Genomic DNA, 55,575 nt, shown 5'->3' on the forward strand with positions numbered 1-55,575 from the left:
GCCTGGCGTTCCGTACGTCCGCGGTTGGGCGCAGGCTCGACGCAGCGCCGGAGCGCTGGCCGTACAACTGACCGCCCTGCGCTTGGAGTCGGACTTCCCTGGCCTCACGGCCGACGTGAACGTCTTGGGCGACGGCTTGGTACGCCTCGGGACCATCCGGCCGGAGGCAGCACTGATGCTGGCCGAACTGATCATGTCGGGTCTCGCGGCGGAGACGGCGATGTCCACCGATGCGTTGACGGAAGAGCCGGCGACTGCCTGATCACTTCACCCGACAGACCCCGGCCGGTTGCGGTTCGAGCATGCTCCCGCGAACGGTCGGCGGGCCCCGTACATCGTCGTGCCCCCGGCGATCGATGTGCGGGGCCACTTGCTGCGTGCCATGCCTCGTCCGCTGTCGGTCTGCCGCTCGGCCGGGACCGGCGCCCCAGCGCCGCAGCCCGGACGAAGCGGCAGACCGAAACGCGCGGCGACTGGGACGCTCGTCTCTGACCCGCACGAGAGGACGTCAGCTTGGGAAGCTGCGATCACTGAGGGCCGGTTCGGGTGCTGACCTGGGCTAACGGTTGGGCTTGGCCTCGTAGGACTCAGCCTCATTGACCGTGATTCCCCGCTGTTCTGCTTGATCTGGTGTGCTGTGGCGCGGCCAGTGAGAGTGGCTGTGCTCTACCGGCTGCGTCTTGATTTGTCATTGCAGCATTGCCTCTTCCCCCGATGTGGCACGCTACCGGGGAAGGGCAGAGAAGGATGGTGCAGTCAGGGGGGAATGCTTTGCCCAGTGAAAACGTGATAACGGCTCAAGTTATTGCTGATGCTCTGGAGGGTGCTGTAAAGCGGCAGCCAGAAGGCCAGTTGGCCTATGTAGCTGGCCAAGGTCGCTCAGAGTTGCACTTCCGCGACATCATAGCCAGTCAGCTTCACGTTATGTTGGAATCCTCCCGCGTGGTGGTACAGACTGAGTGGGGAGGGATTGTTTCTCCTGAATTTTTGGTTTGCCGGTCGGATATAGCCGTCCTCAATAAGAAGTATGAACCTCTCGCGGTCGTTGAATTCACCGTTGATGCGACGGCGAATTTCGGAGTGAAGGGTATTAGTTCTAGGACGATAAGAAAGCTCAAGAAGGATGCAGCCAAGTGTGTCTCGTACGGTCCTCAGCCGGAAGTCTTTGTGGTCCTTCTGCTGACTCACTTCGGCTGGGCTTCACGCAGGCGACATGCCAGTAGTCCGCTTACTCGGCTTGCAGCGCTGTGCTCGTTTACGAACTTGAATGAAGAGCTTCTTGATATACGGTCTCGACTGGCAGATTTCGCGGGAGAGGACGCGAATGTTGCAACCGGAGTAATCCCATTGGGAGGGGTTAGCGGAGTATCTGTTGAACTCGGCTACGTCGCTTTAGGGCCAATGCCTGATGAAAAATTGGATCAGTTGGAAAGGCCGGTCAACAAGGACCAGCCTAGATGGATGCCTTTACCTGACGGATCCAAGCTGAGAAGGGTAACTGCTGGCCATTATCGGCTCCTCTCCCGTGAAGGCGAGGAGCTTGTGGATGTAGTCAAAGTAGAGGGGAGATTGTCGGTAGCGTGGCAAGCTTTGATTCCCGGCGAGCCAAGGGGAACTCGTCATAGTAAGTGGCCAACGAGGGATCTCGCCGTGCATATGGCACTGGGCCGCAGGGATCGGACTTGAAAACCGTCGTGGCGCGAGCCACCGTGGGTTCAAATCCCACACCCACCGCGCAGGTGAACGGCCCCTGACCAGGCGATTCGGTCAGGGGCCGTTGCATTGTGCCGTGCCCGCTCGACACCGCAGTTCCCCGCGGTTCCCCGTGCGATCGGGCACGGATGGGGCACGGGCACCTTCTGATCCGTAGCTCTATCTAGATCGGTCAGCGACAGCCATACCGGCCGCTTCGAGGCCCCAGAGGGACCCTATCGGTGGGAGCCGGTTGTTGTGGTTGCGGTACTGTGTTGCTGTACCGGGCGCCGTCGCTGTTCAAGCCACTCGACCATGATCATATGAGGTTTAGGCAGCGCTGATGAAACCACTGCCAGCGCGGCTGCCCGGTCCCGTGTCTCTCAGCTGCCGGGTCATGCGGATGGCGTTTTCTAGGAATTCGCGGAAACGGTATAGGAGGCTATTGTTCCTGGTCACCTCGCTGGCGTACAGGTGACTATTTCTTGGCCGCAGCTTCCAGGAGTTGAGCGATGGTGCGCTCAGTCCATATGTCCATAGTCTTCATGCCGTAGGGTTCTTGTTCGGAATCACTGAGCGTCTGCTTTCCTTCCGGATCGCGGAAGATACTCACATGCATGTATGGATCGGTATCGCCCTTGGCAAACGGCGCGCCCTCCCACCACTGCGGCAGCACCCACCATGCAGCCGCATAGTCGCCAGCGTGCGTTAGGTTGAGCATTTCGCTACTGCGGTAAATTCTCGAATGATAGCGGTAGAACTCATCCCCCGGCCCTGCCAACCACTTGGGGGCGTCCCTTGTGTGTTTCAAGTCTTTCGATTCCGTATCCCAGGAGACCTGCTGGGAGTATCTATAGCTGTTTCCCAGCTTGCACCTGTCGGCCCTGATATAGGAGATGTTCGCGTCGACCTCGACGCGACCGATGCCAGACTGCAGAGGCACATCGACGGTGACGTCTTTTGAGAAGTCGTCACCGGGGTCCAGCGTGTCACCCGGGTTCCCAACGTTGCCGGTCCCCAGCATGCGGGAAGGGGAGTAAGAGACATGTCTCAGTGTGTTCCCGTACTGCCAGAGATCGTTTTTCCAGTCACGCATACTGTTACCTTCTGTATTCAACTTGGTCGGGTAGCCTTTCACCTTCCACATGGTGCCCACAACGTAAATTCTCACCGAACCGGTGTTACGGAACTCGATATGTGCTGGCACGTGAAGCACAGCGCCATCCGCACTCATCGTGGGCTTCCCGAAGGAGACGCCGAAGGGGACCTTCACGGGAGTGGTATACGGGACGTACATCTGCGAGTAGGTGAGGCCCGCGGCCCCGACGATGCCGGACACTGCAGCGCCGAGCGCGATGCTCTTGGGATTCGGGATCTTTTGCCAAACTTTCTGCCGCGTCAGCGCCCACAGTGCCCAGGCCGACCAGATACCCAGGCCGATCCACAGCCAGAGAAACCGGGTGTAGTCCCCGCCCTCGATCTGAATGACCAGGAACATCAGATTGGTGCCTGTCACGGAACCGACGCCCACCAGGACTGCCTCGCCTGAGTACCGCAGGACCCTCTTCCGCCAGTAGTCCCATAGGGCAAGAGCGGCGACCATCTCGATCAACGCCGCGGCCATGAAGATGGCGCCCATGACGCGCCCGCCGTACGCCAGCGCATTGAACGCGTCTTTGATTCCCACATAGGACAGCACGCCGGCGGATGTAAGAAGTCCGAGAGCCATGACGATGGCCGTAGCACGCCTTCTCCGCGGGTGGTCGGGCCAGCACTCCTTGTCCGCTACCCAGTGGACGCGCGCCGGGTCGTCGAGGATGTCCAGGGGCAGGCCCGCGCGCCGTAGGAATCTTTCCAGTTCTTGACGCGACCAGGCTCGGCCGACGGTTTCACCCCGGATGATCACGGTCCGCAGGCCCCGGTCGTCCGGCGCCTGCACGACCACAAGAGGCTGATTCTTCATGATCAAAGAGTGACTGTGACCCGCTGGTCACCTCCGCAATGACACACGCCCGCACCGCATCAGTCCGTGCCAGCGGTAGCCGAGCCGCGCGATGTGCTGGCGGACGCAGCTTGGACCAGGGAGGTGGGCCCGGTTGAGCCATGAAGGCCGCCACCAAGCAGCGTTGCCGCAGGGCGCGTCGCCAAGGCCGAACGGGGTGAGGCCGTCCCCTAGCGATCGGCAGGCGGGGTGACTCCCAAACTGGTGAACATCGACTTCGGTGCGTGCGGGTGCTCCCGCTGGCCGGCCTGCGCCTCGGGCCGCTCCGCCCTTCCGCACAGCCGCCCATGGTGATCATGGTGTGCAGGGCAGTATGGAGGCGCGCGGAGTACGGCGCGGAACGAACTTCCCCGGCACGTCGCCGCTCGGAGCGTCGGGGCGAAGTGTGTCCTACCCCAACCCTGCGCCCCTCGGCCAGGCAGCCCAACTGCCCGTGCTGGCCGATGTATGGCCCACAGCCTCTGTGGAGCGAGACCGAAGGAGGCAAGCCGGGTGGGTCGACACCCGCTTTAGGAGCGAGGTTGGGCGATCAAGGTCGTGACCTGGGGATTCCCTACCTTGGACGGGGCCCCGTCGTATGCCCCGCCTCGAACCTCGATTCCCCGTGAGTCCCCGCCCGTTCTGGCACGAGAGTGGCACGACCCGGGGACCGTGCCCTGGCCCCTCGATGCGAACTACCGGCTGCAAGGTCGTTACGGTCTAGGACGCTGGTCGTGAGGTTATCGATGGCCGTTGGAGGTCGGCTGCGGTCGCGGTGGTTGCTGTACTCCGCTGCTGTACGGCAACCGTGGGCCGCTCGCCTGTGGAGCACGTGGCCAGCCGCAGCTGCTCACGGCCCGGATGGAATGCCTGGCTGTGCATGCTCGGCTTGAGTCTGTGGTAGCGGGAATTGGATCAGTCCTGGCCCAAGGTGGGGTCTTGGGCTGCGTTGAGTGTTTCTTCGATGGTGATGTCGATGTACCGGTCGCGGTCTGTGGGGCTGAGGGCCGGTTGGGGTGTTTCGGCCTGATCGAGTCGAATGCGGACGTGGCGGGTGATGACGTCGTGGTGGGGTGCGGGAGTCTGCTTTTTTAGGTCGTTGTATACCGTCCAGGCGAGGCTGGCGATGCTCACGATGAGAGCGCCGAGTGAGATGGGGTCAAGGTACTGATCGGGGCGGGTGGTGGTCTCGCGGGCGTGGAGGGCGGCTTCCACGTCGGTTGCGAGGTTGGGGTTGTGCGGCGTGGTGAGGCGGTGTGCTGCGGCTCGTGCGCCGGGTCCGACCGGGTCGACCATGCGGTTTGTTCTCCTTGTGAGGGTCAGGCAGCTGTGGGCGGGTCCGTGATGACGTGGTGGCGTACTGCGGGCGGGAGGCTGTTGCCGGTGATGGTTTGCCAGGTCTGTTCGAGGGTGGCAATTCCCAACGTCCGCGTCAGCCGCTTGAGATCATCTGGGCCTGGTCCGGTTGCCGGGTGCGGGAACTGATCAAACAGGGCCACGCATCGGACCATCCATTCCAATGCCACGTGCGGCTGTTGCCGCGCCTCGGCCAAGAGACCGAGCTGCCCATAGGTGATGGCCATGCCGGGCCGGTTGCCGAGGTCCTCTTCGATGGTGAGGGATCGGCGGTACCAGTCCTCGGCCTCCTCCAGCCGCCCCCGCTCCTGGGCGACCCTGCCGAGCTGGTGATAGGTGCTGGCCATGTCGGGCCGGTTGCCGAGGTCCTCTTCGATGGTGAGGGATTGGCGGTACCAGTCCTCGGCCTCCTCCAGCCGCCCCCGCTCCTGGGCGACCATGCCGAGCTGGTGATAGGTGGTGGCCATGCCGGGCCGGTTGCCCACGTCCTCTTCGATGGTGAGGGATCGGCGGTACCAGTCCTCGGCGTCCTCCAGCCGCCCCCGCAGGTAGGCGACCGTGCCGAGCTGGTGATAGGTGCTGGCCATGCCGGGCCGGTCGCCGAGGCCCTCTTTGATGGTGAGGGATTGGCGGTACCAGTCCTCGGCCTCCTCCAGCCGCCCCCGATCCTGGGCGACCATGCCGAGCTGGTGGTAGCTGGTGGCCATGCCGGGCCGGTTGCCGAGGTCCTCGTCGATGGTGAGGGATCGGCGGTACCAGTCCTCGGCCTCCTCCAGCCGCCCCCGATCCTGGGCGACCATGCCGAGCTGCCCATAGCTGGTGGCCATGCCGGGCCGGTCGCCGAGGCCCTCTTTGATGGTGAGGGATTGGCGGTACCAGTCCTCGGCCTCCTCCAGCCGCCCCCGCAGGTGGGCGACCATGCCGAGCTGGTGATAGGCGGTGGAGAGACGGGCGCGTTGCTGGGAGGTGGGCGGTCGTTGTTTCAGAGCGTGGAGGATGTTGCGGTAGGTGTGCTCGGCCTGATCCAGCTGGCGCGCCTGGATCTGTCGGCCGGCCTGTGAGCCGGTCAGGAACAGCCACAGTGCGCCGGCCGGGGTGTCCAGGTCGGGTGGGCTACCGTCGGGGGTTTCCAGGACCAGCCGTGCCCGGTCGACCCATGCCCGCGCCTCTTCCACCAGCCCCCGGGCGTCCCAGTACCTGTCCAGCGGTTGGGCGATGGCCTGGGCGTCGGTCCACAGGCCATGGTCGAGGGCGTAGCCGAGCATGCTGCCCAGCGTCCGCTGCTGGTAGTGGATCAATGCCATGGCGAGCTCGGCGTTGCCGCTGCTGATCTGTTCCATGAGCGCGTGGCCGAGGGCGGCGTGGGCGTCCAGGAGGGCGCGGAGGGCGGCGGTGCGCTGGTCGGGGTAGGCGTCGGAGGCCTGGGCCTGCCAGTATGCGGTCAGGTAGGAGGGCAGGGCGGGGTGGGTGCGATACATGCCCGCCCCCAGCGGCGTCAGCAGCCCGATACTCGCTGCCCGGTCCAGCAGATGCGTCCACTCGGCGGCAGTGCGGCCGCGGAAGGGCTCGGGCACGTCCGGGTCCGTGGAGAAAGCGCCCAGGACATCGGCGTCGGCGACGCCGTGGACGAGGCTGAGCATGGTCAGGGCCTGCTGGTCGGCGGCGGGGAGGTGGGTGAAGGAGTAGGTGATGCTGGCGGAGAGCGAGGTGGTGCGGTCGCCGGTCGCGGTGTCGGGCAGGGGGGTGGTGCCCTGGAGGCCGGCCAGCAGGTCCTGCGGGCTGGTGGTGTCCAGATGGGGCAGGATGATGCGCATGCTCAGGGGGTGTCCGTCCAGCCACTGCATCAGCTTCCCGAAAGCCTTCAGCTCCCGGCGCGGCTGGGCATCGGGGTAGGGGGCTAGGAGGTGGTCGGCGTACTGGCCGGCCTCCTCACTGTCCAGGCCGGGCACCTCCACCCGGCGCGTTTCAGAGCCGAGCCAGGTTTCCGGGGTGCGGCTGGTGACGATGACCGCGCTCTTGCCGCGGGCGGCGATACAGGTGAGGAAGTCGCGCAGCGCGTCGCGGTCCTGATCCGGCAGGGGTGGGGTGGCCTGGGTGGGGTCCGGCATGGTGTGCACGGATTCGAAGTTGTCCCACACCAGCAGCAGCCGGTGCTTATGCAGGACCTCTTCCACCAGGGCCTGGCGTTCGTCCGGGTTGAGGAGGGCGAACTGGGTGCCGAACAGGCGCAGCCCGATGCTGGTGATCACGCCGTCCAGGCCGAAGGAGGCGACGCCGGGTTCGAAGGAGTGCCAGATCACTCCGTCCGCATGGTCCAGCGCCCCGGTGTCGCGCCACCACCGGCCGAACGCCTTGGCCAACTCGGTCTTTCCCGTCCCTGCGGGACCGTGCAGCACCACCACACGCTGCAGCCGGGCGGCCACGTCCAGGGTGTAGAGCAGGGCGTCACGGCCGATGAACTCCCCCACCGCCTCCAGCGTTCCCTCCGAACCCGTCTCGCCGGTTTGGGGACGTTCGCGGATCCGATCCAGCAACTCCGCCAGCGACTGCCCGGCCTCACGCTCGGTACGAAGTCCGGGAAAGCGGACCTCGCTGCGGGAATACAGCACCGGCACCACCCAGTCCGCCAGCGGCATCATCCCCTTCGGCGACGGCCGCAGAGCCTGCTGGGCCAGGCGACGGCGCCCCGCCGCCACCGCTTCAGCCACCCGGTCACCGGCGAACAGCCGCTCGTAAAACGCCGCCATGAACTCGGCGGCCGCCACCGCATACACGCTATACGCCATCGCCACCACGGCTGCGGTGCCCTCCTGCAGCAACCGGGTCGCCACTGCCGCCTCGACCTGCGAGCCCACCACCGCCGACTGGCACGCATTGAGCACCACCACCGGCACCTGCTCCTGCTTAAGAACCCGCGCCACCTCATCCGCGGGCACCAGGTCCAGGCCACCTTCCGACTTCTCGAACGCCAGCATCCCCTGCGGCCCCGGCCCCCGGAACATCACCGGCCTCCCCGCCCCGCCCAACGGACCGCGCGCCTGACCGAAGACCCCGTGCCCGTCGAAGTGCACGACCTGGAACGGCTCACCCGCCTCCCGCGCCTGCCCCAGCACCTGCTGAAGGTGCTCCAGAGTGGGCGGCCGCAGCACCACCAATTCCACCTGCCCGCGCACCGCTGCCAGACGGCGCAGCAACGGGCGGGCGATCATCTGGTACCCCACATCCCGGGTGCCGCGCGGTCGGGAGATCACCATCAGCACCCGCAGCCGCGACCCCCCGACCGAGAAGACCTCACCCAGACTCGCTGTCGGCATGGTGCGCGAGACCGCCATCTGCGCATCCAGGGCGATCGGAGTAGGCCGCTCTGGATCAGCCATCAGTTCCCACGGCCACCCCAGCGGCTCCGCCGCCCCAGACACCACCACAAGCTCCACACGGCCGCCCCGCGCAGCCGCCCGCGTCCGCGCCCGCAGATAGGCATCCCGCGCCGGCCCCGCGCCGAACACCGCCTCGAAAACCCGCTCACCCCACCCCGGCAACTGGGCCGCCACCTGAGAGCCCCGTTCGCCGTACACCCCGAAGGGCGCCCGCAGATACTCCTCCAGATACCAGCGCAACTCCTCCAGTACCGGCCCATCCAACGGCCACGCCAACGCCACCGGATCCCCCACCCGACTGGGATACAACTCACCATCCGGCCACGCCAGAACCGTCACCCGGCCATCACCAGGGACCTCCAGCAGCAGACGCTCCGTCACACCCACCACCCCCATGCCAAGCGCAGCGAGCCACTACGCCCCATCGCACCAGCGACCTTAGCCACCCAGCCACCCAGCCGACGGCAAAACACCGATGTGCTGGTGCTTCACGGATTCTTTGTCCGCGGACGTCGGCCGAATCGGATACGGCAAGATTGGGCAGACTGCCCAAGCCGAGCGCCCCTCCCAAGTGCCAGTAGGTGGCTGCTACGGAATTAGGGCGCTCTTCCACCGTTGGGCACCGGTGATCAGGGAGCATTACGCCCCAGTCGATAGTCGGGCCCCCAGTTACGACAATGAGCGGCCGTGTGCCCTTCGAGTTCATTTCGACCACCACTAAGCGGAGATTAACCTACTCCCAAACTTAGAGAAATTGAACTCGGAAAATACATCAAATACACCCAAGAGTGTAACGCCGGCCCACTTCGGTTATATTATCAAGCCTATTCATCAGCCTAAGTCGGCCATGCTCCGTTCGCACCTGGAGAACTCGTCCGGTGTGTCATGGCCGGTCTGGCGCCCTTGGGTCTGACTTGAGGGCTGCCGGGACCTGCCTAGCTCCAGCGGTGCGTCTTAAGCTGCCTGCTGTGCACAGCCGAGCTGAGATCCAACTCCTGTCTCTCTTGGGCAGGCTCTGCATTGTTCGGAGCTGCTATGGACTGCGTCGCCTGGTCCCTGACGGTCTGGGCGCGTGCGTACTGCGACGCGGGTTACGACGCCGGCGGACGCTTCGAACTCAACTTCTTGCTCCCTCTGGTCATGGGAGCCGATCAGCCACAACTGACCCACGGCGGTCGTGACCTGCGGCCGTCTTATCGATCAACGTCCTGGCCTGCTGCTGAGCTGCTGGCAGTTGTCGGCGTTGGTCATCGTTGAGCGCCCTTCCACGGCCCGAGGACGGCCCGGGAGGGCGCTCGTGCATGAGCACCGCATTAGGAGTTCGGCTCATGGACCGTGCGGGCTGCTCGGACACCTGTTGGCTGGGCGGTTCGGAATCCGGCTGAGGTCGCTGGCATCCGTCGCTGTCTGGCGACATTGATGTCAGCTGGTGATGTCAGACCGCCGGGTGTTCGTCCGGCCGAGGGTCGCGTACGAACGCCGTACACTGCTCGTCACAGGCTCCCATGGCATGGAAGTTCCGGCGGGCCTCCGTGAGACTCAGCCAGCCGTTCGGACCGCCTCGAACCCGGTTGGCATCGTGGTCGTCCTGCCCGTCGTCCTCCCAGAAGCACACCGGACAGATCTCGAAGTTGCCTCGCTCATCAAGCGTCAGGAAGCCGCAGCAGGGGCAGCGGTACGGCCCGTCCTCGGCCTTCGCGCGGGTGTTGACGAACGGAGTGACCATGGGTGGCATCTTGCCTTGCCCGTGTCACCGATCACGACCCAATAGGTATGAGCTATGCGGTCAATGCAGGAGTGGCGAGCGCCGTATTCTGCGAATCCGGTTCAGGGGATGGACCTGACCACGCCCGGCGAGCAGCGGAAGTTTAGCGCGTTGTCGAATGCTGGCACGGACTCGCTGGCTGGGCCGCCCCGGCTTCGGAACCAGAGGTCGCTCTCACCTTCGAGCTGGAAATCGTAGCGGAGCGCGGTGCGCAGGATAATCGACACACCGCGCTGGCGGAGGTCCTTCATGTTCGCCGTGAACCTCAGGGGACCGGGGAGCCATCCATAGTACCGGTGGTCATTCGACATTCCTACCGGATACACGTTTTGGAGATCGGAGAGGGTTGTCTGCAGCGAGTTCCCCGCCAGCCACTCGCCGGAGCTGAGCATTACGGTCGCTTCGACGAACTCCCAGCACTTCGCCCACTTATCGTCCGCGGCAAAGATTGGGTGGTAGTAGCCGGTGGAGCCGGAGACAAAGCCCTGTATTCGCAGGTCGGGGTCGACCACGAAGGCCGTCCGTTTTGTGTACTCCATGCGCTCAGGAGGGAGGGTGAACGTCATCGCGAGGCCCACCGCGCCATTGAGGAGTGCGTCGCCGGAGTAGCCGATGTGTCCAAAGATCCGAAGGGGATCGTTATCGACGTCATAGAGGATGTTCGGGTCACTCGAGAACCCGCTCATCGAAGCCCTCCATAGTTCACCCACGTGTGGGGGCTGGATGGGTTCGATTGGGAGGGGGATGGGCCAGTCACGCAGCTCACTCGCGTCGTCGTCGAGTGGCGTGATTGACCCGGACGGGTCGTGTCGAATGACCGGGTCGTCCTTCGGCTGCAACGCAGTGCCCTTTAGGCTATCGAGCTCAGGCATGATTCGCTCTCTCTGCGCGCGACCACGCTCCTCCAGATCCGGGATCACGGACCTCAGCGCTTCACGGGTCTCCTTCGCGAGCGACCTACGGATCTCTGTGACCGTTTCGTGGCCTTCCGGAATTCTGTCAGCTGAAAAGGAGGCGTCGAGTGATTCGATCGTCTCTTTTTCCCCTGCAGTGAGCTGTGCCCGGTCGGAGTACACGGTTTTGATGGTGCTTCTCGTTGGACTCATCGATGTCCCCTCCGGATCTCATGATTCTGGGCAACGAGTTCCAAGGCGAATGGATTTGGCGGGAGGGTAGGCAGCGACACGCACTATTTATCGCGCCGCCAAGGTGTACTCGCGCGGCGACGACGTCCGTCGAGATCGATAAGCGGGGCGGGGTGCTGCCGAACAGGACCTCGTCGACGGTCGGCGGCCCGCCATAGTCGATTGACAGGGTTCCCTACAAGAGCACGAGGAATGAAACCCGGCCACTCAGCGCCGCCTCTAGTTTCCCAGGCTACGTCTTAGGCCATCCACGCGCATCTTGAGAAAGAGCGTCAAGTCCTGTTTGTTGAACAGTCAGTTGTCGCCCCGTACTGCCGCACCAGAACTCCGTTCCTCTTCTCTACTGAAGTAGGGGACGGAGTCGTCGCTGTCGGCCGAGCAGACGAAACGGCGGCCGCAGGCCGGGCAGTCGAATGATCGAAGCCGTGGAACTCCCATCTGCGCCATGGCGGTGCCGCGCTGCGGGCACGCCGTGCCCTCGGGGGCCAGCAGAGGTCGGCGGAGCGGCTTTGGGCTGGAGCTGCTTTGGCGCGAGTGATCATGGCCCCGTAAGCTTCCGGCGCGTCGGGCAGTCTGTGGACCTGCCCGCTAAAGCACGACGTTGGGGCCATGACCTTCGAGGCTCGCGCCAAAGTGGCTGCGTAAAGCCGCGGAGCCGACCGTCCCAGCCACGACGTACCCCTTCTCTAACGGCAAGCGGCTGATTGCTGTGCGCGCGGCACGGGCGCCGGCCGGGCTGGAGCGGGGCGGAGACAGGAGCGCAGGCCCGGCCGGGGGCCGGGCCGCGCGCGGTGAGCGGAGCGAGCCGCCTTGATGAAGTAGGGAAAGTTCTACCGCGCCACTGATCGGCACTGATCGGCACGGGTTGCCTAGACGACAGCGCTCCGCTCGGCCAAGTCGCGCAGCGATTCAGGGATACGAGGGCCCGAAAGCTGGATCAAGTCGCGGATGACCTCGCGGGCCAGGTGGTGATCCTGGATCTGTTCGGGTGCTAGAGCCTCGGCTTCCAAGAGCGCGGCTGTGGCCTCACCGACGTGTCGCCGCTGCGCGTGTGCACGCGCCACGTCAAGCAGGAAACGTGACTGCCGCTCCGGGGAAAGACCCGATGCGTCCACCTGCTGGGCCACTTCCAGGGCAAGCCCGGCGTCTCCCAGCTCCACGGCTGTGCTTACGGCGTGGATCTCGACGTTCGTCGGCCCGAACTCCGTGTCGAAGTCGTTGCGGTCCTCACCCAATCGCGCCGCGATCGCTCGCGCTCGGTCGATGTGTTCATGGGTCCGTCCTCGGTTGCCTTCCCTCGCGTTGATCACCGCAAGGACAAGGTTCATGGCGCCCAGTAGAGAGAGCTCTTCTGGCGGGCATGCGGGGGCCTCTGCCCTCGTCGCCATAACGGATACGGCGGAACTCGCTGCCTGCTCGGCCTGTTCCATGTGCTGTTGGCGCATGAAGGCGTGCGCCATGCGGAACAGGCTCGCGACAACCTCCAACGGCTGATCGGCGAGTTCGGCCGCTTCCAGGGCTCGATCAGCCGCGACCCATGCCGCATCGGCCTGGTCCTGGCGAGTGAAGCTCGCTGCGGCCACCTGGTACGCCCTGGCCCGCAACGAGTGCAGTTCCGCGCGCTCAGCGGCGGGAGCGTGCCGTACGGCGGTTTCGATGAGCGGGAGCAGCTTGGCAAGGTGATCGCTCAGAGCTGCGTAACTCGACGCATGCGCAAGCGTCCAGGCCTCGTCCACTCGCCGCCGGAAATCGGCAAGCGACGGAGTCGGTTCGGCCGGCGCCTGCTGAAAGAGACTGCCCAGCGCTGGGTGCCCGGTGAGGGCTACGCGTAGGCCGTCAAGGTCGTTGCTCTTCGGCTGCTCCTCCGCTTTGACCTCCTCGGCTGGGGCAGCATCGGGCCGTACATCTCGGACGGACACGTTGAGGGCATCGGCAAGGGCCTGGAGGATCGACAGCCGCTCAACGGGCTGTACGCCTCGTTCAACCTGCGACACCCAGCTCTCGGAACGTCCCATCGCCGCAGCAAGGTCGCTCTGTGACATGCCAGCGGCTCTGCGCAGCTCCCTGACCCGCTGACCGACAGTCCTGGTCTCGGAATCGCTCACTTCTCGGCCCCGGTGGGGTACTTGCCGGTGTACGGCTGAAGGCGATCAACCTCGGTCTTTTCGACGTACTTGTCACGCTCCGTCAGGAAGTGGCGGGTGTGTGGTTGACGCTCATGCTCCTCGAAGGCGGCATGGTCGGCGTACAGCTCGAAGAAGACCCGCTCATTCGGCGCACCCTCGACCTCATGGCAGGCGTACACCAGCGTTCCGGGCTCGTGCGCACGGATCCCTGCGGCGGTCTCCCGGACCAGAGCGTCGAACGCCTCGCCTGCACCCTCGCGCAGCGTGAAGCGGACGAAGAGCCCAAAGTTGCCCATTTCTGCCTCCTTCTTGTTGCATACAGTCTCGCAGACTCGGAGTTCTGCTACTAGTCACAGTTTTTCTGTTGACCCGCAGTTTCTCTGCGAGTACCTTCGGAGGCGTCGAACAACAAGCTGCCCCGGACTGCGTGCCATCCGCCAAGATCACAACGCAGTCCGGGGCTTGTCCCAACAGGGAGACTCCATCATGCGTCAGATCCCCGTCGACACGGCCGCGATGACGGTCATGCTGATCCAGGCCCCGGAGAAGAAGGTCAAGAATCGCGAGACCGGTGAGGCTGCCATCGACAAGCAGTCGGGCAAGGTGCTCTACAACGTCAACGTCGCCGTGATCGTGGACGGCCGTCCGGACGCGGTGACGATCGTGGTCGCCGAGGACGGCATTCAGCCGGACCTCATGCCCGGCATGCCGGTTGAGCTGCCGGGCCTGGTGGCCCGCCCGTGGGAGAACGACTTCGGGCACGGCATCTCCTACCGCGCGATCGCGGTCGCCGCGAAGCAGCTCACCCCGGCCGGCTCGAACGGCAAGGGCTGAACACCATGACCAAGCTGCTGATCGTCGCCGCGTTAGCGGTGCTGGTCGGGCTGGCGTTGCTGCTGCGGTGGCGGCGTCCGGCCTGGTACTGGATGACCTTCGGCGTCCTGTTCGCCACTCTCAAGATCCGTCTCCGGTACGCGTCGGTGATGGACGCCTGTGACCTGACGGTCTCGGCCTCGCGGTTCCGGCTGGCCCTAGCTCGCTGGTTCAACTGGGAGACGCCGCGCCAGCGGGTTCCCCGGCTGCTGTGGATCAAGCCGACCCGGACCGGCTTGCGGCTGCGGATTCGGATGCGGCCCGGTCAGGACGCCTTCGACTACTCGGCCGCGGTCGACCGGCTGCGGCACGCCTTCGGCGTCCATCAGGTCACCTCCCGCGAGATCAAACCGGGCACCGTCGAGATCGCCATGACCGGCTACGACGTGCTCAGGCGGGTGCAGATGCCGGCCCGCGTGGATCGGCGTGAGCTGCGCATCCCGGTGGCGCTGTGCGAGGACGGCTCGGTCCACTACCGCGACTACCGGCAGGTGCCGCACTCGATCACCCTGGGCGCGGTCGGCTCCGGCAAGTCGGTCACACAACGCCGGGTCATCACCGAACTTGCTGCTCAGCGCGTGGCGCTGGTCGGCATCGACTGCAAGAACGGCGTCGAACTCGCCCCGCTCGCACGCCGGTTCTCGGCTCTGGCCGACAACCCCGACGCCGCCGCCGACCTCCTCGAAGCCCTGGTGGCCCGGATGGAGGCGATCTATCGGACGATCCGCCGCGAGCAGCGGGTCAGCGCGGACACCCCGGACGTGGAGATCACCGCCGACATCTGGGGGCTGCCCGAGCACCTGCGGCTGGTGCCCGTGGTGCTTACCATCGACGAGATCGCCGAACTGGCCCTGTTCACCACCGCGGCGGAGAAGAAGCGCCGGGAACGGGCCGTGGTCGCCCTCGTGCGGCTGGCTCAGCTTGGTCGCGCCGCCGGCATCTTCGTCGACATCTACGGGCAGCGCTTCGGCTCCGAGTTGGGCGACGGCATCACCATGCTGCGCGCTCAGCTCACGGGCCGGATGTCGCACCGGGTCAACGACGAGTCGAGTTCGAAGATGGCCTTCGGGGACGTGTCCCCGCACGCGGTGTTCGCCGCGACGCAGATCCGCAACGACCGCCCCGGCATGGCCGTGGTCGGCTACTCCAACGGCGAGTGGATGCGCATCCGCTCCGCCTACACCTCGATGCGCGAGGCGGTCACCGCCTGCAATCGGCACGCCCACCTGACCCCGGATCTGCCGGAGCTGGCCCGCTTCCGCCCGCTGGTGGATCTCGCGCCCGTCGAGGCGCCCGCGGTGGCCGAAGCCGCCTGATCCCACCCCTGTTCCACGGTTGGCGCGACCGCCTCGCGCCAGGTCCCTACCCGAGCCATGCCCGAAGAAGGAAGAGCACCTCTCATGTGCCCCAACTGCGAGGACTTCGCCCGCACCGTCGTCATGCTCGGCCAACTCGCCCTCTACGCCGACGGCTTCGGCGCCGACCTCGACTTCGTCGACACCGTCGGCTCGTGCCTGGCGGCCTCGCTGCCGGAGCCGCCGCCCGGCCTGTTCCCGCCCGGCTACGACCCCAACGAGGGCCCGGAGTACCCCGGCGAGGGGTGGTGACCGTGCCCGCCGCGAAGAAGCCCGCCACCCGCCGCAAGCCGGCTCCGCCGAAGCCTGAGCCCGCGAAGTGCCCGGACTGCGACGGCCACGGCGAGATCACCGAAGCCGTCCGGGTCGGCGCCCGTAAAGGCCGCGCCACCGACGACCACCAGACCGGCCTGTGCCTCACCTGCTGGGGCACCGGCGAAGCCGCCACCGATTGAACCCGCCGGGGCCGGGCGGCCGGACACCGCTCCCCGTCCGCCCCGGGCTCAACCACCCGCGAAGGGAGGTGAAGACCATGCGCCGTGCCTTGTACCACCTCGTGCTCGTTCAAGCCGTGATCTCCGGTGCCTTGTCCTTCTCCCACCTGCACGACCTCGCCCAAGCCGCCGGCCAGACCGGCTGGAAGGCTTGGGCCTATCCCGTCTCCGTCGACCTGCTGATGGTCGCCGCCTGGCGTCGACTGCGGGCCCGTCGTTCCTGGCTGGCCTGGTGCTGGTTCCTGATCGCCCTGGTCGCCTCGCTGGGCGCCAACGTCGCCACGGCCGGCTTCCTGGACATGGACAACCCGCCCGCCCTGCTCCGCCTCGGCGTCGCCGGCTGGCCCGCGCTCGCCTTCCTCGGCGGCACCCTGCTCGCCCACGCCCCCGAACCGCCCCCCGACCAGACGGACGTCCCGCCGGAGCCCGAGGCCTCCGCCCCGGACGTCGAACGCGCACCCGCCCCGACACCTGAGCCGGAGCCTCCTGCGGTTCCTCCCGCCGCCGACACCCCGGCCCTGCCCGCCGCCACCCCGGCGGCCCCCGCCGAGCCCGCCTCCGCCATGCCGGTACCGCCCGCGCTGGTCGCCCACGCCCGCAAGGTCGCCGACGACCACCACGCCCGCACCGGCAGCCGGATCGACACCGACACTCTGCGCGCCCGCCTCGGCGTCCCCGCGCCCATGGCAGCCGCCATTGCCGCCCAACTCACCTAACTAGAAAGGACATTGACCGATGGGACACCGGTTCTTCCTCTTCGAACGCCTCGTGCGCTACGGCCCCGTCGAGATCGGCCGGGCGCTGACCAAGTCCGGCGAGAAGGGTTACGTCGCTTCCTGCACCGCCGATCAGTGCGGCTGGTCGTCCGAATACACCAGCTACGGCGCCGTGTGCGTGGCGGCCAAGGGCCACCGCTGCCGGATCAAGAGCAAGTACGAGGACCGAAGGAGCTAACGCCGTGTCCGTGCCGCTGTGGTTCTTCATCGCCTGCTTGGCCGTGGTCGGCGTCAAGCTCGTCCGTCCGCCGCTGTGGCTCGTGGTCGTCCTGCTGATCGGCGGCTACCTCCTCGCCAACAGCCTGCTCGCCCCGGCCATCGACCCGTTCGCCAAGTAACCCTCCATAGAAGGGAGTTCACCGATGCTCCGCCCGAAGATCCCGACCATGCCCACACCCACGGGCCATGCCGCACCGCCCGCCGTCGTCGAGCCGACCGCCGTCGTCCCGGCCACTCAGGCTCCGCCGCCCGCCCCGATGGCCCCGGCGCCGGCCCGGCCCACCATCCAGCTCACCCCGGGCACCGGGCTTGCCCTCGTCGGCGGCGGCACGCTCGTGGTCCTGGTCGTCGGCGCCGTGCTGGTCTCGATGCTCCTCGCGGTCGCCGTCACCGGCGCATCGGTCGCCGTGTGCGCCGTTGTCCTGCGCTCCCTGGTCGCCTCCGACACGAAGCGACGCTGACCGGCCCCCGGGCGGCCCTGAAACCGCCAAGTCTCCGCCGCCCGGGCGCCGTCCCTGTCCGATCCAGAAGAACCGGAAGGAATCTCCATCATGCCCGGCCTCAACCCGGCCACGATCACGCACGCGCGAATCTGCCCCAACTGCGACGGCTTCGCCACCGCCGCCGTACCCGCCGGCACCCGCCACCGCGACGGCTCCCGCGTCCTCCTCCGCGTCGACTGCGGCGCCTGCCACGGCACCGGCACCGTGCCCCTCCGCCCCCGCCTGAATGCCGCGGATGTGGAGGTGGCGGCGTGAAGAGCCTGACCACCTCGGCCCACCTCGAGCAGGACACCCGCTGCCGCGTCACCCCCTTCGCCGACCGCGCCAACCCCTTCGTCAGCCTCCGCATCGAGGGCGAGTTCATCGAGATCGCCCTGATCGCCTCTCCCGGCACCTCCGAGGCCCTCCGCAACCTGGCAGCCGCAGCGATCGAAGCCGCCGGCGCCCTGGACGCCATGGCCGCCGACACACCGGAGGTGGCCGAATGACCCACCGCGACCCTGTTGAGGTGCGGGCCCTGACCCTGTGGCAGCCCTGGGCCTCCGCCATCGCCTACGGCACCAAGCGGATCGAAAACCGCCGCTGGGCCACCGACTACCGCGGCTGGCTGCTCATCCACGCCGGCGTCACCATCGACCCCGCCGCCAAGTACGCGGTGATGGCCCGCCCCTTCCTCCACCGCCCGCAGCCGGCCGGAGCCGCCCTGGGCTGGGCCCGCCTGGACGACTGCCACGCCGACGACGGCGTGTGCACCCTGTGGTCCGCCCCCGGGCAGTGGCACTGGCACCTGACCGACGTCCGCCGGCTGGCCCGTCCCGTGCCCTGGCCCGGCGCCCGCGGCCTGTGGACGCCCACCCCCGGCCTGCTCGACCTGGTCAGGGAGGCGGCCCATGCCTGACCTCGGACCGCGTGTGCTCGACCTGTTCTCCTGCTCCGGCGGGGCCGGCTGGGGCTACCACCTCGCCGGCTACGCGGTCGACGGCTGCGACATCGCCGACCGCCCCCGCTACCCCTTCGCCTACCACCGTGGCGACGCCCTCGAATACCTCGCCCACCTGATCGCCACCGGGGCCATCGAGCGGTACACCCTCGTGCACGCCTCCCCGCCCTGCCAGGCCGGCTGCGCCCTCACCGTGGGCACCAACCAGTCCCAGGGCTGGGGCGGCACCCACGAAGACCTGGTGGCCCCCACCCGCGCCCTGCTCGATCGGGCCGGCCTGCCCTACGTGATCGAACAGCCCAACGGCAAAGCGAGGATCCGCAAGGACCTCGCCCTGTGCGGCGAGATGTTCCGCCTCGGCGTGCTGCGCCACCGCAACTTCGAACTCGGCCGCTGGGCCACGGCACAGCCGGCCCACCCCCGCCACCGCGGCTACGTCCGCGGGCACCGCCACGGCGTCCGTCGTGACGGCCCCTACGTCGCCGCCTACGGCAAGGGCGGCGGCAAGGCCACCATCCCCGAGATGCAAGCCGCCATGGGCATCACCTGGACCGACGTCCACGAAGAGCTGACCGAGGCGATCCCACCCGCCTACACGAAGTGGATCGGCACCGCCTTCCTGACCGCCCGCCAGGAGGTGTTCGCATGACCGACGCCACCACAATGACCGGCCTCGATCCCCTCACCCTCCGCGACCTGCTGCGGGTGGCCTCCGCCCCCGACTTCGACCGCTGGCAGCACCAGATCCACCGCACCGGCGGCTGCGCCGACCCCATCCACCTCCGCGGCTGGACGGCCCGCGTCGACACCACCACCGGCGAGACCCTGCACCGCTACACCACCCACGGGGAACCCGGCGGACGGCTGCGCATCGCCTGCGGCAACCGCCGCGCCTCCCGCTGCCCGTCCTGCGCCTGGACGTATGCGGGCGACACCTACCACCTCATCCGCGCCGGCCTCGCCGGGGACGACCGCCGCGACATCCCCGCCGCCGTCCGGGATCACCCCCGCGTCTTCGCCACGCTCACCGCGCCCTCCTTCGGCCCGGTCCACAACCGGCCCGACCGCGGACGCTGCCGCTGCGGCCGTCACCACTCCGAGGACGATCCCGCCCTGGGTACCGCCCTCGACCCGGACGCGTACGACTACGCGGGCGCCGTGTTGTTCAACAACCACGCCGGCGACCTGTGGCAGCGCTTCACCAACCGGCTGCGCCGCGAGATCGCCGCTCGTGCCGGCCTCACCCAGCGCGAACTCTCCGAGGCCTGCCGGGTCTCCTACGGCAAGGTCGCCGAATTCCAGAAACGCGGCGCGATCCACTTCCACGCCGTGATCCGTCTCGACGGACCCGACGGACCTGACTCGGCACCACCCACGTGGGCGAGCGTCGACCTGCTCACCGACGCCATCCGCGCCGCCGTCCGGCACACCTACACCGGCGTCCACGTTCCGCCGGCCGGCGACCAACCCGCCCGTTCGCTCCGCTGGGGCCGTGAGCTCGACATCCGTCCCGTGAAAGCTTTCGGCGACGGCTCCGACCTCACTGAGCAAAAGGTGGCCTCCTACGTCGCCAAGTACGCCACCAAGGCCGCCGAGAACACCGGCACCCTCGACCGCCGCATTGGCGAACTCGCCGAACTCGACCGCCACCAGGTCCCCGACCACACCCGCCGCCTCATCGAAGCCTGCAAGCAGCTCGACCCGCTCTACCCCGACCGCCGGCTGTGGGCCTGGGCTCACATGCTCGGCTTCCGCGGCCACTTCTCCACCAAGTCCCGCCGCTACTCCACCACCCTCGGCGCCCTCCGCCAGGCACGCGCCGACTACCGCGCCGCCCAGGAACGCGCCGCCCTCGGCCTGGAGGACGTCGAGCCGGACACCGTCCTGGTCCTCGCCGACTGGCAGTACGCCGGACACGGCCACACCCCCGGCGAATCCGCCCTCGCCGCCACCATCGCCCGCGACCTCCAGCTCAACCGCGAAACCGCCCGCGAAGCCCTACGTGACCGATTCGACCAGGAAGGAGCCGCAGCATGACCACCGCCACCGCAGAGCTGCTGACCGTGCCCGAGGTCATGGCGCGGCTCAAGCTCGGACGCTCCAAGGTCTACGACCTGATCCGCTCGCACCGCCTGATCTCGATCAAGATTGACGGCGCCCGCCGCATCCCCGCCGACGCCGTACGCGACTTCATCCTCGGCCAGATCGAGGAGGCTGCCTGATGGCCGGCAAGCGCAAGCGCAACCCCAACGGAGCAGGCACCATCACCAAGCGCAAGGACGGCCGCTATCAGTGCGCCGTCTACGTCCTCCAACCGGACGGTACCCGGGCCCGCAAGTTCGCCTACGGCAAGACCTGGGCCGAGTGCGACACCAAGCGCCGCGAGCTGCTCGCCAAGGTCGACCAGGGCGTGCCCGTTCCCACCCGGTCGGCCAAGCTCGCCGAGTGGCTTCCGTACTGGCTGGAGAACGTGATCAAGCCTCGGCGGAAGCGGTCCACGTACGCCAAGTACGAGTTTCATGTCCGGCTCTACCTGGTGCCCATGCTCGGTACGAAGAAGCTGGAGTCATTGAGCGTCGCTGATGTCCGACGCTTCCTCGCCCGACTGGAGCAGCAGACCACTGCGGCTACGGCGAAGGAGACCCACAAGGTCTTGCGTACAGCCCTGTCGGCAGCGTGCCGCGAGGAGCTGATCGCCAGGAACGTCGTCACCCTCGTCGACGCGCCTCGGGTCGAGTCCCGCAGTCTCGATCCCTGGAGCCTGGACGAGACGCTCGCCTTCCTCACCGCCGCTCGGACTGATCCGCTCTACCCCGCTTTCGTGCTCTCCATCGCGCTCGGTCTCCGTCGTGGGGAGGTCATTGGACTCCGATGGCAGGACGTCGACCTCGACAAGCGCGAGATCAGGATCCGGAAGCAGCGGCAACGGGTCGGAGGGGAGGCGTACGAGGACGATCCCAAGGGGCGACGCCGTAGGCAGGTGCTGCCGCTGCCGGCCATCTGTGTGGCACCTCTGAGGTACCAGCGCATGCGGCAGACCGCGATGCGTGAGCGTGCTGGTGATCGCTGGGAGGAGAGCGGCCACGTGTTCACCACGCGGACGGGGCGGCCGATCGAGCCGCGCAACGTCTATCGCTCGTTCACTCGGGTCGCCAAGGGCGCGGGCCTACGGGTCATCCGGCTGCATGACGCCCGGCACGGCTGCGCGACGCTGCTCACCGCGGCCGGCGTGGCACCCCGCGTCGTGATGGAAATCCTTGGGCACAGCCAGATCGCCGTCACGATGAACGTCTACGCCCACGTGGTGCAGGACACCCAGCGCGAGGCTGTCAGCCACATGGACCGGCTGCTCACGAGGCGCCTACAGCGCGAGTAGGTCCGCCGCTGATGTCAGATCCGGATGTCAAAGACCCCCAGCCATGATCGGCTGGGGGTCTTTGGCCTGGTGGGCGCGGACGGTTTCGAACCGCCGACATCCGCCTTGTAAGGGCGGCGCTCTACCGCTGAGCTACGCGCCCAGGACGATTCGACAGCCTACCTTGCCCGGGGCACTGTCCTGCAAACCGTATCGCGGGGCAGGCGGCCCCCGTCTGGGCGTCCCGGGCAGGGGGATAACCCCACCCCGGATTCGGGAGTGGTCCGGATCCCCCCGTGCAGGCCCGGTGCCTACGGTCGAGGAGTCGCCTTCCCGGCGCCCACAGGCCGGGACCGGGGCACCTCGCAGTCCGTCTCAGGGGGAGATCCTCATGGCCCGTGTCGTTTCCGTTTCCGCTCGTGCGGCCGCTGTCGCCGGTGCCGTTGTGGTCGTCGTTGCGGGGGTCACCGGCTGCGGGGCGTCCGCCGGGGAGGACAAGGATCCCGAGCAGCGGTCCTTCTCGCTGCAGGGGTCCACCCTCACCGTCGACTCCGACGACTCCGCCCTGGAGATCGTCGCCGCGGACGACAACCCGGCGGGCCGTATCGAGGTCACCCGGTGGTTCGAGGGCTCGGTCGTTGCGGGCAGCGATCCCAAGGTGACCTGGTCCATGGAGGACGACCGGCTGGTGCTGCGGCTCGAGTGCTCCGGGTTCATCGCCGACTGCTCGGCCAGGCACCGCATCGAGGTGCCGCGCGGCGTCGACGTCAAGGTCGAGAACGGGGACGGCAGCGTACGGGCCCGGGGCTTCGAGGACGCCCTGAACATCCGTACGGGCGACGGCTCGGTCCGGGTCGAGAAGACGACCGCGGCGCTGAAGGTGCGCAGTGGCGACGGCTCCGTCCACGTCAGCGACGCCAGCGGACCGGTGGAGCTGCGCACCGCCGACGGCTCCGTCCGCGCCGACGTCAGCTCCCGCGAGGTCCGCACCCACACCGGCGACGGCTCGGTCCGGCTCGAACTGGGCATCGTACCGGACCTGGTGGAGTCCAGCAGCGGCGACGGCTCCGTCACCGTCTCGCTGCCCCGGGCCACGTACCGCGTGAGCACCGAGACCGGCGACGGCGCGGTCGATGTGTCCGTGCCCCGCGACGACTCCAGCGGTCATGTGGTGTCCGCCCGCACCGGCGACGGCAAAATCACGGTCCGGACTGCGAACTAACAGGCCCGTGTGTTCGTCCTTAACCGGTGGGAGAATGACACCGGGCAGGGCGGATGACAACACGGGAGAGGGATGTGACGGCGACACCACCTCAGCCGGAATCGCCGTCGATGCCGCGCGCGCACCGCCCTGTGCAGGTGTCCGCCGCGGTCCGTGACGCCCTCACCCTCATGAGCCTGCCCCTGGTCGCCGCCCTCGCGCTGCCGGCCGCGTTCGCCGGTGGCGGCACCCGGCGGTGGTTCGGCGGGCGTGCCGAGAGTCAGCGTGCCGAGGCACAGGCCGCCAAGGACGCCGCCGCGGCCGCCTTCTACGAGCTCGACACCGCCCAGCGTGATCTGCGGATCTCCATCGAGACGATCGCAGCCGTCGACGACTCCCCCGCCGCCCGCCGCGCCGCCGCCGACTTCGAGGCCCTCGGCCACCGCATCGACGAGGCCAGCCACCGCTACATCGAAGCCGTCGACGCCCACGACCTCGACCGCGACGACCTGGAGGCCTCGGCCGCCGGCCGTGCCCGCACCGAACTGACCCGGGCCAAGGACGAGCTCGGCCGGGTCAAGCAGGACCTGGACCGGTTCGCGGACGGGCTCGGTCCGCTGCTCGGCAAGGCCGAGACCCAGCTCGCCCGGCTGGCGCCCGCCGTCGAACGCGCCCGGCAGTCACTGCTCGCCGCCTCCAACGCCCTTGACACGGTACGAGGATCAGGGCTGCGGGCGGACGATCTCGCCGCCCGCCTCGCCGCCCTCGCCCCGGAGCTGACCAAGCTGAACCAGGGCGCCGGACAGCACGGCGTACCCCAGACGCTCGAGCGGGCCGAGCGCGTCGCCCGGGAGGCCGAGGCGATCCGCGCGGAGGCCGAACGGCTGCCGGAGCGGGCCGCCGAGATCGACCACCGGCTGGTCTCCCTGCGCACCCGCGCACAGGCCCTCACCACCCGGGCCGGTCAGGTGGAGCCGGTGCTGAGCGAACTGCGGCGGCGGTTCACCCTCGCCTGCTGGCAGGACCTCCAGCACGTGCCCGGGCAGGCCGCCGAGACCGTACGGCAGGCCGAGCTGAAGCTGACCGAGGCGCAGGCCGCGCGCGACGCCCAGCGCTGGCCGGACGCGACGGCCCTGCTGTCGACGGCACGGGCACTGCTGAACTCCACCGACGAGGCCGTCTCGGCCGCCGGTGACCGGCTGCAGCGGCTGAACGCCGTGCAGAAGGACCCCCAGCAGGAGATCGACCGGACCCGGTTCGCGATCCGGGACGCACAGCGGTTGGCCATGGCCGGACGCCACACCCCGGACCCGCGTCACGCCCGCCCGCTGGACGACTCCGTCGGCCGGCTGGAACGGGCGATCGCCACGCTGGACGGCCGCCACCCGGACTACTGGCACTTCCTGACCGAGACGGAGGCGGTGCGGCAGACGGTGGCCAGGGTGGTCGCGCAGATCCGGGAGGAACGCGGGGGCACCACCGGTCACTGAGCCGCGGGCTGGTCGCTGACCTGCTGTGGCGCCCGGATGCGGTCCGGACGTGTTGCCCGGCGGGGCAGAGCGGGCAGATATTGAAGGGAAAGGGAAGTATGGCCTCCGCTCACGCCCAAGGGAGGCGGACATGGCCACACACGCAGAGCACGGGGGAACACGGCAGCGGATCCGGTTCGACGATCATCTTCCCGTCGACCACCGCCTGAACCAGGTCTACCGCGTCGGCGCGGGCCTGATGGGTCTGGTGCTGATCGCCTTCGGCATCCTCGGCCTGATCGGCAAGGTCGGCTTCTTCGACACCCGCGGCGACCAGGTCGCGGGCCTGAACACCAACGGTGCGCTCAGCGTCCTGTCGATCTGCGTCGGGCTGCTGCTCTTCGTCGGCATGGTGATCGGCGGGAACTTCGCCTCGACGCTCAACATGATCGTCGGCGTCGCCTTCATCCTCAGCGGCTTTCTGAACCTGGGGCTGCTGGACACGGACTACAACTTCCTCGCCTTCCGCATCCAGAACGTGCTGTTCAGCTTCGTGTTCGGTGTGGTGCTGATGTTCTTCGGGATGTACGGGAGGGTCGGCTCGGCACTGCCGCACGACAACCCGTACTGGCGGGCCCGCCATCCCGACCTGGTCGAGCAGGAGCCACGGGAACGGTCGCGGGCGGCGGCCGTGGCGCGCGACGAATCCCGGCGGCCGCCGGAGAGCGCCCGTTAACCTGTGCGTATGCCTCGCTACGAGTACCGCTGCCGGACCTGCGGCGACACCTTCGAACTGAGCCGCCCCATGGCCGAGTCCTCCGCCCCGGCCACCTGCCCGACGGGCCACGACGACACGGTGAAGCTGCTGTCGACCGTGGCGGTGGGCGGCTCGGCCGCCGCCCCTGCGCCGGCTCCGCGAGCCGGCGGCGGGGGCGGGTGCTGTGGCGGAGGCTGCTGCGGCTGACGGCGTGGCCGGGGCGCGACCGCCAACCCCTACGGCCGTGCCCGGACGCGGCCGCTACCCCGCCTACTGCCGTGCCCGGACGCGGCCGTCACCGCCTACGGCCGCTCCCGGGACGCCCGCAGGAACTCGCGCAGGATGCGCTCCCCGGCCAGTACCCCGCGCTCGGGCAGAGAGGTGATGTCGGGCGCGCTCCACCCGCTGTCGGCCAGCTCGCCGTGCCCCGGACGCCAGCCCTTGTCCACCGCGAGCAGCAGGTCGGCGTCGAGAAGGGAGTCGCCCGCGGCGAGCGTGAGGTCGGCGCCGGTGCGGAGGGCTATCTCCCGCATGGCCGCGCTCTTGGTGAGCGGCTTCGGCACGGCGTAGATCTTGCGGCCCTGCAGGGAGACCGTCCAGCCGCGGTTCTCCGCCCACACCGCGAGTTCCTTCACCCAGTCCTCGGGGAGCAGCTCGCGCTCGACGACGAGGTAGGCGAAGAGGTCGTCGGCGACCCGGTGCTTGCGCACCCAGACCGGGTCCGCGGCCCTCAGCAGATGTTCCTGCACCTCGGCCAGCGACGCGCACTCGTCGGCCAGGCGGGCCGTCACGCGCGCGTACCAGTCGGGGTCCGACACCCCGTCCACCAGGAGGTGCCCGCCGTTCGCGCAGATCGCGTACTTCGGCGTGGGGCCGGGGAGGTTGATGCGGTGGTACTGCTTGCGGGTGCGGGTCGTGGTCGGCACGAAGACCGCGGAGTCGGCGAGGTCCGCGAGCAGTGCCGCCGACGTCTCGGTCATGTACGAGAGCGGCTTGCTCTCATGCACCTCGACGCACAGCAGCCGTGGCGCCCGCGCGTCCGGCATCGTCAGCGACAGGGCCGCTGCGGAGTAGATGAGCGTACGGTCGAGGTCGCTCGCCACCAGCACCGGCATCAGACAGCCACCGCCTTTCCGTCGGCGCCCGTCGCGCCGCGCGTGTACTTGGGATGGATCAGCCCCACGCAGGTGTAGGGGAGCTCGGCGACCTCCTCGACCGGTACCCCGCGCTGCTCGGCGAGCAGCCGGACGTGGTCCAGGTCGGGGCCGGCGCCGGCGCGGGCCAGGATCTTCCACGGCACGCGGCGCAGCAGGACCCGCGTGGTCTCGCCGACGCCGGGCTTGACGAGGTTGACGTCGTGGATGCCGTACTCCTCGCTGATGCGCTCGACGGCCGCCCAGCCTTCCCAGGTCGGGGTGCGGTCGGCGGCCAGCAGTTCCTTGACGGCGGCGTCGACCGCGTCCGCGGCCTCGTCGAAGCAGGCGGAGACGGCGTCGAGGAAGGCCGTGGAGACGTCGGCGCCGGCGAGTTCGCGGTAGAACTTGGCGCCGTGGAAGTCGTTCGGGCCGACCAGGTCGGCTCGCAGCACGGTGCGCGATATCAGGCCGGACACCGTGGAGTTGAGGCAGGCGGACGGGATGAGGTAGTCCTCGCGGGTGCCGTAGGTCCGGACACAGGAGCCGGGGTCGGCGAGCACGGCGATCTCCGGGTCGAAGCCGGTGACGCCTTCCGCTTCCTCGAACTCGCGCAGTGCCGCGGCCAGCTCGCGGGTGATGGCGCCCTTGCCCGTCCAGCCGTCGACGAAGACGACGTCGCGCGGGTCGTGCCGGGCGGCCAGCCAGCGCAGCGCGTTGGCGTCGATGCCGCGGCCACGCACGATGGACACGGCGTAGTGGGCCAGGTCGAGACCGTGCCGGTGCTGCGCCCAGCGGCGCATCAGGATGCCGACGGGTGTGCCCGCGCGGGCCAGCGAGACCAGGACCGGGCGCGGCGACCTTTCGGCGAGGACGGTCTCGGTGACCACTCCGACGGCGTGGGCGATGCGCGCCGCGGAGGTCTCCAGGGCGGCGTGGAAGAGCTGCTGGTACTGCTCGCTGGGCTGGTACTCCACCGGCAGGGACTCCGCGTAGTGCGCGCCGCCCCTCTGGATGGCCTCCTCGCGCTCCTCGGTGGGTGCTTCCAGCGTGACGTCCGACAGGTCCTGCAGCAGCCAGCCGACCTCTTCGGGCGAGTACGAGGAGAAGGCGGGGCCGCGAAGGGGCTCGGGCAGCATGGCGGGCCTTTCGGAGGCATGCGCGGCCTCGGGAACGTACGACGGTACGACCGCGAGCAGAACGTGCGGGGTGTGGGCGGCAAGCTGGGTGAGGAGCCCGTCGGGTGCGTGCAGTGCGGGGGTGTCGGCGGTCGAGTCGACGACGGCGACGACGGCGTCGAAACCGCCGCCCGCGACGTTGTAGGCGTAGCGCTCGCCGGGGCCGTCGGCCGGGTTGTCGTGCGCCGGGAAGACCAGGCGGGTGCGTATGGCGTAGCCGGGGTCGTCGACGGCGAGGACGGGCGAGCGGGTCGTGGTGGAGAACCGTATGTCGGCGGACGGGACGAGGTGTTCCAGCTCGCGGGCGAGGCGCAGCGGCGCGTACATCAGCTCCTCGCAGCCGAGGACCAGCACGCGCCGGGCGCCCGGCGGCAGGGCCTCCGCGAGGCGGGCGCCCATGGCGGGCAGAGCGGCCTCCAGGCGCCTGCGGTGGGCGGCGGTGAAGCCGTGCCGGCCACCGTCGGGCACCCCGGCGGGCCAGCGCAGCTCGACCCGGGTGACGGCGCCCGCGGAGCCACGGGCACCCACCGGCCCCGTCTGTTCGTGTGCGGCGACCAGGGCCTGGCCCTTCTCCAGTACGCCGTCCGGCAGGCGTACGGCCCCCTGGGCCGTTGCGACGAGGTCCACGCGGGCGCCTATGTCGTCCGCGAACTCCGCGAGGCGGTCCTGGTCGGTGGGCGAGCGCATGTCGACCAGGGCGACGACGACGTACCGGCCGCGGGGGTAGCGCTCGTGCAGGGCGCGCAGGGTGTTGAGGACGGTGTTGCCGGTGGAGAACTCGTCGTCGACCAGGACCAGTGGCCCGTCTCCGGCGAGCAGTTCCGGGTCCTCGGGGAGCAGCAGATGGGAGGTGGCGTGCGAGTGGGACTCCTCGAAGCCGCCGGCCTGCGCGACGCCGGGCACGGGGCGCCGGGTGGAGTGCAGGTACGGGGCGAAACCGAGGCCGTCGGCGACCGCGTGGCCGAGCCCGGTGGCCGTCTCCGCGTACCCGACGACGACCGCGGCGCTCGCCCCGGCGTCCCCCAGCAGCTCCCGGACCCTCCGCCCGAGGGCGAACCCGGAGCCGTAGACGACCGACGGGGACTGCGGTACGTGCTTGCCGAGCACGTTCGACACGAGCAGGTGCGCCCGCTTGGGGTTGCGTCGCAGGGCGAGCCCCAGCAGGTCGGCCAGCGTGTCGTCGCCGACGAGTTCGACTCCGAGCCGCTCGGCGACCCAGGTCCCGGACCAGGTCCCGTTCCCGTCGGCTCGGTTGTCCCCGTTGTTCACTGCCTTGTCCATGCGTTCCTTGTGTTCACCGGTGTTCGGCACCTTGTGTTCGGCGGCTTCAGTGGTTTCGGCGGTTCTTGGTGGTTTCAGCTATTCCCGGCGGTTTTTTCAGCTATTTCGGGGTTTTCAGGCGTTCCGGTGGTGCCCGGCGGCATCAGCCGGGGATTCCCGCAGCCAGCAGCTCCACGAAGCCGATGTCCTCGTTGGCCACGCCGAACACCTCGGCGCGCAGCAGCGTCCGCTCGGCCCAGGCGCGGTGCGGCTTCACCTCGTTCATCTTGTTCGTGTACGCCGACCTCAGCACGCCACCGCCCAGCCGCTCCGGCCGCAGGATGTCCTGGGCGTCGCTGAACTCCTCGTGACTGACCACCGACAGAGCGTGTACCGGCAGCACGTGCGAGGGATGGATGCAGGTCTTGCCGAGCAGACCGTTGGCCTGATCCAGCGTAATCTCCCGCAGCAGCCCGTCCATGGCGTGCTCGATCAGCGCCTCGCGCAGTTCCTCGGCCTGTCCCTCCAGGAAGGGGCTGCGCCGCAGCTGGGGCTTGAACATACGTTCCTGCACCCGGAAGTACTCCCACACCGGCCCGGTCACCGTGAATCCGGTGCCGTCGGCCCGCCCCAGCATGTTCACCACGTCGGCGATCACGGAGGCGACGATCTGGACGTCGTAGGCGGTCATGTCGGAGGGCCTGCGCAGCCCGTACGAGGAGCAGAAGTCCGTCACACCGAGGCGCAGCGCGAGTACACGGTCGCGGTACTTGTCGACGGCCCGGAAGATGCCCTCCAGGGTCTCGACCCGCGACTCGCGGTACAGCAGCTCGGGCGACTCCAGCACCGGCATGGCGTAAAGCCGCTGCCCGCTCGCCGCCTCTGCGGTGGCCACGGCCTCCAGGAAGGGGATGCCGCGTTCCTCCGTGAACTTCGGCAGTACGAATCCGGACAGCAGCCGGACGGCGGGGCCGAGGCGGCGGACCAGGTCGGGGATCTGCCCGGGGGTGCGGACGCGGATGAACAGCAGGGGCAGATCGGTGTCGTCGGCGCGGCGGGCGAGCTCGGTGAACTGGCGGACGAGGTTCTCCTCGCCCGCGCCGACGTCCGCGTCGTCGATCGAGTCCTCCAGGCACAGCACCATCGAGACCACGCCGCGTCCGGTCTGCTTGACGATGTCGTCGGCGAGCCGAGGGCGGGTCGCCGGACTGTACAGCGTGGCGCCCAGAGCCGCGGAGAGCAGCCGGGCCGGGGAGCCGGCGGTGAAGTCGCACGGCTCCTGATGGAAGAGGCGCTGCCGCACCTCAGGGGCGATGTGCCCGAAATGACGCATAAAGCTCCCCCGTGGTGACTGAGCGGCCGATGTGCCGAGTAAAGGTGGCCGGTAATAGTACGTAGAAGGCCATGTCAGGGGTTCCCGCTGGGCATGAATTTCAGGTAACGCAGGGCAAGCAGGGCCATGTCGGCGGCACTGCGGGGCGGCCCCGGAACCCCGACCCCGCGTTGTCGTGACCAGGACGGAGAGGGCAGGATGACCGCATGACGCACGCGATGCTGAAGGGGTCGAACGTCCCGCTCGAAGCCACGACGGTGCGCGCCGTGCTGCGCTGGATGCCCGGGCAGGGGGTCCCGGATGTCGACGCCTCGGCGCTGCTCCTCGGCCCCGACGGTCGTGTGCGCTCCGACGAGGACTTCGTCTTCTACAACCAGCCCCGGCACCCCTCCGGGAAGGTCTGGCGGCTCGGCAAGAAACGGGTCACCGAAGCCCTGACCGACACGATCCAGACAGACCTGTCCGGTGTCGAGTCCGACGTCAGCCGGATTCTGCTGGTCGCTTCGGCGGACGGCGTCGCGTTCGACTGCGTACAGTCACTGCGCATTCTGCTGTACGACGCGGCTGCGCCCGACGGTGAGCCGCTGGCCTACTTCGACGTCAAGCCGGAGACCGGTGAGGAGACCGCACTGATCTGCGGTGAGCTGTACCGGCGGGGCGAGGGGTGGAAGTTCCGGGCACTCGGCGAGGGGTATTCCAACGGCCTCAAGGGGCTGGCGACGGACTTCGGGATCTCGGTGGACGAGTCGGAAGCCGCTCAGGAGCCTGCCCCGGCCGCCGACACCACGTCCGCTGCGGCGCCCCGGTCGGCACCCGAGGTGTCGCGTCCCCTGCCCCCGGAGCAGCCGACGACGGCCGCACCCGCGCAGACCGCACAGCCTGCGTACGGGTATCCGCCGCAGCAGCCCGCGGCAGCGGCGAGTCAGCCGGCGTACGGATATCCGCAGCCGACCAGCCAGCCTGCGTACGGGTATCCGCAGCCCGCTCCGGCGACCGCGCAGTCCGGATACGGATATCCGCCACCGGTGCCGGCCGCCGCACCGGACCCCGACTTCCGGCTGCCGCCGCAGGGGCCGCAGTTCATCGGGCGCTGAGCGCTCCGCCGGAACTCCGGCACGCGCTCAGCGCTGCGACTTCGTCTTGTGCCCCCGCCCCCACTGCAGCCCCCATCCGTACAGCCGGTCCAGCTCCGCCTGGAAGCCGTACACGAACTTCACCTCGCGTCGGACCCACACCTCGTTCTTGACGTTCTCGATCATCACCACGGCGCAGGAGCGGGCCTGGGGGTGGCGTTCGTCGAGGCCGATCTCGATGCGGGGGCCGTTGCTGGGGTAGAGGGTCACGATGGCGTGGGTGCGGTCGAACGCGGGGGTCTGGTCGTAGATGTAGACGAAGACCAGGAGGCGTTTGATCGCCTCGCGGTGGTCCAGGTTGACGTAGATCGTCTCGCCCGACGCCGAGCCGAAGCGGTCGTCGCCGCTGAGCTTGACGTAGGGCGGTGCGTTGACGTCACCGAAGTAGCCGCCGAGGGGCTGGACCACGCCCCTGGTGCCGTCCTGGAGCTCGTACAGACACCCCAGGTCGAGGTCGACGTTGACCATGCTCTGGCTGTGGCCCACGACCTCCGGCGGCTTGAGCGCCTTGAACGGGTGCCGCAGCAGACTCTCCCGCTGCGGCCCGCCTATGTCGGAGCTGCGCATCCGCCACGCCAGGTTGATCCGCAGATGCCCGTTCGCCGCCCCCTGCTTGGTGAGGGACACCTGGCTGTGCCGTTTGGTCAGTTCGATCGCGTTGGTGGCCGCGTTGCCCGAGTCGAACTCGGCCGCGCGTCCGCGCCAGAGCCCGTCCAACAAGCCCATTTCCGCCCCCATATTCGCTTGCCCCACACCTGCGCCTGACAGACCGGCGGGGCGGCCGCCGAGGACATCCAGCCGTCCTCAATGACCGCCCCGCACAGAGCGTTCCTCACCCGGAGGGGTGTCACACCCCGGACGAGACCTCAGTCTTCTCGTCCGAGCCCGCTTCTCCCTCGGCCGCTGCCAGCGCGCGGTTGCGGCGCACGGAGGACCAGAAGGAGGCGGCGATCAGCACGACACCGACCAGGCCGGTGATGATCTCGGAGATCTCGTACTGGATGGTGACCAGCAGGATGACCGCGAGCGCACCGATGGCGTAGTGGGCGCCGTGCTCCAGGTAGACGTACTCGTCGAGGGTGCCCTGGCGGACCAGGTAGACGGTCAGCGACCGGACGTACATGGCACCGATACCGAGGCCGAGGGCCATCAGCACGATGTCGTTGGTGATGGCGAACGCGCCGATCACACCGTCGAAGGAGAAGGACGCGTCCAGGACCTCGAGGTAGAGGAACATGAAGAACGCGGCCTTGCCGGCCAGCAGGACGGCGGACTTGGGCTTGCCGGTGCGCTTGGCCTCTTCCTCCATCTCGTGCTCGCGCTCCTCCTCTTCCTCGAGCTTGTCCTCGAAGAAGCCGGAGAGACCGCCGACGATCATGTACGTGATGAGGCCGGCGACGCCGGAGAGCAGGACGGTCTCCGCCTTGTCCGCGGGCCCGGCGTGCAGATGGGCGTGGGTCGCGAAGGTCATCGAGGTGATCAGCAGGACGATCAGCGCGATGCAGACCGACAGCATGTCGACCTTGCCGAGCTTGGCCAGCGGCCGCTCCAGCCAGCCCAGCCACTTGATCTCCCGGTCCTCGAAGATGAAGTCCAGGAAGATCATCAGCAGGAACATGCCACCGAAGGCCGCGATCGCCGGGTGGGCGTCGGTGACGAGCTCCTGGTAACGATCCTTGTCGGTCAGCGCGAGGTCGACGGCCTCGATCGGACCGAGCTGTGCACTGATGGCGACGATGACGACGGGGAAGATCAGCCGCATACCGAAGACGGCGATCAGGATGCCGATGGTGAGGAAGATGCGCTGCCAGAAGGCGTTCATCTTCTTCAGGATTCCGGCGTTGACCACTGCGTTGTCGAAGGACAGCGAGATCTCGAGGATGGAGAGGATCGCCACGATGCCGAAGGCGGTCCACCCCCCGTAGAAGACCGCTGCGACTAGACCGAGCGCGGTGACCGCGAACGACCAGCCGAAGGTTTTCAGAACCACTGGCTACCCAATCCCTTGTGTACGGGTATACGGGTCTCCCCCGCGCCGTACCCGGCTTTACGAAACGTTGACCCCAAAGTCTAGAGCGATGCCCCGCAGCCCCGACGCGTACCCCTGTCCTACCGCACGGAACTTCCATTCTCCCTGGTAGCGGTAGACCTCGCCAAAGATCATGGCGGTCTCCGTGGAGGCGTCCTCACTGAGGTCGTAGCGGGCGAGCTCCTGGCCGTCGGCCTGGTTGACCACCCGGATGAAGGCGTTGCTGACCTGGCCGAAGGTCTGGCCGCGCTCGTCGGCCATGTGGATCGAGACCGGGAAGACGATCTTGTCGCACTGGGCGGGCACCTTGGAGAGGTCGATGAGGACCGACTCGTCGTCGCCGTCGCCCTCACCGGTGAGGTTGTCGCCGGTGTGCTCCACCGAGCCGTCCGGGCTCTTGAGCTGGTTGTAGAAGATGAACCACTCGTCGCCCAGCACCCGTCCGCTGCTGCACACCAGGGCGCTGGCGTCGAGGTCGAACGGGGCTCCGGTGGTGGAACGCGCGTCCCAGCCGAGCCCGACCATCACCTGTGTGAGGTTCGGCGCGGCCTTGGACAGGGAGACGTTGCCCCCCTTGGCGAGCGTGACGCCCATGATGCTGGTCCTCCCCTGGGTGCTGCTGCCTGATGTGGTTGTCCTGCGCGTCCGGCGCCGCACGCAAACGCGCGGCGCCGGACAGGACCTTGCGGCGGGGGCGTGGCTCAGACGTTCACGCCGAAGTCCTGCGCGATGCCGCGCAGGCCGGAGGCGTAACCCTGGCCGATGGCGCGAAACTTCCACTCCGCGCCGTGGCGGTACAGCTCGCCGAAGACCATGGCGGTCTCGGTCGAGGCGTCCTCACTGAGGTCGTACCGCGCGATCTCCGCACCGCCGGCCTGGTTCACGACGCGGATGAACGCGTTGCGGACCTGGCCGAAGGACTGCTGGCGGTTCTCGGCGTCGTAGATCGAGACCGGGAAGGTGATCTTCTCGATCTCGGCCGGGACGGCGGCGAGGTTGACCTTGATCTGCTCGTCGTCGCCCTCGCCCTCACCGGTGAGGTTGTCGCCGGTGTGCTCCACCGAGCCGTCCGGGCTCTTCAGGTTGTTGAAGAAGATGAAGTGCTGGTCACTGCTGACCTTGCCCGAGTTGTTCAGCAGCAGCGCGCTCGCGTCGAGGTCGAAGTCCGTGCCGGTCGTGGTGCGCACGTCCCACCCCAGACCGACGATGACCGCGGTCAGGCCCGGGGCCTCCTTGGTCAGCGATACGTTGCCGCCCTTGCTGAGGCTGACTCCCACGAGTCCCTCCATTGGTGTCCGGGGGCGGGAAGCCCCGTCGTGCGTTGCTATCGGATCAAACGAGTCGATCCTAGTGACGGGTTCCCGGCCCTCGTAGGGCCTTGAACCGAAGAATCACAGGGTGTCGAGCGCCTTGACGTACTCGTTCAGATCACGGGCGTCCGGGAGCCCGTTGCGGACGGTCCAGCGGACGACGCCGTCCTTGTCGATGACGAAGGTGCCGCGCACCGCGCAGCCCTTGTCCTCGTCGAACACGCCGTACGCGCGCGAGGTGGCGCCGTGCGGCCAGAAGTCCGACAGCAGGGGGTACTCCAGGCCCTCCTGCTCGGCGAAGACGCGCAGGGTGTGGATGGAGTCGTTGGAGACGGCGAGCACCTGGGTGTCGCGGTCCTCGAACTTCGGGAGGTTGTCCCGGACCTCGCACAGCTCGCCGGTGCACACGCCGGTGAAGGCGAAGGGGTAGAAGAGCAGGACCACGTTCTTCTCACCGCGGAAGTCCGAGAGCCTCACGTCCCGGCCGTGGTTGTCCTTCAGCTCGAAGTCGGGCGCCTTGTCGCCGACCTGGATGGCCATCGTGCATCCCTTCGGTGGGGCTGTTCGGGTGGACCCACCCTACGCAGAGATCACCGAAGAAGCGCCGGACGGGCTGACCGACCAGCCCGTCCGGCGTTCGAGGACGAGGCCGTTCAGCCCGTCCTGACGTTCAACGAACAGTCACCGCTTGGACTTCGCGGCCTTGGGCGTCGCCAGGCGGCTGCCGCTCCAGTCCTTGCCGACGCTGACGCTCTTGGACGCCGTCAGTCCCGCCGTGGTCGCGGCTTCCGAGATGTCGCTCGGCTCCACGTATCCCGTACGGCCGGTCTTCGGCGTGAGGAGCAGGATCGCGCCGCCTTCCTCGATGTACGTGGTGGCATCCACCAGCGCATCCGTCAGGTCGCCGTCGTCGTCACGGAACCACAGCACGACGGCGTCGGCCACGTCCTCGTAGTCCTCGTCCACCAGATCGCCCTCGATGGCTTCCTCGATGGCCTCGCGGAGCTCCTGGTCGACGTCGTCGTCGTAGCCGATCTCCTGGACCACCTGCCCGGGCTGGAACCCCAGCCTGGCGGCAGGGTTCGTCCGCTCCTCCGCGTGGTCCGCGGTCGCGCTCACGGGTTGCCTCCTGATCATGTCTTGATGAATATCTCAGCCACGCGCGTGCGCGAAGCATTGGCCGTAGTCCACACGGGCGGGGCGGATCGCGCAAGTACCCGGCGGTTCGGGCCGCCTAAACGGTGACGATCCCGGCCGTGTCGCCGCAACTCCAGGCATGGCGCTGCGATCAAGGGTGACACACACCACACCTATCTGCCCCCTTTGTGCGTTTGGGAACCGTCTGTGGGTACGAAATTCGCATGGCTTTGCGCCGAGAGCAGACGAACGTCTCGATTACCTCTCGGTAGAGATGACGTTTGCGGTCCCGAGGTACACGATGGGGATCGGTGCAGGTACACAGACGAAAACCGGCCTCAGACAGCCCCTCTGACAGGTAAGGAACAGCGTGGCTTCCGGATCCGATCGCAATCCGATCATCATTGGCGGCCTTCCGAGTCAGGTTCCTGACTTCGACCCCGAGGAGACCCAGGAGTGGCTCGACTCCCTCGACGCCGCCATCGACGAGCGCGGCCGTGAGCGGGCCCGCTATCTGATGCTGCGGCTGATCGAGCGGGCCCGCGAGAAGCGCGTGGCCGTGCCCGAGATGCGCAGCACGGACTACGTCAACACCATCGCCACCAAGGACGAGCCGTTCTTCCCGGGCAACGAGGAGATCGAGCGCAAGATCCTCAACGCGACCCGCTGGAACGCGGCCGTCATGGTCTCCCGGGCCCAGCGGCCCGGCATCGGAGTCGGCGGCCACATCGCGACGTTCGCGTCCTCCGCCTCCCTCTACGACGTCGGCTTCAACCACTTCTTCCGCGGCAAGGACGAGGGCGACGGCGGCGACCAGGTCTTCTTCCAGGGGCATGCCTCCCCGGGCATCTACGCGCGCGCGTACCTGCTCGACCGCCTCAGCGAGCGGCACCTGGACGGGTTCCGGCAGGAGAAGTCCAAGGCGCCGTACGGGCTGTCCAGCTATCCGCACCCGCGCTCGATGCCGGGCTTCTGGGAGTTTCCGACGGTCTCCATGGGCCTCGGCCCGATCGGCGCGATCTACCAGGCGCGGATGAACCACTACATGCACGCGCGCGGGATCGCGGACACCTCCAACTCGCATGTGTGGGCCTTCCTCGGCGACGGCGAGATGGACGAGCCGGAGTCACTCGGCCAGCTGTCCATCGCCGCCCGTGAGGGCCTGGACAACCTCACCTTCGTCGTCAACTGCAACCTGCAGCGCCTCGACGGCCCGGTGCGCGGCAACGGCAAGATCATCCAGGAGCTGGAGTCGGTCTTCCGCGGCGCCGGCTGGAACGTGATCAAGCTGATCTGGGACCGCACCTGGGACCCGCTGCTCGCGCAGGACCGCGACGGTGTGCTGGTCAACAAGATGAACACCACGCCGGACGGCCAGTTCCAGACGTACGCGACCGAGACCGGCGCCTACATCCGCGACCGCTTCTTCGGCGACGACCACCGGCTGCGCGCGATGGTCGAGGGCATGACCGACCACCAGATCCTGATGCTGGGCCGCGGCGGCCACGACCACCGCAAGATCTACGCGGCGTTCTCGGCGGCCAAGGCGCACAAGGGGCAGCCGACGGTCATCCTGGCCAAGACGATCAAGGGCTGGACGCTGGGCCCGAACTTCGAGGGCCGCAACGCCACGCACCAGATGAAGAAGCTGACGGTCGACGACCTCAAGCGCTTCCGGGACCGCCTCCACCTACCGATCGCCGACAAGGACCTGGAGTCCGGCCTGCCGCCGTACTACCACCCGGGCCGGGACTCGGAGGAGATCCAGTACATGCACGACCGCCGCAAGGGGCTCGGCGGATACGTCCCGACGCGGGTCGTGCGGTCGAAGCCGCTGGCGCTGCCGGACGACAAGACGTACGCGACCGTGAAGAAGGGCTCGGGCCACCAGTCCATCGCGACGACCATGGCCTTTGTCCGGCTTCTCAAGGACCTCATGCGGGACAAGGAGATCGGCAAGCGGTTCGTGCTGATCGCGCCGGACGAGTACCGCACCTTCGGTATGGACTCCTTCTTCCCGAGCGCGAAGATCTACAACCCGCTGGGGCAGCAGTACGAGGCCGTGGACCGGGACCTGCTCCTCGCGTACAAGGAGTCGCCGACCGGGCAGATGCTGCACGACGGCATCTCCGAGGCCGGCTGCACGGCGTCACTGGTCGCGGCGGGTTCGGCGTACGCCACGCACGGCGAGCCGCTCATCCCGGTGTACGTCTTCTACTCGATGTTCGGTTTCCAGCGCACCGGCGACCAGTTCTGGCAGATGGCCGACCAGCTGGCGCGCGGTTTCGTCCTGGGCGCGACCGCTGGGCGTACGACGCTGACCGGTGAGGGTCTTCAGCACGCGGACGGCCACTCGCAGCTGCTCGCCTCGACGAACCCGGGCTGTGTGGCGTACGACCCGGCGTACTCGTACGAGATCGCGCACATCGTCAAGGACGGTCTGCGCCGGATGTACGGCGGCGACGAGGAGCACCCGCACGGCGAGGACGTCTTCTACTACCTCACCGTCTACAACGAGCCGATCCAGCACCCGGCCGAACCGGAGAACGTCGACGTCGAGGGCATCCTCAAGGGCGTATACCGGCTCAGCGAGGGCACGTCGGGCTCGATCCCGGCCCAGATCATGGCCTCGGGTGTCGCGGTGCCGTGGGCGGTCGAGGCGCAGCAGATCCTCGCCGAGGAGTGGGACGTGAAGGCCGGCGTCTGGTCGGCGACCTCCTGGAACGAGCTGCGGCGCGAGGCCGTGGCCTGCGAGGAGCACAACCTGCTGCACCCCGAGGAGGAGCAGCGGGTGCCGTACGTGACGCGGAAGCTGAACGGTGCGGAGGGGCCGTTCGTGGCCGTGTCCGACTGGATGCGGTCGGTTCCGGACCAGATCGCACGGTGGGTGCCGGGGACGTACCAGTCGCTGGGTGCGGACGGCTTCGGCTTCGCCGACACGCGCGGTGCGGCGCGGCGGTTCTTCCACATCGACGCGCAGTCGATCGTGGTGGCGGTGCTGGCCGAGCTGGCGAAGGAGGGGAAGGTCGACCGGTCGGTGCTGAAGCAGGCGATCGACCGGTACCAGCTCCTCGACGTCGCGGCGGCCGATCCGGGGGCCGCGGGCGGCGACGCGTAGGCCCTCGACGGGGCTGCTTCGAGGGCGGTGGGGCTGAGGTTCTCGGCTCTGCCGCCCTCGGGCGTTCGCCGGCCCGGCGGGTTCTTTACGATGCGGACATGAAGGAGCAATCGGCACAGGAGCGGTGGGAGCGTCGTACCCAGACCCCGCTGCTGGCACTGGCCGTCGTGTTCGCCGTCGCTTATGCCGTGCCGATCGTGGACGGCTCGCCGAGCCGGTCGACGACGCTGGCGTGTCTGGTGGTCGAGTGGGTGGTGTGGGGGGCGTTCGCGGCGGACTACGGGGTGCGGCTGGTGCTGGCGCGCGATCGCCGGGCGTTCGTACGGCGGCACTGGCTGGACCTGTGTGCTGTGATCCTTCCGTTGCTTCAGCCGTTGCGGCTGCTGCGGCTGGTGTCCACGTTGCTGCTGGTGGGGCGGCGGGCGCGGATGGCTACGCAGATCCGGCTGACGACGTATGTGGCCGGGACGGTGATCGGGCTGCTGATGTTCGGGTCGCTGGCCGTGCTGTCGGTGGAGCGGGACGCTCCCGGCGGGAACATCCGGACGCTGGGTGACGCGGTGTGGTGGTCGTTCACGACGATGACGACCGTGGGGTACGGGGACCATGCGCCGACCACCGGGGCGGGGCGGTTGCTCGCGGTGGGGCTGATGCTGTCCGGGATCGCGCTGCTGGGTGTGGTGACGGCGAACATCGCCGCGTGGTTCATCGCTCGGTTCGAGAGGGACGACGTGGAGGAGCGGCGGCAGACGGAGGCGATTGCGGCGTTGACGGAGGAGGTCCGGGCGTTGCGGGCGGAGGTTGCGATGCTGTCCGGTTCGGCGGTTCCGCAACCGGTCGGGGAGGACCAGCGGCGTTGACCGGCTGACCGGCGTTTACGGGGCCTCCGGCGGCGACGCCGGAGGCCCCTCCTCACTCCCCCCGGCTCAGAACATGCCGGTGCCCGGGGTGGTCGCTCCGGCCAGCCAGATGATCGCCAGGAGCGTGTCGATGGTGCCCAGGACGACGGCGATCAGGGCCGGGACCGAGCGGGAGCCGGTCCATGTGCGGCCCATGGACAGCCAGCCGCAGACGATCGCCACCGGGCCGAGGAAGATTCCCAGCACGAAGAAACCGGCGATCGCACAGATGGCACCGATGATTCCGAGTGTCGCGCGATCCGGCCCGGTCCGTGACCACGTCCGGCCACGCGAGCGGGGGTACCTGCGCGTTCCCTGTCCGAAGCCCGCCATCATCAACTCCCTGGATCATCCGGGCTGTTCGGGTTCGGTAGGGCGAGTACCCGCCGTGCGCGCCTCAATCAGGTCTGCCGGCGCGCCGCCCCCCTCCGGCAGCGCGCCGCAGCCCCAGGCCGCCCTCCTCGTCGTACGAACTTGCCGCAGGAACATGCCGTACGAAGGGCTTGAGCCACTCTGAGCTGCGGCGTGGGCCAGGTGGGCGGAATTTTAGGGTTGTCACTCTGATAGGGGAAACAGGGGTCAGAGAGACCCCTGTTGATCCCGCGTCAGATGTGGGCGGCTCCCGCGCCCGCCTCCGCGTTCTCGCCGCGCTTGGTCAGGAAGGCGACCAGGACCGCCACCGCGGCAACTCCGGCGGCGACCAGGGACGCCAGGCTCATGCCGGAGATGAAGGTGTCGTGTGCGACGCCCGTGATCTTCGCGGCAATGGCGTCCGGCGTGCCCGGCGGGACCGGCGCGGCGCCCTGCTGGACGGCCTCGGCGGCCTGCGCCTCCTGGGCCGGGGTGAGTTCCGGAAGGCCCGCCTCCGCCCAGTTGCCGGGGAGGTCGCTGTCGACCTTGGAGGCCATGACGGCGCCCAGGACGGCCGTACCGAGACTGCCGCCGATCTGCATCGCCGCCTGCTGGAGACCGCCGGCCACACCGGAGAGCTCCATCGGGGCGTTGCCGACGATGACCTCGGTGGCACCGACCATGACCGGCGCGAGACCCAGGCCGAGCAGAGCGAACCAGACCGACATGATGCCGCTGCCGGTGTCGGTCTCCAGGGTGGACATGCCGTACATGGCGATCGCGGTGAGCGCCATGCCGCCGGCCAGCGGGACGCGCGGGCCGACCTTGGTGATCATCGCGCCGGCGAGCGGCGAGCCGACGATCATCATGCCGGTGAGCGGCAGCAGGTGCAGACCGGCGTCGATGGGGCTCATGCCGTGCACGTTCTGGAGGTAGAACGTCACGAAGAACAGGCCGCCCATGAACGCGATGGCCATCAGGACCATCAGGACGACACCGGCGGACAGCGCGACCGAGCGGAACAGGCCCAGCGGGATCAGCGGCTCCCGCATCTTCTTCTCCCAGAGGGCGAAGAAGGCGAAGCCCAGCGCGGACACGCCGATGAAGGTCCACGTCTGTCCGTCGCCCCAGCCCCACTCGGGGGCCTTGATGAGCGCCCAGACCAGGCAGAACATCGCGCCGGACAGCAGGCCGATGCCCAGCAGGTCGAAGGAGCGCGGGGCGTTCTCCGCGCGGTGGTCGTTCAGGATGAGCAGGCCCAGGACGAGGGCCAGGACGCCGACCGGCACGTTGATGTAGAAGACCGACTGCCAGCTGACGTGCTCGACCAGGACACCGCCGAGGATCGGGCCGCCGGCCGTGGAGGCACCGATGACCATGCCCCAGATGCCGATGGCCATGTTGAGCTTCTCGGCCGGGAAGGTGGCGCGCAGCAGACCGAGCGCGGCCGGCATCAGCAGGGCGCCGAACAGGCCCTGGAACACGCGGAAGGTGATGACCGCGGCGATGGAGTCGGACAGGCCGATGGCACCCGAGGCGGCGGCGAAGCCGACCACGCCGATGAGGAAGGTCTGCCGGTGGCCGAAGCGGTCACCGAGCTTGCCCGCGGTGATCAGGGAGACCGCGAGGGCGAGGAAGTAGGCGTTGGTGATCCACTGGACCTCGGCCCAGCTGGCCTTGAGGTCGGTGGCGATGGCCGGGTTGGCGATGGCCACGATGGTGCCGTCGAGGGCCACCATCATCACGCCCACGGCGACGGTGATCAGGGTGAGCCAGGGATGACCGCGCAGGCCCCTGGCCGGCGCCGGATCCGACGGGGCTGATGGTGCCTTGTCCCCCGGCCCCGTCTTGTCGATGGTGGTCTGACTAGTCATGTGTTCGAGGTTAGTGTCACCCTCTGACAGTTGACAAACCAGTTCACAAGTCGGTAACTGTCACGTCGCTCCCATATAGCCTGAACTGGGAAAACAGTTCGAGGAAAGGCCTGGTGGACACGGTGAACAGTGCGGGCACGGCATCGGCGCCCCGGCCGGGACTGCGCGAGCTGAAGAAGCGGCGGACCCGGGACGCACTGCTGCGCACCGCGGTCGAGATGTTCACCACGCGCGGGTACGACCACACGACCGTCGACGACATCGCCGCGGCCGTCGACGTCTCGCCCCGCACCTTCTTCCGCTACTTCTCCGGCAAGGAGGACGCCGCCCTCGCCCTGGAGGCGATGACGGTGGCGCACTTCCTCGACGCGGTGCGCGCCCGCCCCGCGCACGAGCCGCCGATGGAGGCGATGCGCCGGGCCGTCATGGAGGGGTGGGACACGCTCAGCGCGGTCGTCGAGTCCGTCGCTCCGATCGAGCAGTATCTGCGGATGTACCAGGTGATCGAGTCGACGCCCGTGCTGCTCGCCGCACATCTGCGCCACTTCGCGGAGACGGAGGAGCAGATGGCGCTGCTGATCGCGGAGCGCGAGGGCCTCGACGTGGACGCCGATCCACGACCGCGGGTGGCGGTGGCCGTCTTCAGCGGGGTGATGCGGGTGACGGAACGTCAGTGGAGCACGGGCCCGGACTTCAGTCTGGCGGCGATGCGCGAACTGACGGCCACCCACCTGGATCAGGTGGGACCGGCACTGGCCGGCAACTGGCGTGCACCTCAAGGAGCGTGACTTTACCCAAACGTGATCCGCGTCACTCGGTTCACGCGAGACCCTCTCGTTCTCCTAGTGTGTCCTCCCAGTGACTTCCTTCGACACCTCTCCCTCCCTCAGCGTCTGGCGCGCACTGCTCGCCCTGGCCGTGGTGTTCGTGATGCTGGCGACCACCGGCTGGACCGCCCTGCGCAGCGGGCGAGCCCAGTCACCGTTGCAGGCCTCGCTCTCCGACTGGGAGCACGGCCGTCTCGACGGACACCGGCTGCCGGACCCGGACGCCGCACCCGCCCGGCTGGCCCGCTTCTTCGCCTCGCTCACCGACCGGCAGCGCGCCCACCTCGCGCACCGCTATCCACTGGCGGTCGGCAACATGAACGGCGCCCCCGTCCGGCTGCGTTACCGCGCCAACCGCATCGCGCTCGACCAGGCCCGCAAGGTCGAACTCAAGCGCATGCACGACAACCGGCTCAGTCCCACCGGGCAGCAGGAGGCGGGCCGGCGTATGCACCGCTTCGCGTCGCTCATGGGGGCCGACCGGCACATCCTCGCCTTCGACCCGGCCGGCTCGGGCCGGATCGCCGAGGTCTTCGGCGATCTGACGAAAGCCCAGCGGGTCTCCGTCGTCGTCCCCGGCGTCGACACCGACCTGCTCACCTTCCAGCGCACCCACCGCAGATACTCGGCACCGGTCGGCATGGCGAAGTCCCTGTACGCGGCCGAGCGCGCGGCGAGCCCCTCGACCCGCACGGCCGTGATCGCCTGGGCCGACTACACCGCACCCAGCGGCATCGGCATGGACGCGGCCACCGCGATGCGCGCCGAGGACGGCGCGGTCCGGCTGAACGAGATGGTGCGCGCGCTGCCCGGCCGGGCGCCCGTTTCGCTGTTCTGCCACAGCTACGGCTCCGTGGTGTGCGGGGTCGCCGCGCACACACTGCCGCACCGGGTCGCCGACATAGCGGTGGCCGGCAGTCCTGGCATGCGAGCGGCGACGGCCTCGCACCTGCGCACCTCGGCGCACGTGTGGGCGATGCGGGACGCCGACGACTGGATCCAGGGCGTGCCGTACATGGAGTTCGGCGGTCTCGGACACGGCGCCGACCCGATGTCCACCGCGTTCGGGGCGCGGGTGCTGTCGGCGCGCGGCGCCGAGGGACACGCTGGCTACTTCGAACCGGGCACACAGAGCCTCGCCAACTTCGCCGAGATCGGGGTTGGCGCGTACCGCGCGGTGGACTGCGCCGACGATGCCGGCACGTGCCGGGCGGGTTTGTCCGGCACCACCGCGGTCGGACGCGCGTAGAGGCGCAAGAAACTGCGGTCTGCGCAGGGAGGGGACGAAAGAGCGCGTGCCGCATACGATGAGCCGCATGGGTGACGTACTGGCCGGATTTCATGCCGCCTGGGAGTTCGAGTCCGACTCCGTGCTCATCCGTTACGAACGGGGGATTCGAACACCCAAGCTGTTCCAGGCGCTCGGGGAGCGCCGTGTGCCACTGGAGGCTCTGCAGGGGGTGACGCTCTCCCCCGGCCGGCGCGGGACCGTGGTGCTGCGTGCCGAGCCACGGGCGGGCGCCGATCCGCTGATCGACGCGGCCGCAGGCCAGCTCAAGGAAGGCAGCGACCCCTATCGTCTGGTGCTGCCTGCCGAACGGGAGACGCTCGCCGAGTACTACGCCGATGAACTACGGGGCCTGCTGACCGAGTCCGGTCCGGCCGAACGCCATCTCGTGGCGGCGCCGGAGCCGCCGTTGCAGTTCAAGGCGTACGACGCGAAGGCGTCCTTCGACGGTACGTCCGTGTCCTTCCGGTGGTTCTGGACGGGGGCGTCGTCGGCGAAGTGGAAGGCCGGCGACCAGAAGTTCGCGGTCGCCGACCTCAGCGGGGTCGAGTGGCGCTCCCCCGAGGTCTTCGAGGGCCATCTGCGGCTGCTGCGGCGCGACGCGCACGATCAGCCTGCGCAGGCCGATCAGGATCCCGCGACGGTGGTGTTCGGGCTGGGGTACGGGCCTGTGCATGAGTCACTGCCGTTCGCGGCGGCTGTACTGGCTGCGGTTCGCACCGCGGGTCCGGCGGCAGCGGTGGTGGCCGCTCCGCGGCGGGATCCCGCGGATATCGCGGAGCGGATTCGGCACCTTGGGGAGTTGCATCAGGCTGGGCTGGTGACGGATGAGGAGTTCTCCGTCAAGAAGGCGGAGTTGTTGGCTGAGCTTTAGCGGGTGTCAGGTGTCTCTACTCGCGTCCGGCGGAAGTGAACGTCATGTCCGCGTAGCGGTTGCCTGACACCCTCTCGGCGATCGGGTCCAGGAGAGCCATGTCCTCCTCGCCGAGCACGATCCGCGTCGCCGCCGTGTTCTCCTCCACCCGGGTCGGCCCGCGGGTGCCCGGGATGGGGACGACCGGGAGGTCGTGGACCGTCGACTGCTGCTGGGCCCAGGCCAGGGCGATCTGGCCGAGGGTGGCGCCGTGGGCGTCGGCCACCTTGCGGATCGGTTCCAGGAGGCTTGCGTTGGCCGTCGCGTTGTCGCCGGTGAAGCGGGGCATCTGGCGGCGGAAGTCGTCGGCCGTCAGGTCCTTCTCGGCGCTGGTGAAGGAGCCCGTGAGGAAACCCCGGCCCAGCGGCGAGTACGGCACGAGGGCCACGCCCAGTTCGCGGGCCGTCGGCACCACGCCCGCCTCGATGTCCCGGCTGAACAGCGACCACTCCGACTGCACGGCGGCGATCGGATGCACGGCCTGCGCGGCCCGCAGTTCGGCACCGGTGACCTCGCTCAGCCCGAGGTGCTTGACCTTCCCCTCGCGGACCAGCTCCGCCATCACGCCGACGGTCTCCTCGATCGGCACGGTCACATCGCGGCGGTGCATGTAGTAGAGGTCGATCACGTCGACGTCCAGGCGCCCGAGGCTCGCCTCGACGGCCTGGCGGATGTACGGCGGGTCGTTGCGGATGATCCGCCGGGTCGGGTCGTCCGGCGGGATCGCCAGGGCGAACTTGGTCGCGATGACCACGTCGTCCCGGTGCGCCTTGAAGAACGGCGACAGGAACCGCTCGTTCTCTCCCTGGCCGTACGCGTCCGCCGTGTCGTAGAGCGTGACGCCCAGCTCCAGCGCCCGCTCCAGGGTGGCCCGGGACTCCTGCGCGTCGGAGGGGCCGTAGGCGAAGCTCATGCCCATGCAGCCGAGGCCCTGCACACCGACCTCGGGGCCGCCGTCGCCGAGTCGTACCGTCGGGATCCTGCTGTCGTTCATCGGGTCGTCTCCGCTTCGCGGACGCGGCCGGCGTCCGTGTAGAAACTGATCTTCCGGTCGAGCACGGCCAGCGTGTCCTGAAGTTCCGCGATCCGGGCCTGTACGTCCCGGCGGGTCTCCTCCAGCAACGTGCACCGCTCGCCGTAGGTGCTGTCGCCCGCACGCACCAGCTCCGCGTACCGCACCATGTCGGCGACCGGCATGCCGGTCAGCCGCAGCTTGCCGACGAGGTCGAGCCAGTCCAGGTCGCGGTTGGTGTAGCGGCGCTGGCCGGTGTGGGAACGGTCGATGTGGGACATCAGGCCGATCCGCTCGTACCAGCGCAGGGTGTGGGCCGACAGGCCGGTGAAGGCGACGACCTCACTGATCGTGTACTGGTCCTGGCCGTCGGGCCGCGGATGCCGGCGGGGTGGGGCGGAGCAGATGTCCGTGCGGGTGAGGGCTTCTTCCGTGCGTTCTTCGGTGGCTGCTGCCGTGGTCTGCATCACCGTCATGCGCTCCACGCTATGACCTTGGAGTGCACTCCAGGCAAGCGCAGACGGTAAGAAATCGGCAGGACGCGCCTGAGGCCGGCTGGCTAGCGTTCGGGGCATGAGTCTTGTACGCCGTGCCGTGCCGGAAGATGCCGAGGAAGTCCTGCGACTGCGCCAGGTGATGATCGATTCGGTCTTCGCGGCGGACGGGTCCAGAGACTGGCATACGGAGTCCCTGCCGACGCTGCGCGCGCGGCTGGGCGAGCCGGACGGGGACTTCGCGGCGTTCGTGGTCGACCACCCGGAGCGGCCGGGGGCACTGGCGGCGCTGGTGGCCGGGACGCTGGAGTACCGGATCGGGAAGGCCGGCAATCCGCACGGCAGGATCGGCTTCGTCTTCAGCGTCGCCACCGACCCGGATGCGCGGCGGCGCGGGTACGCGCGCGCGTGTATGGAGGAACTGCTCCATTGGTTCCGGGAACGCGGCGCCGACCAGGTCGACCTCACCGCCTCCGCCGAGGCCGAGCCGCTCTACGTCTCGCTGGGCTTCGCGCGGCAGAGGGACCCCTTGATGCGGCTGAAGCTCTGAGCAGGCTTAGGCTCGATGGCATGTCCTTGAAGAGCTTGGCGTTGATCGACAACTGGCCGGTTTCTGCTGCTGCGGCGGGTGTCGTACGGGCGGACGGCGCGGTGCTGGGGCGGCACGGGGCGGTCGGGGAGCGGTTTGCGCTGGCCTCGGTCACCAAGCCGCTCGCGGCGTACGCCGTGCTCGTCGCGTACGAGGAGGGGGCGATCGAGCTCGACGAACCGGCCGGGCCGCCCGGCTCGACGGTCCGTCATCTGCTCGCGCACACCTCCGGGCTGGCCTACGACGAGCACCGGGTGACGGCCGCGCCCGGGACACGGCGGCTGTACTCCAACGCCGGGTTCGAGCAGCTCGGGGACCATGTCGCCAAGGCGACGGACATTCCGTTCGGGGAGTATGCGCGACAGGCGGTGCTGGAGCCGCTGGGCATGACGGCGACCTCGTTGGAAGGGTCTCCGGCGAAGGACGGTGTCTCGACGGTCGACGATCTTGTGCGGTTTGCGGCTGAGGTGCAGGCGCCGCGGCTGCTTGATCCGCGGACGGTCGCTGCGGCGATGACTGTGCAGTATCCGGGGACGAAGGGGGTGCTGCCGGGGTACGGGCATCAGAACCCCAACGATTGGGGGCTCGGCTTCGAGATCCGTGACGGCAAGTCCCCGCACTGGACGGGGTCTTCGTCCTCGCCGCGCACCTTCGGGCACTTCGGGCAGTCGGGGACGTTTTTGTGGATCGACCCGGAGGCGGGGGTGGCCTGCGTCGCGCTGACGGATCGGGCGTTCGGGGCCTGGGCGGTTGAGGCGTGGCCGGTGTTCACGGATGCGGTGCTGGCGGAGTTGCGGGGCTGAGGTCGGTATGCCCGCGGCTTGGCGGTGACGACTACGCCATCTCCCAGATCAGCAGTTCCGCCTCCGTCGTCCCCACCCCCTCCACGTCCTTGGCGTCCGTGATGCGGGCCGCGTCGCCCGGGCCCAACGGCTCGGCGTTCAGGGTTACTTCGCCGTGGACCACGTGGACGTACACGTGCCGGCCGTCGGGGATCGCCGTGCGTTCGCCCGGGGTCAGGCGGCGGACGTGGAGTATTGCGCCGGCTTCCGGGACCGCGTAGGGCGTGGCGTCGGCGATGCCGTGGACGATCTCGTAGGACGGGTCGCCGCCGGCGGTCAGCGGGGCCAGCCACATCTGGACGAAGGTCAGCGGGTGGTCGGCGTCGTTGCGTTCGACGTGGCGGACGCCGGACGCCGAGCTGAGCCGCTGGACGTCCCCGGCGCGCACGACCGTCTCGTGGCCCGCGGAGTCGCGGTGGGTCAGCTCGCCCTCGGCGACCCAGGTGACGATCTCGGTGTGGCTGTGCGGGTGCTCGTCGAAGCCGGCGCCGGGGGCGAGCCGCTCCTCGTTGCAGGCGATCAGCGCGCCGAAGCGGAGGTTGTCGGGGTCGTAGTGGGGGCCGAAGGAGAAGGCGTGCCGGGACACGATGCCGGTCTGCGGGTCGCCGCCGGGATAGCGCTCTGCAGCGCGCCGTACGTCCATCACGAGCACCACCGTAGGGCCTGTCCGGCGGATCAGGTCGCAGGGAAGCGGCGGTGACTGATCGGCGCAGGTGAGCGGGGTCTGGTGCGTCCAGCTGCAAGGCGGAGGAGGGAGTCGACGCGATGGGGGTCCCCCCGCTCGAGCGAAGCCGAGCGTGGGGGAGTCGGCGAGTGACGACAACGCCGCAGATGGGCGCACTAGACCCCGCGTCTGCGGCATGGTCCGCCGGACAGGCCCTGCCTCAGCTGTGACCCGGCGGAGCGCACTCGCGTACCGATAAGGCAGTCTTGTCCCCGTGCCCGAACCCGAAGCCCGTCACCCCGACGCCCCTGTACCCGGCGTGCATGCGCACGCCGCGACCCTGAAGCGGCTGGAGATGTCCTCCGGAAGTCTCGCCGCCCAGGCCATCGCGCGGATGGACGAGACGCTGCCGTGGTACCGGGCCATGCCCCCGGAGAACCGTTCCTGGATCGGGCTGGTCGCGCAGGCCGGTATCGCCGCGTTCACCGAGTGGTTCCGGCACCCGGATGCCCCGCAGGCCATCTCCACCGATGTCTTCGGGACCGCGCCACGCGAGCTGACCAGGGCCATCACGCTGCGGCAGACCGTCGAGATGGTGCGCACCACGATCGAGGTGATGGAGAGCGCGATCGACGAGGTCGCCGCCCCCGGCGACGAGCAGGTCCTGCGTGAGGCACTGCTGGTGTACGCGCGTGAGATCGCGTTCGCGACTGCGCAGGTGTACGCGCAGGCCGCCGAGGCACGCGGTGCCTGGGACGCCCGGCTGGAGTCACTGGTCGTGAACGCGGTGCTGAGCGGCGAGGCCGACGAGGGCGCCGTGTCGCGGGCGGCCGCGCTGGGCTGGAACTCACCCGAGCATGTGTGCGTGGTGCTGGGAACCGCGCCCGACGGTGACTCCGAGCTGACGGTGGAGGCGATCCGGCGGGCGGCACGGCACGCCAAGCTCCAGGTGCTGACGGGCGTGCTCGGGGACCGGCTGGTCGTGATCGCGGGCGGCAGTGACAATCCGCTCGCTGTCGCGAAGTCGCTCATCGGGCCCTTCGCCGCAGGTCCCGTCGTCGCGGGGCCGATCGTGACCGATCTGCTGGCCGCGACCAGGTCCGCACAGGCCGCCGCCGCGGGGCTCAAGGCGTGTTTGGCCTGGCAGGATGCGCCACGGCCGGTTCTGGCGGACGACCTGCTTCCGGAACGCGCGATCGCCGGTGACCCGAGCGCGCGCGAGCAGCTGGTGGAGGAGATCTACAGACCGCTGGAGGAAGCCGGCTCGGCGCTCCTGGAGACCCTCAGCGTCTATCTGGAGCAGGCGAGCAGCCTCGAAGGAGCGGCCCGGATGCTGTTCGTGCATCCCAACACCGTGCGCTACCGGCTTCGACGTGTGACTGACGTCACCGGTTGGTCGCCATCCGATGTACGTTCCGCGTTCACGTTGCGCATCGCACTGATCCTGGGGCGTCTGGCGGATGGAGATCTCCAGCCCTAGCCTTTTGTCGGGGGCCCACAAAACCCCTTCGTGTTCTTCGTCCTTGTCCCCACGGGCGGCCATGGCCGTCCCCAAGAGAGAGTGTGAGAGTGCTCGTACTCGTCGCTCCCGGCCAAGGCGCCCAGACGCCCGGCTTCCTGACTCCCTGGCTCGAACTGCCCGGTGCCGCCGACCGCGTGGCCGCCTGGTCGGACACCATCGGACTGGACCTCGCCCACTACGGCACGAAGGCCGACGCGGACGAGATCCGCGACACCGCCGTGGCGCAGCCGCTGCTCGTCGCCGCCGGAATTCTCTCGGCCACGGCACTGGGTGCCTACCCGTTCGCCGCCGATGCGGCGGTCACCCCGGGCGCGGTCGCCGGCCACAGCGTCGGTGAGATCACCGCCGCCGCGTTCGCGGGCGTCCTCGACGACACCGCCGCCCTGACGCTCGTACGCAAGCGGGGCCTGGCCATGGCCGACGCCGCCGCGATCACCGAGACCGGGATGTCGGCGCTGCTCGGCGGCGACCCCGAGGTGTCCGTCGCACACCTGGAGAAGCTGGGCCTGACCCCGGCGAACGTCAACGGCGCCGGGCAGATCGTGGCCGCGGGCACCCTGAAGCAGCTCGCCGCGCTGAACGAGGACAAGCCCGAGGGTGTCCGCAAGGTGGTCCCGCTGAAGGTGGCCGGCGCGTTCCACACCCACCACATGGCGCCCGCGGTCGACACGCTGGCCGAGGCCGCCAAGGCGCTCACGCCCGCCGACCCGAAGGTCACATACGTCTCGAACAAGGACGGCCGGACGGTCGCCTCCGGCGCCGAGGTCGTCGAGCGGCTGGTCGGCCAGGTCGCCAACCCGGTGCGCTGGGACCGGTGCATGGAGACCTTCCAGGAGCTCGGCGTCACCGCCCTGCTCGAGGTGTGCCCCGGCGGCACGCTGACCGGTCTCGCCAAGCGGGCCCTGCCCGGCGTCAAGACGCTGACCCTGAAGACCCCCGACGACCTCGACGCGGCCCGCGAGCTCGTCGCAGAGCACGCCTGAGCCCCTGAAGGAGCCCGACCGAATGCCGAAGATCAAGCCCAGCAAGGGCGCCCCGTACGCGCGCATCCTCGGCGTGGGCGGGTACCGGCCCACCCGAGTCGTGCCGAACGAGGTGATCCTCGAGAAGATCGACTCCTCCGACGAGTGGATCCGTTCGCGCTCCGGCATCGAGACGCGGCACTGGGCGAACGCCGAGGAGACCGTCGCCGCGATGTCGGTCGAGGCGTCCGGCAAGGCGATCGCCGACGCCGGTGTCTCCGCCGAGCAGATCGGCGCGGTGATCGTCTCGACCGTCACCCACTTCAAGCAGACCCCGGCCGTGGCCACCGAGATCGCCGACAAGCTCGGCACGGCCAAGGCCGCCGCGTTCGACATCTCGGCCGGCTGCGCGGGCTTCGGCTACGGCCTGACCCTCGCCAAGGGCATGATCGTCGAGGGCTCCGCCGAGTACGTCCTCGTCATCGGCGTGGAGCGGCTGAGCGACCTGACCGACCTGGAGGACCGGGCGACGGCCTTCCTGTTCGGCGACGGTGCGGGCGCGGTCGTCGTGGGCCCGGCCACCGAGCCCGGGATCGGCCCGACCGTCTGGGGCTCGGAGGGCGACAAGTCCGAGACCATCAAGCAGACCGTGCCCTGGACCGACTACCGCGAGGGCGAGGTCGAGCGGTTTCCTGCGATCACGCAGGAGGGCCAGGCGGTGTTCCGCTGGGCCGTGTTCGAGATGGCGAAGGTCGCCAAGGAGGCCCTGGAAGTCTCCGGACTTTCGCCGGACGAACTGGACGTCTTCATCCCGCACCAGGCCAACGAGCGGATCATCGACTCGATGGTGAAGACGCTGAAGCTGCCGGAGAGCGTCACGGTCGCCCGTGACGTGCGCACCACCGGCAACACCTCGGCCGCCTCGATTCCGCTCGCGATGGAGCGGCTCCTGGCGACCGGCGAGGCGAAGAGCGGCGACACCGCGCTCGTCATCGGATTCGGGGCGGGTCTCGCTTACGCCGCCACGGTCGTTACCCTCCCCTAGGCACTCCGTGCCGGATCGTGCTGATCCGGTGCGGGCACTGCAAGCACCTGCCGCTCACGCGGTGGGCGCCACACCCTCTGGAACATCTACGAAGGAGCGCCTGACATGGCCGCCACTCAGGAAGAGATCGTCGCCGGTCTCGCGGAGATCGTGAACGAGATCGCCGGCATCCCGGTTGAGGACGTCCAGCTGGACAAGTCCTTCACCGACGACCTGGACGTCGACTCGCTGTCCATGGTCGAGGTCGTCGTCGCCGCCGAAGAGCGCTTCGACGTCAAGATCCCGGACGACGACGTCAAGAACCTCAAGACCGTGGGCGACGCGACCAACTACATCCTCAAGCACCAGGCCTGAGACACCCCTTAGGCCGGGAGCTGCCGGCCCCGCCACCCGGCGGTGGCGCCGCTGAATCCTCGTATCCGTTGGAGAAAGAATTCCCGTGAGCCCGACCAATCGCACTGTGGTCGTCACCGGTATCGGCGCAACCACACCGCTGGGTGGCGACGCAGCCTCTACTTGGGAGGGCCTGGTCGCCGGACGTTCCGGCGTCAAGGCCCTGGAGCAGGACTGGGCCGCCGACCAGGCGGTCCGTATCGCCGCGCCGGTCGCGGTGGAACCGACCGAGACCATCCCCCGGCCGCAGGCCCGCCGCCTGGACCGCTCGGCGCAGTTCGCGCTGATCGCCGCTCAGGAAGCCTGGGCCGACGCCGGTTTCACCGCAAAGGCCGGTGAGGACACGGCCGTCGACCCGGACCGGCTCGGTGCGGTCATCGCGTCCGGCATCGGCGGTGTCACGACCCTGCTCGACCAGTACGACGTGCTCAAGGAGAAGGGCGTCCGCCGCGTCTCCCCGCACACCGTCCCCATGCTGATGCCGAACAGCCCGTCCGCGAACGTGGGTCTGGCCGTGGGCGCCCGGGCGGGCGTGCACACGCCGGTCTCCGCGTGCGCGTCGGGCGCCGAGGCCATCGGCTACGCCATCGAGATGATCCGCTCCGGCCGCGCCGACATCGTCGTCGCGGGTGGCACGGAGGCGGCGATCCACCCGCTGCCCATCGCCGCCTTCGGCAACATGATGGCGATGTCCAAGAACAACGAGAACCCGCAGGGCGCCTCGCGTCCGTACGACGTGGCCCGTGACGGCTTCGTCCTCGGTGAGGGCGCCGGCGTGGTCGTCCTGGAGTCCGCCGAGCACGCCGCGAAGCGCGGTGCGCGCGTCTACGCGGAGGCGGTCGGGCAGGGCATCTCCGCCGACAGTCACGACATCGTGCAGCCCGAGCCGGAGGGGCGCGGTATCGCGCACGCCCTGCAGAACCTGCTCGAGAGGACCGACCTCGACCCGGCCGAGATCATGCACGTCAACGCGCACGCGACGTCGACGCCGGCCGGTGACGTCGCCGAGCTGAAGGCGCTGCGGAAGGTGTTCGGTGACGACGCCGACCACATCGCGGTGTCCGCGACGAAGTCGATGACCGGGCATCTGCTGGGTGGTGCGGGCGGGGTCGAGACCGTTGCGACCGTGCTCGCCCTGTACCACCGGGTTGCTCCGCCGACCATCAACGTGGAGAACATCGACCCGGAGGCCGAGGCCAACGCCGACGTGGTCCGCGGTGAGGCGCGCAAGCTGCCCGTCGAGGGCCGTATCGCCGCGCTGAACGACTCGTTCGGGTTCGGCGGGCACAACGTGGTACTGGCGTTCCGGACGGTCTGACGGCCTGTCCTACGAGCGTGAAGGGCCCCCACCAGCCGGTGGGGGCCCTTCGTACGTGTGGGGCAGGGAATCACACCACCTGATGCAACCAGCGGACCGGCGCTCCCTCGCCCGCGTACCGGAACGGCTCCAGCTCGTCGTCCCACGGCTTTCCGAGGAGCTTGGACAGCTCGGCCTCCAGATCCGTCTCCCCTCGCTGACTGCGGAGCAGCGCCGCGCGCAGGCGGTCCTCGGGGATCAGGATGTCGCCGTGGATGCCGGTGACGGCGTGGAAGATGCCGAGGTCGGGGGTGCAGCTGTAGCGCTCGCCCTCGGCGGTCGGGCAGGGCTCGGCGGTGACCTCGAAGCGGAGGAGATGCCAGCCCCGTAGCGCGGAGGCGAGTTTGGAGGCCGTGCCGGCCTCGCCCTGCCAGGAGAACTCCGAGCGCCAGGTGCCGGGCGCGGCGGGCTGCCGGATCCAGTCGAGGTTGACGCGTGTGCCGAGCACCCCGGCGACGGCCCACTCGACATGCGGGCACAGCGCGCGCGGCGCGGAGTGCACGTACAGAACTCCACGTGTCGTCACCGGGACCTCCGGGCAGAGCGGGCATGGTGCGTTCGGGCGGGGAGGTGGCTGTCAGCCACGTTGATGGCGAGGCTACCGTGCGGCGGCGCAAGGAGTGTGACGTACCGTCGGTCCAGGTGCCGGGAAACTCCCGCCATTCACCCGGCAGGACGCTTGTACGGCCGTGCGCCGTTGCCCGCCGCGCGGCCGGGAACTCTTGCGCGTTGTTATGGAGGGAGACCGCCGCGCGGTCTTGAGGACGACCGTCGCACACCGGCGCACGAGGACCGAGGGGATCAGCAACGGATGCGGAAGACCGGAGAACGCTCGCGGGCCTGGCTCGCCGTGCTCACCGCGGCCCTCCTCTGTGTCACCGGATGCGATGCGGTGGGGGGCGACTCGTCGGGCCCGGCGGGTACCGGTGCGCAGCGGGCGAAGCCGAGTCCGACGCCGGCCTGGGACCGCAGCCCGGGTTCGATCGCCGCGATCGGCGACTCGATCACCCGCGGTTTCGATGCCTGCGAGGTCCTGTCGGACTGTCCGGAGGCCTCCTGGGCGACCGGCAGCAGCCCCGACGTCGACAGTCTCGCCGTACGGCTGCTGGGGGGTGCGCGGGCCGCCACGCACAGCTGGAACTACGCCGTGACGGGGGCACGGATGGCGGACCTGCCCGGGCAGATGGCGCGGGCGGTGACCCGTGAGCCGGAGTTGGTGACGGTGATGGCCGGGGCGAACGACGCCTGCCGGGCCTCGACGGCGGAGATGACGCCGGTGGCCGACTTCCGCGCCGACTTCGAGGACGCGCTGCACACCCTGCGCGAGGCCCTGCCCAAGGCGCAGGTGTATGTGGCGAGCGTGCCGGACCTGAAGCGGCTGTGGTCCGAGGGGCGTACCAATCCGCTGGGCAAGCAGGTGTGGAAGCTGGGCATCTGCCCGTCGATGCTGGGCGACGCGGACGCGCTGGACGCGGCGGCGAACCAGCGGCGCGAGACGGTGCAGCAGCGGGTGGAGGACTACAACGGC

57 protein-coding genes and 1 tRNA gene (2 of these 58 running past the window's edge) are annotated in these 55,575 nt (G+C 68.9%); 35 read left to right on the forward strand and 23 right to left on the reverse strand.

The features are described 5' to 3' along the window. Positions 1–262, forward strand: the 3' portion of a protein-coding gene (locus ACFV7R_RS13070; protein ID WP_385263124.1) for a hypothetical protein. It extends 47 nt beyond the left edge of the window; 262 of the gene's 309 nt are visible here — the last part of the coding sequence; the start codon falls outside the window, past its left edge; it ends in the stop codon at positions 260–262. A gap of 485 nt (positions 263–747) precedes the next feature. Further along, positions 748–1,686, forward strand: a complete 939-nt coding sequence (locus ACFV7R_RS13075; protein ID WP_385263125.1) for a hypothetical protein — start codon at positions 748–750, stop codon at positions 1,684–1,686. Positions 1,687–2,170: 484 nt separating this feature from the next. On the opposite strand, the gene ACFV7R_RS13080 is transcribed toward ACFV7R_RS13075, so the two are convergent. The 7 genes from ACFV7R_RS13080 to ACFV7R_RS13110 all read right to left on the reverse strand — a co-directional run bounded on the left by ACFV7R_RS13080 (position 2,171) and on the right by ACFV7R_RS13110 (position 13,738). Then, positions 2,171–3,655, reverse strand: coding sequence for a hypothetical protein (locus tag ACFV7R_RS13080; RefSeq protein WP_385263127.1), 1,485 nt, complete (start codon positions 3,653–3,655; stop codon positions 2,171–2,173). A 933-nt stretch (positions 3,656–4,588) separates the two neighbouring features. Next, on the reverse strand, positions 4,589–4,969 hold the full coding sequence (locus tag ACFV7R_RS13085; RefSeq protein WP_385263128.1) for a hypothetical protein: 381 nt from the start codon (positions 4,967–4,969) through the stop codon (positions 4,589–4,591). Positions 4,970–4,992: 23 nt separating this feature from the next. Further along, a complete protein-coding gene (locus ACFV7R_RS13090) occupies positions 4,993–8,787 on the reverse strand; it encodes a tetratricopeptide repeat protein (protein WP_385263130.1) in 3,795 nt (1,264 codons plus the stop codon). Positions 8,788–9,841: 1,054 nt separating this feature from the next. Continuing rightward, a complete protein-coding gene (locus ACFV7R_RS13095; protein ID WP_385263131.1) occupies positions 9,842–10,132 on the reverse strand; it encodes a CPCC family cysteine-rich protein in 291 nt (96 codons plus the stop codon). A gap of 101 nt (positions 10,133–10,233) precedes the next feature. Beyond that, a complete protein-coding gene (locus ACFV7R_RS13100) occupies positions 10,234–11,247 on the reverse strand; it encodes a hypothetical protein (protein ID WP_385263132.1) in 1,014 nt (337 codons plus the stop codon). Positions 11,248–12,185: 938 nt separating this feature from the next. Continuing rightward, complete coding sequence (locus ACFV7R_RS13105) at positions 12,186–13,421, reverse strand: helix-turn-helix domain-containing protein (protein ID WP_385263133.1); 1,236 nt, start codon at positions 13,419–13,421, stop codon at positions 12,186–12,188. Next, the gene (locus tag ACFV7R_RS13110) at positions 13,418–13,738 is read right to left on the reverse strand and encodes a putative quinol monooxygenase (RefSeq protein ID WP_385263134.1); all 321 of its coding nucleotides are present in this window, start codon (positions 13,736–13,738) and stop codon (positions 13,418–13,420) included. The genes ACFV7R_RS13105 and ACFV7R_RS13110 overlap by 4 nt, the downstream gene beginning before the upstream one ends. 190 nt (positions 13,739–13,928) lie before the next feature. Between ACFV7R_RS13110 and ACFV7R_RS13115 the strand changes: the two genes are divergently transcribed. The 15 genes from ACFV7R_RS13115 to ACFV7R_RS13185 all read left to right on the forward strand — a co-directional run bounded on the left by ACFV7R_RS13115 (position 13,929) and on the right by ACFV7R_RS13185 (position 21,978). Continuing rightward, a complete protein-coding gene (locus ACFV7R_RS13115; protein ID WP_385263136.1) occupies positions 13,929–14,276 on the forward strand; it encodes a hypothetical protein in 348 nt (115 codons plus the stop codon). A 5-nt stretch (positions 14,277–14,281) separates the two neighbouring features. Continuing rightward, positions 14,282–15,631, forward strand: coding sequence for an FtsK/SpoIIIE domain-containing protein (locus tag ACFV7R_RS13120; protein ID WP_385263137.1), 1,350 nt, complete (start codon positions 14,282–14,284; stop codon positions 15,629–15,631). A gap of 84 nt (positions 15,632–15,715) precedes the next feature. After that, positions 15,716–15,922 carry a hypothetical protein gene (locus ACFV7R_RS13125; RefSeq protein ID WP_385263138.1) on the forward strand — a complete coding sequence of 69 codons (207 nt, stop codon included), beginning with the start codon at positions 15,716–15,718 and terminating at the stop codon, positions 15,920–15,922. Positions 15,923–15,924: 2 nt separating this feature from the next. Beyond that, complete coding sequence (locus tag ACFV7R_RS13130) at positions 15,925–16,125, forward strand: hypothetical protein (protein WP_385263140.1); 201 nt, start codon at positions 15,925–15,927, stop codon at positions 16,123–16,125. Between the two features lie 77 nt (positions 16,126–16,202). Next, entirely contained in the window at positions 16,203–16,880 is a 678-nt protein-coding gene (locus tag ACFV7R_RS13135) for a DUF2637 domain-containing protein (RefSeq protein ID WP_385263142.1), read from the forward strand. A 19-nt stretch (positions 16,881–16,899) separates the two neighbouring features. Next, positions 16,900–17,118, forward strand: coding sequence for a mobile element transfer protein (locus ACFV7R_RS13140; RefSeq protein WP_385263143.1), 219 nt, complete (start codon positions 16,900–16,902; stop codon positions 17,116–17,118). 4 nt (positions 17,119–17,122) lie between these two features. Beyond that, on the forward strand, positions 17,123–17,278 hold the full coding sequence (locus tag ACFV7R_RS13145) for a hypothetical protein (protein ID WP_385263144.1): 156 nt from the start codon (positions 17,123–17,125) through the stop codon (positions 17,276–17,278). 24 nt (positions 17,279–17,302) lie between these two features. Beyond that, complete coding sequence (locus ACFV7R_RS13150) at positions 17,303–17,620, forward strand: SpdD-like protein (RefSeq protein WP_385263146.1); 318 nt, start codon at positions 17,303–17,305, stop codon at positions 17,618–17,620. Positions 17,621–17,710: 90 nt separating this feature from the next. Next, positions 17,711–17,917 (forward strand): hypothetical protein, encoded by a 207-nt coding sequence (locus ACFV7R_RS13155; protein ID WP_385263147.1) that lies wholly within the window; start codon positions 17,711–17,713, stop codon positions 17,915–17,917. Continuing rightward, complete coding sequence (locus ACFV7R_RS13160; protein ID WP_385263149.1) at positions 17,914–18,150, forward strand: hypothetical protein; 237 nt, start codon at positions 17,914–17,916, stop codon at positions 18,148–18,150. Before ACFV7R_RS13155 ends, ACFV7R_RS13160 begins: the two co-directional genes overlap by 4 nt. Beyond that, positions 18,147–18,560: an ASCH domain-containing protein gene (locus ACFV7R_RS13165; RefSeq protein ID WP_385263150.1), complete on the forward strand. Its 414-nt coding sequence runs from the start codon at positions 18,147–18,149 to the stop codon at positions 18,558–18,560. Before ACFV7R_RS13160 ends, ACFV7R_RS13165 begins: the two co-directional genes overlap by 4 nt. Continuing rightward, positions 18,553–19,251, forward strand: coding sequence for a DNA methylase (locus ACFV7R_RS13170; protein WP_385263151.1), 699 nt, complete (start codon positions 18,553–18,555; stop codon positions 19,249–19,251). Before ACFV7R_RS13165 ends, ACFV7R_RS13170 begins: the two co-directional genes overlap by 8 nt. Further along, complete coding sequence (repSA, locus tag ACFV7R_RS13175) at positions 19,248–20,639, forward strand: replication initiator protein RepSA (RefSeq protein WP_385263152.1); 1,392 nt, start codon at positions 19,248–19,250, stop codon at positions 20,637–20,639. Before ACFV7R_RS13170 ends, repSA begins: the two co-directional genes overlap by 4 nt. Continuing rightward, complete coding sequence (locus ACFV7R_RS13180; RefSeq protein ID WP_359490991.1) at positions 20,636–20,824, forward strand: helix-turn-helix domain-containing protein; 189 nt, start codon at positions 20,636–20,638, stop codon at positions 20,822–20,824. Before repSA ends, ACFV7R_RS13180 begins: the two co-directional genes overlap by 4 nt. Next, positions 20,824–21,978: a tyrosine-type recombinase/integrase gene (locus tag ACFV7R_RS13185; RefSeq protein ID WP_385263153.1), complete on the forward strand. Its 1,155-nt coding sequence runs from the start codon at positions 20,824–20,826 to the stop codon at positions 21,976–21,978. The genes ACFV7R_RS13180 and ACFV7R_RS13185 overlap by 1 nt, the downstream gene beginning before the upstream one ends. Positions 21,979–22,045: 67 nt before the next feature. Here ACFV7R_RS13185 and ACFV7R_RS13190 read toward each other — a convergent pair. Further along, positions 22,046–22,120 (reverse strand) — tRNA-Val (locus tag ACFV7R_RS13190). 228 nt (positions 22,121–22,348) lie between these two features. Here ACFV7R_RS13190 and ACFV7R_RS13195 point away from each other — a divergent pair. The 4 genes from ACFV7R_RS13195 to ACFV7R_RS13210 all read left to right on the forward strand — a co-directional run bounded on the left by ACFV7R_RS13195 (position 22,349) and on the right by ACFV7R_RS13210 (position 25,591). After that, positions 22,349–23,179, forward strand: coding sequence for a DUF4097 family beta strand repeat-containing protein (locus tag ACFV7R_RS13195; protein ID WP_385263155.1), 831 nt, complete (start codon positions 22,349–22,351; stop codon positions 23,177–23,179). Between the two features lie 74 nt (positions 23,180–23,253). Then, entirely contained in the window at positions 23,254–24,648 is a 1,395-nt protein-coding gene (locus tag ACFV7R_RS13200; protein ID WP_385263157.1) for a hypothetical protein, read from the forward strand. Positions 24,649–24,778: 130 nt separating this feature from the next. Continuing rightward, positions 24,779–25,363, forward strand: a complete 585-nt coding sequence (locus ACFV7R_RS13205) for a DUF4383 domain-containing protein (RefSeq protein ID WP_385263158.1) — start codon at positions 24,779–24,781, stop codon at positions 25,361–25,363. Between the two features lie 9 nt (positions 25,364–25,372). Next, complete coding sequence (locus tag ACFV7R_RS13210) at positions 25,373–25,591, forward strand: zinc ribbon domain-containing protein (RefSeq protein ID WP_385263160.1); 219 nt, start codon at positions 25,373–25,375, stop codon at positions 25,589–25,591. A gap of 95 nt (positions 25,592–25,686) precedes the next feature. Here ACFV7R_RS13210 and ACFV7R_RS13215 read toward each other — a convergent pair whose 3' ends face one another. The 3 genes from ACFV7R_RS13215 to ACFV7R_RS13225 form a co-directional block, all read right to left on the reverse strand. Then, complete coding sequence (locus tag ACFV7R_RS13215; RefSeq protein WP_385263162.1) at positions 25,687–26,499, reverse strand: HAD family hydrolase; 813 nt, start codon at positions 26,497–26,499, stop codon at positions 25,687–25,689. Then, the gene (locus tag ACFV7R_RS13220; RefSeq protein ID WP_385263163.1) at positions 26,499–28,976 is read right to left on the reverse strand and encodes a phosphoribosyltransferase; all 2,478 of its coding nucleotides are present in this window, start codon (positions 28,974–28,976) and stop codon (positions 26,499–26,501) included. The genes ACFV7R_RS13215 and ACFV7R_RS13220 overlap by 1 nt, the downstream gene beginning before the upstream one ends. A gap of 142 nt (positions 28,977–29,118) precedes the next feature. Next, positions 29,119–30,288 (reverse strand): HpcH/HpaI aldolase/citrate lyase family protein, encoded by a 1,170-nt coding sequence (locus tag ACFV7R_RS13225; RefSeq protein WP_385263164.1) that lies wholly within the window; start codon positions 30,286–30,288, stop codon positions 29,119–29,121. Between the two features lie 206 nt (positions 30,289–30,494). On the opposite strand from ACFV7R_RS13225, the gene ACFV7R_RS13230 reads away from it, so the two are divergent. Then, positions 30,495–31,382, forward strand: coding sequence for a TerD family protein (locus ACFV7R_RS13230; RefSeq protein WP_385263165.1), 888 nt, complete (start codon positions 30,495–30,497; stop codon positions 31,380–31,382). 27 nt (positions 31,383–31,409) lie between these two features. On the opposite strand, the gene ACFV7R_RS13235 is transcribed toward ACFV7R_RS13230, so the two are convergent. The 6 genes from ACFV7R_RS13235 to ACFV7R_RS13260 all read right to left on the reverse strand — a co-directional run bounded on the left by ACFV7R_RS13235 (position 31,410) and on the right by ACFV7R_RS13260 (position 35,879). Further along, a complete protein-coding gene (locus ACFV7R_RS13235) occupies positions 31,410–32,147 on the reverse strand; it encodes a Tellurium resistance (protein ID WP_385263167.1) in 738 nt (245 codons plus the stop codon). A gap of 121 nt (positions 32,148–32,268) precedes the next feature. After that, positions 32,269–33,411 carry a DUF475 domain-containing protein gene (locus ACFV7R_RS13240; RefSeq protein WP_385263168.1) on the reverse strand — a complete coding sequence of 381 codons (1,143 nt, stop codon included), beginning with the start codon at positions 33,409–33,411 and terminating at the stop codon, positions 32,269–32,271. Between the two features lie 57 nt (positions 33,412–33,468). Further along, complete coding sequence (locus tag ACFV7R_RS13245) at positions 33,469–34,044, reverse strand: TerD family protein (RefSeq protein ID WP_385263170.1); 576 nt, start codon at positions 34,042–34,044, stop codon at positions 33,469–33,471. A 107-nt stretch (positions 34,045–34,151) separates the two neighbouring features. Beyond that, entirely contained in the window at positions 34,152–34,727 is a 576-nt protein-coding gene (locus tag ACFV7R_RS13250) for a calcium homeostasis/redox stress adaptation protein (protein ID WP_129800861.1), read from the reverse strand. Between the two features lie 114 nt (positions 34,728–34,841). Next, positions 34,842–35,300: a peroxiredoxin gene (locus ACFV7R_RS13255; protein ID WP_385263172.1), complete on the reverse strand. Its 459-nt coding sequence runs from the start codon at positions 35,298–35,300 to the stop codon at positions 34,842–34,844. A gap of 141 nt (positions 35,301–35,441) precedes the next feature. After that, a complete protein-coding gene (locus tag ACFV7R_RS13260) occupies positions 35,442–35,879 on the reverse strand; it encodes a DUF3052 domain-containing protein (protein ID WP_165396382.1) in 438 nt (145 codons plus the stop codon). A 388-nt stretch (positions 35,880–36,267) separates the two neighbouring features. On the opposite strand from ACFV7R_RS13260, the gene aceE reads away from it, so the two are divergent. Then, entirely contained in the window at positions 36,268–39,015 is a 2,748-nt protein-coding gene (gene aceE / locus ACFV7R_RS13265) for a pyruvate dehydrogenase (acetyl-transferring), homodimeric type (protein ID WP_385263174.1), read from the forward strand. A gap of 98 nt (positions 39,016–39,113) precedes the next feature. Then, complete coding sequence (locus tag ACFV7R_RS13270) at positions 39,114–39,875, forward strand: potassium channel family protein (RefSeq protein WP_385263176.1); 762 nt, start codon at positions 39,114–39,116, stop codon at positions 39,873–39,875. Between the two features lie 66 nt (positions 39,876–39,941). Here ACFV7R_RS13270 and ACFV7R_RS13275 read toward each other — a convergent pair whose 3' ends face one another. Both ACFV7R_RS13275 and ACFV7R_RS13280 read right to left on the reverse strand, forming a co-directional pair. Beyond that, positions 39,942–40,250 carry a small hydrophobic protein gene (locus tag ACFV7R_RS13275; protein ID WP_385263177.1) on the reverse strand — a complete coding sequence of 103 codons (309 nt, stop codon included), beginning with the start codon at positions 40,248–40,250 and terminating at the stop codon, positions 39,942–39,944. Between the two features lie 269 nt (positions 40,251–40,519). After that, positions 40,520–42,139, reverse strand: coding sequence for an MFS transporter (locus ACFV7R_RS13280; RefSeq protein ID WP_385263179.1), 1,620 nt, complete (start codon positions 42,137–42,139; stop codon positions 40,520–40,522). A 122-nt stretch (positions 42,140–42,261) separates the two neighbouring features. Here ACFV7R_RS13280 and ACFV7R_RS13285 point away from each other — a divergent pair, with 122 nt between their 5' ends. From ACFV7R_RS13285 to ACFV7R_RS13295, 3 genes are all read left to right on the forward strand, one after another. Beyond that, complete coding sequence (locus ACFV7R_RS13285) at positions 42,262–42,927, forward strand: TetR family transcriptional regulator (protein WP_385263368.1); 666 nt, start codon at positions 42,262–42,264, stop codon at positions 42,925–42,927. 70 nt (positions 42,928–42,997) lie between these two features. Further along, positions 42,998–44,215, forward strand: a complete 1,218-nt coding sequence (locus tag ACFV7R_RS13290) for an alpha/beta hydrolase (RefSeq protein WP_385263180.1) — start codon at positions 42,998–43,000, stop codon at positions 44,213–44,215. 67 nt (positions 44,216–44,282) lie between these two features. Next, complete coding sequence (locus ACFV7R_RS13295) at positions 44,283–45,128, forward strand: DUF4429 domain-containing protein (protein ID WP_385263182.1); 846 nt, start codon at positions 44,283–44,285, stop codon at positions 45,126–45,128. A 16-nt stretch (positions 45,129–45,144) separates the two neighbouring features. Here the strand turns inward: ACFV7R_RS13295 and ACFV7R_RS13300 are convergent, their stop codons facing one another. Together ACFV7R_RS13300 and ACFV7R_RS13305 are read right to left on the reverse strand one after the other, a co-directional pair. Then, the gene (locus ACFV7R_RS13300) at positions 45,145–46,161 is read right to left on the reverse strand and encodes an aldo/keto reductase (RefSeq protein ID WP_385263184.1); all 1,017 of its coding nucleotides are present in this window, start codon (positions 46,159–46,161) and stop codon (positions 45,145–45,147) included. Beyond that, the gene (locus tag ACFV7R_RS13305) at positions 46,158–46,655 is read right to left on the reverse strand and encodes a MerR family transcriptional regulator (protein WP_385263185.1); all 498 of its coding nucleotides are present in this window, start codon (positions 46,653–46,655) and stop codon (positions 46,158–46,160) included. Before ACFV7R_RS13305 ends, ACFV7R_RS13300 begins: the two co-directional genes overlap by 4 nt. 97 nt (positions 46,656–46,752) lie before the next feature. On the opposite strand from ACFV7R_RS13305, the gene ACFV7R_RS13310 reads away from it, so the two are divergent. Continuing rightward, on the forward strand, positions 46,753–47,223 hold the full coding sequence (locus tag ACFV7R_RS13310) for a GNAT family N-acetyltransferase (RefSeq protein WP_385263187.1): 471 nt from the start codon (positions 46,753–46,755) through the stop codon (positions 47,221–47,223). Between the two features lie 20 nt (positions 47,224–47,243). After that, positions 47,244–48,065, forward strand: coding sequence for a serine hydrolase domain-containing protein (locus ACFV7R_RS13315; RefSeq protein WP_385263189.1), 822 nt, complete (start codon positions 47,244–47,246; stop codon positions 48,063–48,065). A gap of 31 nt (positions 48,066–48,096) precedes the next feature. Here the strand turns inward: ACFV7R_RS13315 and ACFV7R_RS13320 are convergent, their stop codons facing one another. Continuing rightward, the gene (locus tag ACFV7R_RS13320) at positions 48,097–48,747 is read right to left on the reverse strand and encodes a pirin family protein (protein ID WP_385263369.1); all 651 of its coding nucleotides are present in this window, start codon (positions 48,745–48,747) and stop codon (positions 48,097–48,099) included. A 295-nt stretch (positions 48,748–49,042) separates the two neighbouring features. On the opposite strand from ACFV7R_RS13320, the gene fasR reads away from it, so the two are divergent. The 5 genes from fasR (at position 49,043) to ACFV7R_RS13345 (ending at position 54,008) form a co-directional block, all read left to right on the forward strand. Then, a complete protein-coding gene (fasR, locus tag ACFV7R_RS13325; RefSeq protein WP_385263190.1) occupies positions 49,043–50,248 on the forward strand; it encodes a fatty acid biosynthesis transcriptional regulator FasR in 1,206 nt (401 codons plus the stop codon). Between the two features lie 89 nt (positions 50,249–50,337). Continuing rightward, positions 50,338–51,273: an ACP S-malonyltransferase gene (locus tag ACFV7R_RS13330; protein ID WP_385263191.1), complete on the forward strand. Its 936-nt coding sequence runs from the start codon at positions 50,338–50,340 to the stop codon at positions 51,271–51,273. Between the two features lie 22 nt (positions 51,274–51,295). Beyond that, the gene (locus ACFV7R_RS13335) at positions 51,296–52,297 is read left to right on the forward strand and encodes a ketoacyl-ACP synthase III (RefSeq protein WP_385263192.1); all 1,002 of its coding nucleotides are present in this window, start codon (positions 51,296–51,298) and stop codon (positions 52,295–52,297) included. 105 nt (positions 52,298–52,402) lie between these two features. Next, the gene (locus tag ACFV7R_RS13340) at positions 52,403–52,651 is read left to right on the forward strand and encodes an acyl carrier protein (RefSeq protein ID WP_129800876.1); all 249 of its coding nucleotides are present in this window, start codon (positions 52,403–52,405) and stop codon (positions 52,649–52,651) included. Positions 52,652–52,736: 85 nt separating this feature from the next. Further along, positions 52,737–54,008, forward strand: a complete 1,272-nt coding sequence (locus ACFV7R_RS13345; protein ID WP_385263193.1) for a beta-ketoacyl-[acyl-carrier-protein] synthase family protein — start codon at positions 52,737–52,739, stop codon at positions 54,006–54,008. A gap of 70 nt (positions 54,009–54,078) precedes the next feature. Here the strand turns inward: ACFV7R_RS13345 and ACFV7R_RS13350 are convergent, their stop codons facing one another. After that, on the reverse strand, positions 54,079–54,573 hold the full coding sequence (locus ACFV7R_RS13350; protein ID WP_361476472.1) for a DUF3145 domain-containing protein: 495 nt from the start codon (positions 54,571–54,573) through the stop codon (positions 54,079–54,081). A gap of 285 nt (positions 54,574–54,858) precedes the next feature. Between ACFV7R_RS13350 and ACFV7R_RS13355 the strand changes: the two genes are divergently transcribed. Beyond that, positions 54,859–55,575: the 5' portion of an SGNH/GDSL hydrolase family protein gene (locus ACFV7R_RS13355; protein ID WP_385263195.1), read on the forward strand. Its footprint extends 177 nt past the window's final position; only the first 717 of its 894 coding nucleotides appear in the window; the start codon lies at positions 54,859–54,861; its stop codon lies beyond the right edge, outside the window.

The sequence above is a fragment of the Streptomyces sp. NPDC059866 genome, assembly GCF_042731325.1.
GTDB lineage: Bacteria > Actinomycetota > Actinomycetes > Streptomycetales > Streptomycetaceae > Streptomyces > Streptomyces flavusporus.

Bases quoted from the DNA above. Each gene is read 5' to 3' on its own strand.
- ACFV7R_RS13075 (WP_385263125.1), top strand. From the start codon at position 748: ATGGTGCAGTCAGGGGGGAATGCTTTGCCCAGTGAAAACGTGATAACG.
- ACFV7R_RS13320 (WP_385263369.1), bottom strand. From the start codon at position 48,747: ATGGACGTACGGCGCGCTGCAGAGCGCTATCCCGGCGGCGACCCGCAG.
- ACFV7R_RS13125 (WP_385263138.1), top strand. From the start codon at position 15,716: ATGTGCCCCAACTGCGAGGACTTCGCCCGCACCGTCGTCATGCTCGGC.
- ACFV7R_RS13195 (WP_385263155.1), top strand. From the start codon at position 22,349: ATGGCCCGTGTCGTTTCCGTTTCCGCTCGTGCGGCCGCTGTCGCCGGT.
- ACFV7R_RS13245 (WP_385263170.1), bottom strand. From the start codon at position 34,044: ATGGGCGTCACGCTCGCCAAGGGGGGCAACGTCTCCCTGTCCAAGGCC.
- ACFV7R_RS13095 (WP_385263131.1), bottom strand. From the start codon at position 10,132: ATGGTCACTCCGTTCGTCAACACCCGCGCGAAGGCCGAGGACGGGCCG.
- ACFV7R_RS13315 (WP_385263189.1), top strand. From the start codon at position 47,244: ATGTCCTTGAAGAGCTTGGCGTTGATCGACAACTGGCCGGTTTCTGCT.
- ACFV7R_RS13275 (WP_385263177.1), bottom strand. From the start codon at position 40,250: ATGATGGCGGGCTTCGGACAGGGAACGCGCAGGTACCCCCGCTCGCGT.
- ACFV7R_RS13305 (WP_385263185.1), bottom strand. From the start codon at position 46,655: ATGACGGTGATGCAGACCACGGCAGCAGCCACCGAAGAACGCACGGAA.
- ACFV7R_RS13140 (WP_385263143.1), top strand. From the start codon at position 16,900: ATGGGACACCGGTTCTTCCTCTTCGAACGCCTCGTGCGCTACGGCCCC.
- ACFV7R_RS13205 (WP_385263158.1), top strand. From the start codon at position 24,779: ATGGCCACACACGCAGAGCACGGGGGAACACGGCAGCGGATCCGGTTC.
- repSA (WP_385263152.1), top strand. From the start codon at position 19,248: ATGACCGACGCCACCACAATGACCGGCCTCGATCCCCTCACCCTCCGC.
- ACFV7R_RS13120 (WP_385263137.1), top strand. From the start codon at position 14,282: ATGACCAAGCTGCTGATCGTCGCCGCGTTAGCGGTGCTGGTCGGGCTG.
- ACFV7R_RS13215 (WP_385263162.1), bottom strand. From the start codon at position 26,499: ATGCCGGTGCTGGTGGCGAGCGACCTCGACCGTACGCTCATCTACTCC.
- ACFV7R_RS13080 (WP_385263127.1), bottom strand. From the start codon at position 3,655: ATGAAGAATCAGCCTCTTGTGGTCGTGCAGGCGCCGGACGACCGGGGC.
- ACFV7R_RS13185 (WP_385263153.1), top strand. From the start codon at position 20,824: ATGGCCGGCAAGCGCAAGCGCAACCCCAACGGAGCAGGCACCATCACC.
- ACFV7R_RS13295 (WP_385263182.1), top strand. From the start codon at position 44,283: ATGGGTGACGTACTGGCCGGATTTCATGCCGCCTGGGAGTTCGAGTCC.
- ACFV7R_RS13335 (WP_385263192.1), top strand. From the start codon at position 51,296: ATGCCGAAGATCAAGCCCAGCAAGGGCGCCCCGTACGCGCGCATCCTC.
- ACFV7R_RS13085 (WP_385263128.1), bottom strand. From the start codon at position 4,969: ATGGTCGACCCGGTCGGACCCGGCGCACGAGCCGCAGCACACCGCCTC.
- ACFV7R_RS13230 (WP_385263165.1), top strand. From the start codon at position 30,495: ATGACGCACGCGATGCTGAAGGGGTCGAACGTCCCGCTCGAAGCCACG.
- ACFV7R_RS13255 (WP_385263172.1), bottom strand. From the start codon at position 35,300: ATGGCCATCCAGGTCGGCGACAAGGCGCCCGACTTCGAGCTGAAGGAC.
- ACFV7R_RS13110 (WP_385263134.1), bottom strand. From the start codon at position 13,738: ATGGGCAACTTTGGGCTCTTCGTCCGCTTCACGCTGCGCGAGGGTGCA.
- ACFV7R_RS13135 (WP_385263142.1), top strand. From the start codon at position 16,203: ATGCGCCGTGCCTTGTACCACCTCGTGCTCGTTCAAGCCGTGATCTCC.
- ACFV7R_RS13180 (WP_359490991.1), top strand. From the start codon at position 20,636: ATGACCACCGCCACCGCAGAGCTGCTGACCGTGCCCGAGGTCATGGCG.
- ACFV7R_RS13210 (WP_385263160.1), top strand. From the start codon at position 25,373: ATGCCTCGCTACGAGTACCGCTGCCGGACCTGCGGCGACACCTTCGAA.
- ACFV7R_RS13115 (WP_385263136.1), top strand. From the start codon at position 13,929: ATGCGTCAGATCCCCGTCGACACGGCCGCGATGACGGTCATGCTGATC.
- ACFV7R_RS13300 (WP_385263184.1), bottom strand. From the start codon at position 46,161: ATGAACGACAGCAGGATCCCGACGGTACGACTCGGCGACGGCGGCCCC.
- ACFV7R_RS13165 (WP_385263150.1), top strand. From the start codon at position 18,147: ATGACCCACCGCGACCCTGTTGAGGTGCGGGCCCTGACCCTGTGGCAG.
- ACFV7R_RS13150 (WP_385263146.1), top strand. From the start codon at position 17,303: ATGCTCCGCCCGAAGATCCCGACCATGCCCACACCCACGGGCCATGCC.
- ACFV7R_RS13280 (WP_385263179.1), bottom strand. From the start codon at position 42,139: ATGACTAGTCAGACCACCATCGACAAGACGGGGCCGGGGGACAAGGCA.
- ACFV7R_RS13220 (WP_385263163.1), bottom strand. From the start codon at position 28,976: ATGGACAAGGCAGTGAACAACGGGGACAACCGAGCCGACGGGAACGGG.
- ACFV7R_RS13310 (WP_385263187.1), top strand. From the start codon at position 46,753: ATGAGTCTTGTACGCCGTGCCGTGCCGGAAGATGCCGAGGAAGTCCTG.
- ACFV7R_RS13170 (WP_385263151.1), top strand. From the start codon at position 18,553: ATGCCTGACCTCGGACCGCGTGTGCTCGACCTGTTCTCCTGCTCCGGC.
- ACFV7R_RS13340 (WP_129800876.1), top strand. From the start codon at position 52,403: ATGGCCGCCACTCAGGAAGAGATCGTCGCCGGTCTCGCGGAGATCGTG.
- ACFV7R_RS13155 (WP_385263147.1), top strand. From the start codon at position 17,711: ATGCCCGGCCTCAACCCGGCCACGATCACGCACGCGCGAATCTGCCCC.
- ACFV7R_RS13235 (WP_385263167.1), bottom strand. From the start codon at position 32,147: ATGGGCTTGTTGGACGGGCTCTGGCGCGGACGCGCGGCCGAGTTCGAC.
- ACFV7R_RS13225 (WP_385263164.1), bottom strand. From the start codon at position 30,288: ATGCGTCATTTCGGGCACATCGCCCCTGAGGTGCGGCAGCGCCTCTTC.
- ACFV7R_RS13270 (WP_385263176.1), top strand. From the start codon at position 39,114: ATGAAGGAGCAATCGGCACAGGAGCGGTGGGAGCGTCGTACCCAGACC.